49 protein-coding genes, 1 tRNA gene and 2 pseudogenes (2 of these 52 cut by a window edge) are annotated in these 57080 nt (G+C 70.2%); 31 read left to right on the forward strand and 21 right to left on the reverse strand.

Annotation, left to right across the window (positions count from 1 at the left end):
* A pseudogene (locus ACIHFB_RS23810) lies at positions 1-125 on the forward strand (Rv3654c family TadE-like protein) (its annotated part extends 265 nt beyond the left edge of the window); the annotation flags it as partial.
* Here the strand turns inward: ACIHFB_RS23810 and ACIHFB_RS23815 are convergent.
* Positions 70-2637, reverse strand: coding sequence for a DEAD/DEAH box helicase (locus ACIHFB_RS23815; protein WP_400127827.1), 2568 nt, complete (start codon positions 2635-2637; stop codon positions 70-72). The pseudogene ACIHFB_RS23810 and the gene ACIHFB_RS23815 sit on opposite strands and share 56 nt — an antisense overlap.
* A gap of 158 nt (positions 2638-2795) precedes the next feature.
* On the opposite strand from ACIHFB_RS23815, the gene bldG reads away from it, so the two are divergent.
* The 12 genes from bldG to ACIHFB_RS23875 all read left to right on the forward strand — a co-directional run bounded on the left by bldG (position 2796) and on the right by ACIHFB_RS23875 (position 21447).
* The gene (gene bldG / locus ACIHFB_RS23820; protein ID WP_210593608.1) at positions 2796-3137 is read left to right on the forward strand and encodes an anti-sigma factor antagonist BldG; all 342 of its coding nucleotides are present in this window, start codon (positions 2796-2798) and stop codon (positions 3135-3137) included.
* 120 nt (positions 3138-3257) lie between these two features.
* Entirely contained in the window at positions 3258-3695 is a 438-nt protein-coding gene (locus ACIHFB_RS23825) for an ATP-binding protein (RefSeq protein WP_365273010.1), read from the forward strand.
* Positions 3696-3993: 298 nt separating this feature from the next.
* Positions 3994-6399 carry a sodium-translocating pyrophosphatase gene (locus tag ACIHFB_RS23830; protein WP_365273013.1) on the forward strand — a complete coding sequence of 802 codons (2406 nt, stop codon included), beginning with the start codon at positions 3994-3996 and terminating at the stop codon, positions 6397-6399.
* Between the two features lie 212 nt (positions 6400-6611).
* Positions 6612-7193, forward strand: coding sequence for a small secreted protein (locus ACIHFB_RS23835; RefSeq protein ID WP_365273016.1), 582 nt, complete (start codon positions 6612-6614; stop codon positions 7191-7193).
* A gap of 58 nt (positions 7194-7251) precedes the next feature.
* A complete protein-coding gene (locus tag ACIHFB_RS23840; RefSeq protein WP_400127828.1) occupies positions 7252-8769 on the forward strand; it encodes a methyltransferase in 1518 nt (505 codons plus the stop codon).
* Positions 8770-8951: 182 nt separating this feature from the next.
* Positions 8952-11198 (forward strand): serine/threonine-protein kinase, encoded by a 2247-nt coding sequence (locus ACIHFB_RS23845; protein ID WP_400127829.1) that lies wholly within the window; start codon positions 8952-8954, stop codon positions 11196-11198.
* Between the two features lie 153 nt (positions 11199-11351).
* Positions 11352-11549: a hypothetical protein gene (locus ACIHFB_RS23850; protein WP_365273024.1), complete on the forward strand. Its 198-nt coding sequence runs from the start codon at positions 11352-11354 to the stop codon at positions 11547-11549.
* A gap of 248 nt (positions 11550-11797) precedes the next feature.
* Entirely contained in the window at positions 11798-14638 is a 2841-nt protein-coding gene (gene topA, locus ACIHFB_RS23855; RefSeq protein WP_400127830.1) for a type I DNA topoisomerase, read from the forward strand.
* Positions 14639-14791: 153 nt separating this feature from the next.
* Positions 14792-18064: a dTMP kinase gene (gene tmk / locus ACIHFB_RS23860; protein ID WP_400127831.1), complete on the forward strand. Its 3273-nt coding sequence runs from the start codon at positions 14792-14794 to the stop codon at positions 18062-18064.
* A 126-nt stretch (positions 18065-18190) separates the two neighbouring features.
* Positions 18191-19396 (forward strand): DNA polymerase III subunit delta', encoded by a 1206-nt coding sequence (locus ACIHFB_RS23865; RefSeq protein WP_400127832.1) that lies wholly within the window; start codon positions 18191-18193, stop codon positions 19394-19396.
* Between the two features lie 190 nt (positions 19397-19586).
* Positions 19587-21263, forward strand: coding sequence for an alpha/beta hydrolase (locus ACIHFB_RS23870; protein ID WP_400127833.1), 1677 nt, complete (start codon positions 19587-19589; stop codon positions 21261-21263).
* Positions 21264-21370: 107 nt separating this feature from the next.
* A tRNA-Thr gene (locus tag ACIHFB_RS23875) sits at positions 21371-21447 on the forward strand.
* Positions 21448-22062: 615 nt separating this feature from the next.
* Here ACIHFB_RS23875 and ACIHFB_RS23880 read toward each other — a convergent pair.
* The 3 genes from ACIHFB_RS23880 to ACIHFB_RS23890 all read right to left on the reverse strand — a co-directional run bounded on the left by ACIHFB_RS23880 (position 22063) and on the right by ACIHFB_RS23890 (position 24454).
* The gene (locus ACIHFB_RS23880) at positions 22063-22722 is read right to left on the reverse strand and encodes a nucleotidyl transferase AbiEii/AbiGii toxin family protein (protein ID WP_365273072.1); all 660 of its coding nucleotides are present in this window, start codon (positions 22720-22722) and stop codon (positions 22063-22065) included.
* Positions 22719-23081: a hypothetical protein gene (locus tag ACIHFB_RS23885; RefSeq protein ID WP_365273074.1), complete on the reverse strand. Its 363-nt coding sequence runs from the start codon at positions 23079-23081 to the stop codon at positions 22719-22721. Before ACIHFB_RS23885 ends, ACIHFB_RS23880 begins: the two co-directional genes overlap by 4 nt.
* 299 nt (positions 23082-23380) lie before the next feature.
* Entirely contained in the window at positions 23381-24454 is a 1074-nt protein-coding gene (locus tag ACIHFB_RS23890; RefSeq protein ID WP_400127879.1) for a DUF6907 domain-containing protein, read from the reverse strand.
* 1104 nt (positions 24455-25558) lie between these two features.
* Between ACIHFB_RS23890 and ACIHFB_RS23895 the strand changes: the two genes are divergently transcribed.
* The gene (locus ACIHFB_RS23895; RefSeq protein WP_400127834.1) at positions 25559-27958 is read left to right on the forward strand and encodes an NB-ARC domain-containing protein; all 2400 of its coding nucleotides are present in this window, start codon (positions 25559-25561) and stop codon (positions 27956-27958) included.
* A gap of 9 nt (positions 27959-27967) precedes the next feature.
* Here ACIHFB_RS23895 and ACIHFB_RS23900 read toward each other — a convergent pair whose 3' ends face one another.
* From ACIHFB_RS23900 to ACIHFB_RS23920, 5 genes are all read right to left on the reverse strand, one after another.
* Positions 27968-29785, reverse strand: coding sequence for a hypothetical protein (locus ACIHFB_RS23900; RefSeq protein WP_400127835.1), 1818 nt, complete (start codon positions 29783-29785; stop codon positions 27968-27970).
* A 142-nt stretch (positions 29786-29927) separates the two neighbouring features.
* On the reverse strand, positions 29928-30830 hold the full coding sequence (locus ACIHFB_RS23905; RefSeq protein ID WP_400127836.1) for a hypothetical protein: 903 nt from the start codon (positions 30828-30830) through the stop codon (positions 29928-29930).
* A 246-nt stretch (positions 30831-31076) separates the two neighbouring features.
* Positions 31077-31499 carry a hypothetical protein gene (locus ACIHFB_RS23910; protein ID WP_365273089.1) on the reverse strand — a complete coding sequence of 141 codons (423 nt, stop codon included), beginning with the start codon at positions 31497-31499 and terminating at the stop codon, positions 31077-31079.
* Positions 31496-31702, reverse strand: a complete 207-nt coding sequence (locus ACIHFB_RS23915; RefSeq protein ID WP_365273092.1) for a hypothetical protein — start codon at positions 31700-31702, stop codon at positions 31496-31498. Before ACIHFB_RS23915 ends, ACIHFB_RS23910 begins: the two co-directional genes overlap by 4 nt.
* On the reverse strand, positions 31699-32277 hold the full coding sequence (locus tag ACIHFB_RS23920) for a DUF6907 domain-containing protein (protein ID WP_365273095.1): 579 nt from the start codon (positions 32275-32277) through the stop codon (positions 31699-31701). Before ACIHFB_RS23920 ends, ACIHFB_RS23915 begins: the two co-directional genes overlap by 4 nt.
* A gap of 1093 nt (positions 32278-33370) precedes the next feature.
* Here ACIHFB_RS23920 and ACIHFB_RS23925 point away from each other — a divergent pair.
* Positions 33371-35389 (forward strand): NB-ARC domain-containing protein, encoded by a 2019-nt coding sequence (locus ACIHFB_RS23925; RefSeq protein WP_400127837.1) that lies wholly within the window; start codon positions 33371-33373, stop codon positions 35387-35389.
* Here the strand turns inward: ACIHFB_RS23925 and ACIHFB_RS23930 are convergent.
* Positions 35386-36999 carry a translation initiation factor 2 gene (locus tag ACIHFB_RS23930; protein WP_400127838.1) on the reverse strand — a complete coding sequence of 538 codons (1614 nt, stop codon included), beginning with the start codon at positions 36997-36999 and terminating at the stop codon, positions 35386-35388. The genes ACIHFB_RS23925 and ACIHFB_RS23930 overlap by 4 nt on opposite strands.
* Before the next feature lie 332 nt (positions 37000-37331).
* Between ACIHFB_RS23930 and ACIHFB_RS23935 the strand changes: the two genes are divergently transcribed.
* Positions 37332-37787, forward strand: a complete 456-nt coding sequence (locus ACIHFB_RS23935) for a hypothetical protein (RefSeq protein ID WP_400127839.1) — start codon at positions 37332-37334, stop codon at positions 37785-37787.
* Positions 37788-37835: 48 nt separating this feature from the next.
* On the opposite strand, the gene ACIHFB_RS23940 is transcribed toward ACIHFB_RS23935, so the two are convergent.
* The 3 genes from ACIHFB_RS23940 to ACIHFB_RS23950 form a co-directional block, all read right to left on the reverse strand.
* On the reverse strand, positions 37836-38495 hold the full coding sequence (locus ACIHFB_RS23940; RefSeq protein ID WP_365273107.1) for a response regulator transcription factor: 660 nt from the start codon (positions 38493-38495) through the stop codon (positions 37836-37838).
* A 75-nt stretch (positions 38496-38570) separates the two neighbouring features.
* Positions 38571-40244, reverse strand: a complete 1674-nt coding sequence (locus ACIHFB_RS23945; RefSeq protein WP_400127880.1) for a sensor histidine kinase — start codon at positions 40242-40244, stop codon at positions 38571-38573.
* A 148-nt stretch (positions 40245-40392) separates the two neighbouring features.
* Positions 40393-41961, reverse strand: a complete 1569-nt coding sequence (locus ACIHFB_RS23950) for an alpha/beta hydrolase (protein ID WP_400127840.1) — start codon at positions 41959-41961, stop codon at positions 40393-40395.
* 69 nt (positions 41962-42030) lie between these two features.
* Here ACIHFB_RS23950 and ACIHFB_RS23955 point away from each other — a divergent pair, with 69 nt between their 5' ends.
* On the forward strand, positions 42031-42447 hold the full coding sequence (locus tag ACIHFB_RS23955; RefSeq protein WP_400127841.1) for a DUF3052 domain-containing protein: 417 nt from the start codon (positions 42031-42033) through the stop codon (positions 42445-42447).
* On the opposite strand, the gene ACIHFB_RS23960 is transcribed toward ACIHFB_RS23955, so the two are convergent.
* From ACIHFB_RS23960 to ACIHFB_RS23970, 3 genes are read right to left on the reverse strand one after another with little or no spacing between them, the layout of a single operon-like run.
* Entirely contained in the window at positions 42448-44142 is a 1695-nt protein-coding gene (locus ACIHFB_RS23960) for a bifunctional 3'-5' exonuclease/DNA polymerase (protein WP_400127842.1), read from the reverse strand.
* 34 nt (positions 44143-44176) lie between these two features.
* Entirely contained in the window at positions 44177-44944 is a 768-nt protein-coding gene (locus tag ACIHFB_RS23965) for a Clp protease N-terminal domain-containing protein (protein ID WP_365273118.1), read from the reverse strand.
* 60 nt (positions 44945-45004) lie between these two features.
* A complete protein-coding gene (locus ACIHFB_RS23970; RefSeq protein ID WP_400127843.1) occupies positions 45005-45634 on the reverse strand; it encodes a LysE family translocator in 630 nt (209 codons plus the stop codon).
* A gap of 79 nt (positions 45635-45713) precedes the next feature.
* On the opposite strand from ACIHFB_RS23970, the gene ACIHFB_RS23975 reads away from it, so the two are divergent.
* The gene (locus ACIHFB_RS23975) at positions 45714-46817 is read left to right on the forward strand and encodes a DUF2786 domain-containing protein (protein WP_400127844.1); all 1104 of its coding nucleotides are present in this window, start codon (positions 45714-45716) and stop codon (positions 46815-46817) included.
* A gap of 4 nt (positions 46818-46821) precedes the next feature.
* On the opposite strand, the gene ACIHFB_RS23980 is transcribed toward ACIHFB_RS23975, so the two are convergent.
* From ACIHFB_RS23980 to rpmB, 4 genes are all read right to left on the reverse strand, one after another.
* The gene (locus tag ACIHFB_RS23980) at positions 46822-47352 is read right to left on the reverse strand and encodes a DUF4232 domain-containing protein (RefSeq protein WP_400127845.1); all 531 of its coding nucleotides are present in this window, start codon (positions 47350-47352) and stop codon (positions 46822-46824) included.
* 125 nt (positions 47353-47477) lie between these two features.
* Positions 47478-47972 (reverse strand): hypothetical protein, encoded by a 495-nt coding sequence (locus tag ACIHFB_RS23985; RefSeq protein ID WP_400127846.1) that lies wholly within the window; start codon positions 47970-47972, stop codon positions 47478-47480.
* 65 nt (positions 47973-48037) lie between these two features.
* Positions 48038-48343: a 30S ribosomal protein S14 gene (rpsN, locus tag ACIHFB_RS23990; RefSeq protein WP_400127847.1), complete on the reverse strand. Its 306-nt coding sequence runs from the start codon at positions 48341-48343 to the stop codon at positions 48038-48040.
* Positions 48343-48579, reverse strand: a complete 237-nt coding sequence (gene rpmB / locus ACIHFB_RS23995; RefSeq protein ID WP_210593305.1) for a 50S ribosomal protein L28 — start codon at positions 48577-48579, stop codon at positions 48343-48345. The genes rpsN and rpmB overlap by 1 nt, the downstream gene beginning before the upstream one ends.
* Before the next feature lie 62 nt (positions 48580-48641).
* On the opposite strand from rpmB, the gene rpmG reads away from it, so the two are divergent.
* The 7 genes and pseudogenes from rpmG to ACIHFB_RS24030 all read left to right on the forward strand — a co-directional run bounded on the left by rpmG (position 48642) and on the right by ACIHFB_RS24030 (position 51375).
* Complete coding sequence (gene rpmG / locus ACIHFB_RS24000) at positions 48642-48806, forward strand: 50S ribosomal protein L33 (RefSeq protein WP_152776507.1); 165 nt, start codon at positions 48642-48644, stop codon at positions 48804-48806.
* A gap of 9 nt (positions 48807-48815) precedes the next feature.
* A complete protein-coding gene (locus ACIHFB_RS24005) occupies positions 48816-49064 on the forward strand; it encodes a type B 50S ribosomal protein L31 (RefSeq protein ID WP_365273137.1) in 249 nt (82 codons plus the stop codon).
* Entirely contained in the window at positions 49064-50209 is a 1146-nt protein-coding gene (locus ACIHFB_RS24010) for a GTP-binding protein (RefSeq protein WP_400127848.1), read from the forward strand. Before ACIHFB_RS24005 ends, ACIHFB_RS24010 begins: the two co-directional genes overlap by 1 nt.
* A 5-nt stretch (positions 50210-50214) precedes the next feature.
* Complete coding sequence (gene rpsR / locus ACIHFB_RS24015; protein ID WP_365273143.1) at positions 50215-50448, forward strand: 30S ribosomal protein S18; 234 nt, start codon at positions 50215-50217, stop codon at positions 50446-50448.
* 63 nt (positions 50449-50511) lie between these two features.
* Positions 50512-50661 (forward strand): annotated as a pseudogene (locus ACIHFB_RS24020) (transcriptional regulator); the annotation flags it as partial.
* Between the two features lie 43 nt (positions 50662-50704).
* Positions 50705-50959 (forward strand): hypothetical protein, encoded by a 255-nt coding sequence (locus tag ACIHFB_RS24025; RefSeq protein ID WP_400127849.1) that lies wholly within the window; start codon positions 50705-50707, stop codon positions 50957-50959.
* Between the two features lie 146 nt (positions 50960-51105).
* A complete protein-coding gene (locus ACIHFB_RS24030) occupies positions 51106-51375 on the forward strand; it encodes a DUF397 domain-containing protein (protein ID WP_400127850.1) in 270 nt (89 codons plus the stop codon).
* Positions 51376-51467: 92 nt separating this feature from the next.
* Here ACIHFB_RS24030 and ACIHFB_RS24035 read toward each other — a convergent pair whose 3' ends face one another.
* On the reverse strand, positions 51468-51956 hold the full coding sequence (locus tag ACIHFB_RS24035; RefSeq protein ID WP_365273150.1) for an ATP-binding protein: 489 nt from the start codon (positions 51954-51956) through the stop codon (positions 51468-51470).
* Between the two features lie 358 nt (positions 51957-52314).
* On the opposite strand from ACIHFB_RS24035, the gene ACIHFB_RS24040 reads away from it, so the two are divergent.
* The 6 genes from ACIHFB_RS24040 to ACIHFB_RS24065 form a co-directional block, all read left to right on the forward strand.
* Positions 52315-53139, forward strand: coding sequence for a helix-turn-helix transcriptional regulator (locus tag ACIHFB_RS24040; RefSeq protein WP_365273441.1), 825 nt, complete (start codon positions 52315-52317; stop codon positions 53137-53139).
* A gap of 90 nt (positions 53140-53229) precedes the next feature.
* A complete protein-coding gene (locus ACIHFB_RS24045) occupies positions 53230-54690 on the forward strand; it encodes an aldehyde dehydrogenase family protein (protein WP_400127851.1) in 1461 nt (486 codons plus the stop codon).
* Between the two features lie 190 nt (positions 54691-54880).
* The gene (locus ACIHFB_RS24050) at positions 54881-55051 is read left to right on the forward strand and encodes a type II toxin-antitoxin system RelE/ParE family toxin (RefSeq protein WP_400127852.1); all 171 of its coding nucleotides are present in this window, start codon (positions 54881-54883) and stop codon (positions 55049-55051) included.
* An 80-nt stretch (positions 55052-55131) separates the two neighbouring features.
* Positions 55132-55773, forward strand: a complete 642-nt coding sequence (locus tag ACIHFB_RS24055; RefSeq protein ID WP_365273158.1) for a PadR family transcriptional regulator — start codon at positions 55132-55134, stop codon at positions 55771-55773.
* A gap of 88 nt (positions 55774-55861) precedes the next feature.
* Complete coding sequence (locus ACIHFB_RS24060) at positions 55862-56812, forward strand: ATP-binding cassette domain-containing protein (protein WP_365273161.1); 951 nt, start codon at positions 55862-55864, stop codon at positions 56810-56812.
* Positions 56809-57080 carry the beginning of an ABC transporter permease gene (locus ACIHFB_RS24065; RefSeq protein WP_365273164.1) on the forward strand. It continues 490 nt past the right edge of the window, so only the first 272 of its 762 coding nucleotides appear in the window; its start codon is at positions 56809-56811; the stop codon falls past the right edge of the window. The genes ACIHFB_RS24060 and ACIHFB_RS24065 overlap by 4 nt, the downstream gene beginning before the upstream one ends.

The raw sequence follows: 57080 nt of genomic DNA on the forward strand, positions 1-57080 counted from the left end.
GGTGCGCTGTCGTGGGCGAGATCTCGGACGTGACGGCGAGATCGGGACGGGGCCCGTTCGCGGCGGAGGTCAGGGCGCGGGCGGGGCCTGCGGGGGCGGTCCCACAGGGTCCTGGACCGGCTCCTGGGCAGCCCTCTGTACCGGCTCCTCGGTCGGCTCCAGGGCAGGCCCTTGGACCGGCTCCTGCGCGGGCCCTCGTAGCGGCTCCCGGGAGGATTCTCCGACCGGCTCCTGTATCGGCCCCCTCCCCGGCTCCCCGCCCCCCTTCTCCTCAGGAGCCCCTCGCAGCAACACCGTGAGCAGCCGCACCGCCCCCCTCTTGTGCAACGGATCGTTGCCGTTGCCGCACTTGGGGGACTGGATGCAGGACGGGCACCCGGCGTCGCACTCGCAGGAGGCGATGGCCTGTCGGGTGGCCGTCAGCCAGGAGCGGGCCGTGTGGAAGGCGCGCTCGGCGAAGCCCGCGCCGCCCGGGTGGCCGTCGTAGACGAAGACCGTCGGCAGAAGGGTGTCCGGGTGCAGTGGGACGGAGACGCCGCCGATGTCCCAGCGGTCGCAGGTCGCGAAGAGGGGCAGCATGCCGATGGACGCGTGCTCGGCGGCGTGCAGGGCGCCGCCGAGGATCTCCGGGTTGATCCGGGCGGCGTCCAACTGGTCCTCGGTGACCGTCCACCACACGGCACGCGTGCGCAGCGTACGAGGAGGGAGGTCGAGCTTTGTCTCGCCCAGCACTTCACCGGTGATGACGCGTCGACGCAGGAAGGAGACGACTTGGTTGGTGACTTCGACGGAGCCGTAGCAGAGGCGGCCGTCGCCCCAGGGGATCTCGACGTCCGTCTCCAGGACGGAGATCGACGTCGTGTCGCGGGCGACCGTGGCGTACGGCGGGTTGGCCTCCTCGACCAGGGCGACCGAGTCCTCCAGGTCCAGTGAGCGGACCAGGTAGGTACGGCCCTGGTGGAGGTGGACCGCGCCTTCGTGCACCGTCGTGTGCGCGGCACCCGCGTCCACGGTGCCGAGCAGCCGTCCTGTGCCGGCCTCGACGATCTGCACCGACTGACCGCCGCCGCCCCGGATGTCGGTCAGGTCGGCGGCCCGTTCCCGGCGGGTCCAGTGCCACGCCTTGGTCCGGCGGCGCAGCAGCTTCGCGGCCTCCAGCTGCGGCAGCAGACCTTCCGTCTCCGGGCCGAACAGCTCCAAGTCGTCGTCCGTCAGCGGCAGTTCCGCCGCCGCTGCGCACAGGTGCGGGGCCAGGACGTACGGGTTGTCCGGGTCGAGGACGGTCGACTCGACGGGCTGGTCGAACAGGGCCTCGGGGTGGTGGACGAGGAAGGTGTCCAGGGGGTCGTCGCGGGCGACCAGGACGGCGAGGGCTCCTTGCCCCGACCGGCCGGCCCGGCCCGCCTGTTGCCACAGCGACGCGCGTGTGCCCGGGTAGCCGGCGATGACGACCGCGTCCAACCCGGAGACGTCGATGCCGAGTTCGAGGGCGGTGGTCGCGGCGAGACCGAGGAGTTCGCCGGAGTGCAGGGCCTGTTCGAGGGCGCGGCGTTCCTCGGGGAGGTAGCCGCCGCGGTAGGCGGCCACCCGCCGGGCGAGCGAGCGGTCGATCTCGGCCAGCCTTTCCTGGGCGATCACCGAGATCAGCTCGGCGCCGCGCCGGGAGCGGACGAAGGCGACGGTGCGCACACCCTGGACGGCGAGGTCGGTCAGCAGGTCGGCCGTCTCGGCGGTGGCGGTACGGCGGACCGGTGCGCCCTTCTCACCCTGGAGCTCGGTGAGCGGGGGCTCCCACAGGGCGAACACCAGTTCGCCGCGTGGGGAGGCGTCGTCGGCGACCTCGACCACCGGGAGGCCGGTGAGGCGGCGGGCGGCGACCGAGGGCTCGGCGGCGGTCGCGGAGGCCAGCAGGAACACGGGCGAGGCGCCGTACCGGGCGCACAGGCGGCGCAGTCGGCGCAGCACCTGGGCGACGTGGGAGCCGAAGACACCGCGGTAGGTGTGGCACTCGTCGATGACCACGTACTTCAGCGACTTCAGGAAGGAGGACCAGCGAGGGTGGGACGGGAGTATGCCGCGGTGCAGCATGTCCGGGTTGGTGAGGACGTAGTTGGCGTACTGGCGGATCCACTCGCGTTCCTCGAACGGGGTGTCGCCGTCGTAGACCGCGGGGCGGACCGAATTGCCCAGTGGTTGTGAAAGTTCCTTCACAGATCGCCACTGATCCGCCGCGAGAGCCTTGGTGGGTGCCAGGTAGAGCGCGGTGGTGCCGCGGCCGTTCGGTGCCTCGGACCCGTCCAGGAGGGTCGACAGAACGGGCGCCAGATAGGCCAGGGACTTGCCGGACGCGGTGCCGGTGGCGACGACCACCGAGTCGCCGTCCAGGGCGTGCTCGGCCGCGCTGGCCTGGTGGGCCCAGGGATGCTCGATGCCCGCCGCCTGCACGGCCGCGATGACCTCGGCCCGGATCCGATCGGGCCAGACGGCATGGCGACCCTCGCGCGGGGGCAAGTGCTCCGTATGAGTGATGCGCGAAGCCCGGCTCGGCCCTGCGGCGAGCCGGTCCAGGACCATGCCGGGCGAGAGGCCGGAGGCGGGGTCCGCCGGGGGTCGATCGGATCGGTGATTCTTGGCCATCGGCACCGAGTGTGTCACTGGCGTGACGGACAATGGGACCAAGGCGTCGTGCACGCCTGCCGTAAGTGATTGAATGCCATCGCGGCTGGCGAACCGTCCCGGGCCCTGCCGAGGTGTCCCGAGGGACGACCGCTCGATAGCAAGGTGCTGGAGGATCCGTGGACCTGTCCCTGTCGACCGAGACCATCGGCGATCGCACGATCGTCAAGGTCGGTGGCGAAATCGACGTTTATACCGCGCCCAAGCTGCGCGAGCAGCTCGTCGAGCTGGTGAACGACGGGAGTTTTCACCTCGTCGTCGACATGGAGGGCGTGGACTTCCTCGACTCCACCGGTCTCGGCGTGCTGGTCGGCGGCCTGAAGCGTGTGCGTGCCCATGAGGGCTCGCTGCGCCTGGTCTGCAACCAGGAGCGCATTTTGAAGATCTTCCGCATCACCGGCCTCACCAAGGTGTTCCCCATTCACACCTCGGTCGAGGAAGCGGTGGCGGCCACCGACTGACCGCCGGACCCGGGCCAGTGATCAGTCGTCCGCGCCCGGGACGGAAGAAGTTCATCAGGGGGTCCGGGCTTTCGGCAGCCCGGTCCCCCGACAGCACGCCCGAAGTTCCGAGGGGGATGCATGGCCACCGTTGAACTCCGCTTCAGCGCGCTGCCCGAGCACGTCAGGACCGCCCGACTGGTGGCGGCAGCGGTGGCGCGCAGGGCCGGAGTGGACGAGGCCGTTCTCGACGAGGTCAGACTCGCCGTCGGCGAGGCCTGCACCCGTGCCGTCGGACTGCACCAGAGCGGCGGGATCACGTCGCCGGTGAAGGTGCTGCTGATCGAGGAGGAGAAACAGTTCTCCATCGAGGTCGGCGACGAGGCACCGCGCTCTGCCCCCGGGGACCGCGCGCCGGGCGGCGCCGCCGAGGACCCCGACGCGGAGACCGAGGAGGACGAGATGGGCCTCGCGGTCATCAGCGGCCTCGTCGACGATGTCGAGGTCACCGCCGGCGAGCACGGCGGGCTGATCCGTATGACCTGGCCGACCACACCGCCGACCGTGGCGCTCGGCTGAACTGACCCACGCTTCACCACCAAGGGCCCTGCTGAGCAGGGCCCTTGGTGTTTTCCGGCACAGCATCCAGGCAATTCGTGAAGGAATTCACGATCAATGATCCGATAATTCGATCAAGGTGCATGTGGGCGTCAATGCCTTTGAGGCATTACTTCTTTCGGGTTCTGTGGCGTGACGTCGATCATTTGCTGAAGAGCATGTGAAGGCTAATTCCGTTTACCGCCCACTGTTTTGATCAGGTCCGGGTACCTAGAATCCGTCCACATCTTGAGCTCAGCACAGGCGTCAAGGAGGACGAATGGCGGGGCTTTCTACCCCTCATCAGTTTGACCAACCCACAACCTTCGCAGCCGCAGTCCTGACCGACGACAACCGCATCCTCGTGATGGTCATCGCGGTCGTCGCGCTCGCGGCTCTCGTGGTCGCAGGCATCCTGGTGCGCCAGGTGCTCGCGGCCGGCGAAGGCACCGACAGCATGAAGAAGATCGCAACAGCCATCCAGGAGGGCGCGAACGCCTATCTGGCCCGGCAGCTGCGCACGCTCGGTGTTTTCGCCGTCATCGTGTTCTTCCTGCTCATGCTGCTGCCAGCGGACGACTGGAATCAGCGCGCCGGCCGATCGGCGTTCTTCTTGATCGGCGCCGCGTTCTCGGCGGCCACCGGTTATATCGGCATGTGGCTCGCTGTACGGAGCAATGTGCGAGTCGCCGCCGCCGCGCGCGAGGCGACCCCCGCGGAGGGTGAACCGGAAAAGGATCTCACCGCCGTCTCGCACAAAGCCATGAAGATCGCTTTCCGCACAGGCGGCGTCGTCGGCATGTTCACAGTGGGGCTCGGTCTGCTGGGCGCCTCTTGTGTGGTGCTCGTCTACGCGGCCGACGCGCCGAAGGTCCTCGAAGGCTTCGGCCTCGGGGCCGCCCTGATCGCCATGTTCATGCGTGTCGGAGGCGGCATCTTCACCAAGGCCGCCGACGTCGGCGCCGACCTGGTCGGCAAGGTCGAACAGGGCATTCCGGAGGACGATCCGCGCAATGCCGCGACCATCGCCGACAACGTGGGCGACAACGTCGGCGACTGTGCCGGCATGGCGGCCGACCTTTTCGAGTCGTACGCCGTGACGCTCGTCGCCGCGCTGATCCTCGGCATGGCCGCCTTCGGCGACGCCGGGCTCGGCTTCCCGCTGCTCGTACCCGCGATCGGCGTGATCACCGCGATGATCGGCATCTTCGCGGTGGCGCCGAGGCGTTCCGACCGTAGCGGCATGTCCGCGATCAACCGTGGGTTCTTCATCTCCGCGGTGATCTCGCTCGTGCTGGTCGCGATCGCTGTCTACGTCTATCTGCCGTCGTCGTACGCCGATCTCGACGGCGTCACCGACGCGGCGATCCAGGCCAAGAGCGGCGATCCGCGGATCCTCGCGCTGATCGCGGTGGGGATCGGCATTCTGCTCGCCGCTGTGATCCAGCAGCTGACGGGCTACTTCACCGAGACGAACCGTCGCCCGGTCCGGGACATCGGCAAGAGCTCGCTGACCGGCCCGGCCACCGTCGTCCTCGCCGGTATCTCCCTCGGCCTCGAATCGGCCGTCTACACCGCCCTGTTGATCGGCCTCGGCGTGTACGGGGCCTTCCTGCTCGGCGGTACGTCGATCATGCTGGCGCTGTTCGCGGTGGCGCTGGCCGGTACCGGCCTGCTCACCACGGTCGGTGTGATCGTCGCGATGGACACCTTCGGGCCGGTCTCCGACAACGCCCAGGGCATCGCGGAGATGTCCGGCGACGTCGAGGGCGCGGGCGCCCAGGTGCTCACCGACCTGGACGCGGTCGGCAACACCACCAAGGCCATCACCAAGGGCATCGCCATCGCCACCGCGGTCCTCGCGGCTTCGGCGCTCTTCGGGTCGTACCGTGACGCGATCACGACCGGCGCGCGGGACGTCGGCGAGAAACTCACCGGCGAGGGCGCGCCGATGAACCTGATGATGGACATCTCGCAGCCCAACAACCTCGTCGGCCTCATCGCGGGCGCGGCGGTCGTCTTCCTCTTCTCGGGGCTGGCGATCAACGCGGTCTCGCGGTCGGCGGGGGCGGTGGTGTACGAGGTGCGACGGCAGTTCCGTGAGCGGCCCGGGATCATGGACTACACGGAGAAGCCCGAATACGGCAAGGTCGTCGACATCTGCACCCGGGACGCCCTCAGGGAGCTCACGACCCCCGGTCTGCTGGCGGTCATCGCACCCATCGCCATCGGGTTCACGCTCGGTGTGGGCGCGCTCGGCTCGTTCCTCGCGGGCGCGATCGGCACCGGCACGCTGATGGCGGTGTTCCTCGCCAACTCCGGCGGTGCCTGGGACAACGCCAAGAAGCTCGTCGAGGACGGTCACCACGGAGGCAAGGGCAGCGAGGCCCACGCCGCCACGGTGATCGGCGACACGGTCGGCGACCCCTTCAAGGACACGGCAGGCCCTGCGATCAACCCGCTGCTGAAGGTCATGAACCTGGTGGCGCTGCTGATCGCACCCGCGGTGATCAAGTTCAGCTACGGCGAGGACAAGAGCGTCGGCATCCGCGTCACCATCGCGGTGCTCTCGATCCTTGTGATCGTCGGCGCTGTCTACGTCTCCAAGCGACGTGGCATCGCCATGGGTGACGAAGGCAACGCGGAGCGGGTGGCCAAGCCGGCCGATCCTGCGGTGGTTTCGTAGGCGGTCTTACGACGCCCAGCTCACGGGGCGGGCGGACGGCGCGCATCGACGCGCCGTCCGCCCGCCCCGTGCGTGTTCACGCCCGATGCCGTGACCCTTCTCTCTCTGGTGTAAATCACATCAAAAGGGTTTCTAGTGGGCCTTCGGCGTACTGGTGTCCCCCATCCGGCGTGTAAGTTCCGGGGCCGAGAGCCACGGAAGGGACCAAACCGGTGAACAAGAAGCTCGCGGCCGCACTGTCCGGCGGTGCGGTACTGGTACTGGCGCTGTCGGCATGCACCAGCGACGAGAGCAACGAGGAGCTCGACGCCTGGGCCAAGAAGATCTGCGACACGGCCCTGGCGCCGAACGCGAAGATCGCCGCCGCCGACGCCGCGATCAACAAGGTGGCCACGGACAGCGAGCCCGAGGAGCTCCAGAAGGTCGACTCCCAGGCATTCGGGGACCTCGCCGAAGGCTTCAAGACGCGGGCGGCCTCCCTCACGGACGCCGGAGCGCCTGCGGGCATCGACGACGGCGACAAGAAGCAGCAGGACGCCATCAACAAGCTCACCGCCGTCTCCACGGCCTACACCGATCTCAAGAAGCAGGTCGACGGGCTGAACACGAAGGATCAGGCGAAGTTCGCGTCCGGACTGAACGAGATGTCGGACGGCATGAAGGACGTGGCGACCCTGCGCAAGAACGCGGTCGCCGCGCTCAAGCAGCTCGAAGAGGGCGACGCCAAGAAGTCTCTGGTCAAGCAGGACAGCTGCAAGAAGGCAGCCGCGTCGGCCTCGGCCACCGACAGCTGAGGCCTCCTCCGGGGCGGGACGCGGGCACCCGTGGCCGCACGCGGGTCACAATGAGGGCGTGAGTAACTCCAGCCTGTCCCCGCTGCCCTCCGCCGACCGCCCCGAGATCACCGCCCGCCTCCGGGACGCCCTGCTCGCGGCCTCCTTCACCGCCGACGGGCTGCTCGAGCTGCTCGGCGCGCCCGCGTACGCGGCGCTCGCGCGGAGCGAGACCGTGCCGGCGCTCCGGGCGACACGCGGCGACACGCCGCTGGAGATGCTCGTACGGCTGTTCCTGTTGCAGCAGCCGGTGCCGCACGCGCGCGTGGAGGGCGTTCTGCCGCTGGCGGAGTGCCTCGACAGCGGGTGGCTGTCGCCCGTCGGCGGGGCTGAGGTCGCCGCCGCCGTGGATGTACGGCCGTACGGCGGGCCCGGTGGTGAGGACTGGTTCATCGTGTCCGACCTGGGGTGCGCGGTCGGGGGCGCCGGCGGCATCGGCAGCCGGAATGAGGGCGTCGTCCTCGGCGTCGGCGGCGCGTCCATGACGCTGGCGGGCATCACCGTCCGTACGCCCGTCTCCGCCGCCCTCGACCTCGGTACCGGCTCCGGGATCCAGGCCCTGCACGCCGCGCAGCACGCCACGCGCGTGACGGCGACCGACGTCAACCCGCGCGCGTTGCACATCACCGCACTCACGCTGGCCCTGTCGGGCGCTCCGGGGGCCGACCTCCGGGAGGGCTCGCTGTTCGAGCCGGTCCGGGACGACGAGACGTACGACCTGATCGTGTCGAACCCGCCCTTCGTGATCTCGCCCGGCGCACGGCTGACGTACCGCGACGGCGGGATGGGCGGGGACGATCTGTGCCGCACGCTCGTTCAGGAGTCGGGGGAACGGCTGCGGGAGGGCGGGTTCGCGCAGTTCCTCGCCAACTGGCAGCACGTGGAGGGGGAGGACTGGCAGGACAGGCTCAGGTCGTGGGTGCCGCGCGGGTGCGATGCCTGGATCGTGCAGCGCGAGGTGCAGGACGTCACGCAGTACGCCGAGTTGTGGCTCAGGGACGCAGGCGATCACCGGAGTGACCCGGCCGAGTATCAAGCGCTGTACGACGCGTGGCTCGACGAGTTCGAGGCGCGCAAGGTGAAGGCGGTCGGCTTCGGCTGGATCGCCCTGCGCAGGACGGGGACGGCCGTGCCCTCAGTGACGGTCGAGGAGTGGCCGCATCCGGTGGAACAGCCGCTCGGCGAGACGGTCCGGGCGCACTTCCGGCGCCTCGACTTTCTGCGCGCGCACGACGACGCGGACCTGCTCGAAGGGCACTCCAGGCTCGCCGCCGAGATCGTCCAGGAACAGGTCGGGCTGCCCGGTGCCGAGGACCCGGAGCACGTGGTGCTGCGCCAGCACCGTGGGATGCGCCGGGCCACCAAGGTGGACACCGTCGGCGCGGGCTTCGCGGGCGTCTGCGACGGCAGGCTGAGTGCGGGTCGCATTCTGGATGCCATCGCCCAACTGATGGGCGAGGACCCGGTGTTGCTGCGCGACCGTACGCCCGCGCAGATCCGGCTGCTGGTGGAGCAGGGGTTCCTCGATCCGGCGTAGTGACCTCGGCCGGCGCCTGCGCTTGTGATGCCTGAGGCAGGAGTGCGTCCCTGATGCGCATGCGTCCGCTCTGGCGGGATTGATCCGGAAAAGGTCTCCTGTCAGTGGTGCGTGCGAAGCTACCTTCGAGAGACAGAGCTCACGCGTTCTCGGGGGAGGCGCGCTGTCTCGGGGGAGGCGTGATGTCGGGGGAGACGCCGGATCAAGGCGAAGGCAGGGTCATCAACGGCCGGTATCGGCTGCTGAGCGCGCTCGGCGCGGGCGGCATGGGCCGCGTGTGGCTCGCGTACGACGAGGAGTTGGCCTGCGAGGTCGCGATGAAGGAGATCGCGCTTCCGGATGTGCCGATGGACGCGAGCGAGCCGGCCCAGAGGATCGCCCGCGCCCGCAGCGAGGCCCGGCACGCGGCACGGCTGCGCGGCCATCCGCATGTCGCGACGGTGCATGACGTGGTGGTGCACGAGGGACTGCCCTGGATCGTCATGGAGTACGTGCCGGACGCGGTCGACCTCCAGGCGGTCGTACGGAGCTCGGGGCCGCTGTTGCCCGCCCAGGTGGCCCGTGTCGGGCTCGCCGTCCTCGACGCACTCGCCGCCGGGCACCGCATCGGCATCCTCCACCGGGATGTGAAACCGGCCAACATCCTTCTGGCGCCGGACGCTTCGGGCGACCCGCACGCGCGCGTGCTGCTCACCGACTACGGCATCGCCCTCCAGCCCGAGTCCCGCGAACCCCGGCTCACCGCCACCGCCGGCATCCTCGGCACGCCCGGCTATCTCGCCCCGGAGCGGGCACGCGGCGAGCCGCCCACACCGGCCGCCGACCTGTTCTCGCTCGGCGCCACGCTGTACGCCGCGGTCGAGGGACGCGGCCCCTTCGACCGCCACGGCGACTACGCGACGTTGACGGCGCTGCTCGGCGAGGAACCCACGCCACCGGTCCGCGCGGGGGAACTGGCGCCGGTGTTGCAGGGGTTGCTGGTGAAGGACCCGGTGCGCAGGTCGGCGCCGGAGGCGGTGGTGCGGGGGCTGGAGCGGGTGCTGCAGGGTGCGGCGGGCTCGGGGTTCCCCGGGGCGCCCGGATGGGGCGCGGCGCCCGTGGCGGGGGGTTTCGGGCCGCCGCCGGAGGGGTTCGTGGCGGCTCCGCCCGGCATGCCCTGGACACCTGGCATGCCTCCGACTCCCAACACCCCACAGACGCCGCACACTCCTGCCGGCGGTCCGGCCACTCCGGGAGGGGGCGGTCAGGGCAGCCCCGGCCCCGGTGCGCCGGTCGCGCCCGGTGGTCCCGGTGCCGGCGGTCCGGTGACGCCCGGCGGGACATACGGCGGCTCGCCCGGGGCGACGCCGTACGACGTCTGGCGGCAGCCCGGACCCCAGGGTGCCGTCGACCCCGGCAACCCGTATGCGCAGATGCCGGGCTCGCCGTACGCGGGGAGCGGCGCGCCTCCGTCGTACGGCGGCACTCCACAGCCGTATGCCGGAGGCTTCCCCGGCAGTCCGGGTGGCGCTCCGCCCCCACCCCCCGCTGCCAGGAATCGCCTCGCGCTCATCGCCTTCGTCGTGGCCGCCGTCCTCGTCGTCGCCGGCGGTGCCTGGGCGGCCGTGTCGCTGACCGGTGATGACGGTGGCGGCAAGCGCGCCGTGACGAAGAGCTCGCCGTCGCCGAGCGCGTCGTCCCAGGGGTCGCAACCGCCGGCCGGGCCCGTGTATCCGTACGGCGAAGTGATCGGCCTCACCGATGCCCTGGAGACCGGCGACTGTGTGCAGGCGGTCTGGACGGGGGCGCCGTTCAAGTCGGAGCCGAACCTCGGGGTCGTGGACTGCGCCGAGGACTGGCCGGACGGACAGGTCGTCGCGGTGGACACCGCCGGCGACTACGACGATGCCCGCACCCAGGGCGCGAAACGCTGCGAGAACCAGACCCGGTCGGTCACCGAGGCGCTCCCGGACGCGGCCGGCTACGCCGTCGTACCGACGAAGGAGGGCTTCACGACGGCCAACAGCGGTACGGCATGTCTCGTACTGGGCCGCCATGCCGCGATAGGCGGCGAAGTGGGCAGCTTCCGCGACGCGGGCACGGATTTGTGGGTCGGACAGATGAGCGTCGGCGACTGCTGGGTCTACGAGGAACTGGAGGACGGCTACAAAGCACCGCTCACCGAATGCTCCAAACCGCACACCGACCAGGTCATAGGCGCTGTTCAGGCGCCGAGCGGAATGAGCCAGAAGAAGGGCGGCGACAACTCGACCAAGCTGTGCCGCAACAAATTCGAGTCGACCTGGGCACCCGGTTCGGAGCGGACCGTCTACGGCTGGGTGGCCGACGAGGACGACTGGGAACTGGGCTTCACCAAGATCGTGTGCACGGTGAGCCGTGCCGACGACGAGAAGACGACCGGAAAGATACCCGCGCCCGGATCGGTCTGAGGCCGGGCCGGGACCGGTCCGGGGGCCCGCCGGCGGGGATCCACTGAGACGTCGGTCCCTCGTTCACCTGAGGTTCGCCGGGCCGCCGTCCGTCCGTGCCAGCCTCCCGGCACCGGGGTAGGTACGGACGGGAGAAAAGGGGCACAAAAAGCCATGGAGAGCGGACCGGCGATCTTCGCGGGTGTGGTGTTCGCCCTGTTCGGGGGCGGACTGCTGGTGTGGACGGCGGTCCGTGTGCGGCATCGCCAACCCGTGGCCCAGGGTGTGAGCCCTGTCGCATCGGTGACCCTCGCGACCGTCGCCGCGGTGATCGCGCTGGTCCTCGGAACGTGGTGCTTCACCCGCGTCTGAGGACCGTCCCAGGACAGGGACTTCAATAATTAGGAGGTCATCCTCCGGATAGCTTCGAAAAGGCCGGTGGGCACTCCGGGCGGCAGGAATGGCGGGAGTCGGGTTACCGTTCGAGTGGCCGTTGCGGGCTTTTCCCGTTTGACACGGGGGCGGGATGTACCGTCACACTCCGCAGCGTCAGCATGACCCGACCCCGGGAACCAAGGCCTGGGGATTGACCCCAGTGTCGACCGGAGAGAAGAGCGAAGTTGTCCCCGACCAGCGAGACCGCACAGGGCGGCCGCCGACTCGTCATCGTCGAGTCGCCTGCCAAGGCGAAGACGATCAAGGGCTATCTCGGCCCCGGATACGTCGTCGAGGCGAGCGTCGGGCACATCCGCGACCTCCCCAACGGCGCCGCAGAGGTGCCCGAGAAGTACACCGGTGAGGTGCGTCGGCTCGGCGTGGACGTCGAGCACGACTTCGAGCCGATCTATGTGGTCAACGCCGACAAGAGAGCGCAGGTCAAGAAGCTCAAGGACCTGCTGAAGGACTCCGACGAGCTCTACCTCGCCACCGATGAGGACCGCGAGGGCGAGGCCATCGCGTGGCACCTCCTGGAGGTGCTCAAGCCCAAGGTCCCGGTCAAGCGCATGGTGTTCCACGAGATCACCAAGGACGCCATCCGCGCCGCCGTCGCCAACCCGCGCGACCTCAACCAGCGCATGGTCGACGCCCAGGAGACCCGCCGCATCCTCGACCGCCTCTACGGCTACGAGGTCTCGCCGGTCCTGTGGAAGAAGGTCATGCCGCGGCTGTCGGCCGGCCGCGTCCAGTCGGTCGCCACTCGGCTCGTGGTGGAGCGGGAACGCGAGCGCATCGCGTTCCGTTCTGCTGAGTACTGGGACCTGACGGGCACCTTCGCCACCGGCCGCGCGGGGGACTCCTCGGACCCGTCGTCGCTGGTAGCCCGCCTCCAGACCGTCGACGGCAGGCGGGTCGCGCAGGGCCGCGACTTCGACTCCCTGGGACAACTCAAGAGCGCGAACATCCTCCACCTCGACGAGGCCAACGCCCGCGCGCTGGCCGCCGCCCTGGAGGACACGCGGTTCGCCGTCCGGTCCGTCGAGTCCAAGCCGTACCGCCGCTCGCCGTACGCCCCGTTCCGTACGACGACGATGCAGCAGGAGGCCAGCCGCAAGCTCGGCTTCGGCGCGAAGGCCACGATGCAGGTCGCGCAGAAGCTGTACGAGAACGGCTTCATCACGTACATGCGTACGGACTCCACGACGCTGAGCGACACCGCGATCACGGCCGCCCGCGCCCAGGTCACGCAGTTGTACGGCGCCGACTACCTGCCGTCGTCCCCGCGGACGTACGCCGGGAAGGTCAAGAACGCGCAGGAGGCCCACGAGGCGATCCGCCCCTCGGGCGACCGCTTCCGCACACCTGCCGAGACCGGCCTGACCGGCGACCAGTTCAGGCTCTACGAGCTGATCTGGAAGCGGACCGTCGCCTCGCAGATGAAGGACGCGACCGGGAACAGCGTGACCGTGAAGATCGGTGGCGCCGCCGCCGACGGCCGAGACGTCGAGTTCAGCGCCTCCGGCAAGACGATCACCTTCCACGGCTTCCTGAAGGCGTACGTCGAGGGCGCCGACGACCCGAACGCCGAGCTCGACGACCGCGAGCGCCGTCTGCCCCAGGTCAACGAGGGCGACGCGCTCAGCGCCGAGGAGATCACGGTCGACGGGCACGCCACCAAGCCCCCGGCCCGCTACACCGAGGCCAGCCTGGTCAAGGAGCTCGAAGAGCGCGAGATCGGCCGCCCGTCGACGTACGCGTCGATCATCGGGACGATCCTCGACCGCGGCTATGTGTTCAAGAAGGGCACGGCACTCGTGCCGTCCTTCCTCTCCTTCGCCGTGGTCAACCTCCTGGAGAAGCACTTCGGGCGGCTCGTCGACTACGACTTCACCGCCAAGATGGAGGACGACCTCGACCGCATCGCGCGCGGCGAGGCACAGTCCGTGCCGTGGCTGAGGCGGTTCTACTTCGGCGAGGGCACGGGCTCGGGCGGTGCGGCGGAGGCCGGCAACGGCGACGGTGACCACCTCGGTGGTCTCAAGGAGCTGGTGACCGACCTGGGCGCGATCGACGCGCGCGAGGTGTCGTCGTTCCCCGTGGCCAACGACATCGTGCTGCGGGTCGGGCGCTACGGCCCGTACGTGGAGCGTGGTGAGAAGGACTCCGAGTTCCACCAGCGCGCGGACGTGCCTGAGGACCTCGCCCCGGACGAGCTCTCCGTCGAGCTCGCCGAGGAACTGCTCGCCAAGCCGAGCGGCGACTTCGAGCTGGGCGCCGACCCGCAGACGGGCCACCAGATCATCGCCCGCGACGGCCGCTACGGCCCGTACGTCACCGAGGTGCTCCCGGAGGGCACCCCGAAGACCGGCAAGAACGCCGTGAAGCCGCGTACGGCCTCGCTGTTCAAGTCGATGTCCCTCGACACGGTGACCCTTCAGGACGCCCTCAAGCTGATGTCGTTGCCGCGTGTCGTCGGCAAGGACGCCGAGGGCGTGGAGATCACCGCGCAGAACGGCCGCTACGGCCCGTATCTGAAGAAGGGCACGGACTCGCGCTCGCTCCAGACCGAGGACCAGCTCTTCACGATCACCCTTGAAGAGGCGCTGGAGATCTACTCCCAGCCCAAGCAGCGTGGCCGGGCAGCCGCCAAGCCGCCGCTGAAGGAGCTGGGCGAGGACCCGGTCAGCGGGAAGCCCGTCGTCGTCAAGGACGGCCGCTTCGGGCCGTACGTCACCGACGGCGAGACCAACGCGACACTTCGGTCCGGCGACAGTGTCGAGGAGATCAGCCCGGAGCGCGGCTTCGAACTGCTCGCCGAGAAGCGGGCGAAGGCGCCCGCCAAGAAGACGGCGAAGAAGACGGCCGCGAAGAAGGCTCCGGCCAAGAAGGCCACCGCCGCCAAGAAGACCGCCGCGAAGAAGACGACGACGGCCGCCAAGAAGACCACGGCGAAGAAGACGGCCGCGAAGACGACGGCGGCGGCCAAGAAGGCGACGGCTGCCAAGTCTGCGTCGGAGGACTGAGACTCTCCCTGAGGCTCTCCGCGAGTGGAGTGAGTGCCCGCTTCTTCACTTCTGGTTCGCAAAAGGCGCGCCCCGGCAACACTTTGGTGTCGGGGCGTGCGCACGTTCGGGTGGGCGCGGCGGGCTGTCGGTGGCTGCCGATAGGCTGAACGCATGACGCGAGCCGAGCAGCCAACGGCCCATAACCCGGCCCCCGACGACACCCTGGTCGCGGATTCCCGCGAGCGTGCCGTCCGCGCGCTGCTGCGCGAACCGCAGCTGAAGCGGTTGTGGAGCGCACATCTCGTGGGCGGAGTCGGCGATGTGCTGGCACTGCTGGTGCTGGTCCTCCTCGCCCTCCAGGCGGCGATCGCCGAGGGCTCGTTCGGCGGCGGCTACCGGGGCGTGGCGTTCGCAGTGGCGACCGTCTTCGCCGTGCGGGTCCTCGCCACGCTGCTCTTCGGGGCCGTACTGCTCGGCCCGCTCACCTCGCTCACGTCCCAGGACGGCCCGCTCGACCGCCGCTGGACCATGGTCGGCGCGGACGGACTGCGGGCCGCGCTGCTGATCGTCGCGCCGCTGTGGATCGACTGGATGCCGGACGACGCACTGGCCGTCCTCCTGGTTACCGTCTTCGTTACCGGAGTCGCCGAGCGCTTCTGGACGGTGTGCCGGGAGAGCGCGGCGCCCGCGCTGCTGCCGGCCCCGCCCCTGGAGGGGGCGACGGTGCGTCCGCTGCCGGACCACCTGGACGCCCTGCGGCGCCTGTCGATCCGTACGACCTTCGTGGCGATCCCTCTCGCGGCCGTCGGGTTGATCGCGGCGGGCCTGCTCAACAACCTGCTGGGTGCCGGGATCGACTGGTTCGAGCAGCACCAGGCCGCCCTCGCGTCATATGTGGCGGCCGGTCTCTTCGCCGCTTCCCTGTCCGTGCTGACCTTCCTGGAGCTGCCCGACACGCGCACCCCGCGCGCGCGGTCGCCGCTCGAGGGGCTGCGCCGACCCAAGACGGGCACCGGCACGGACGACAAGGGCCGCACCGGCGCGCTGCCCCTGCTGGTGCTGGCCTGCGGCGCCGTGGCCGGGGCGATCGCCGCGGCCGTCGCCGTGTCGGTGCTGCACGCCAAGGACCTGGGCGGCGGCCCCGTGACGTACGGGCTGCTGGTGCTCGCACTGACCGGCGGCGTCGTCGTCGGCATCCGTACGGCAGCTTCGGTGCTCCCCTCCCTGTCGCGCCGCCGCCTGTTCGCGCTGGCCATCGCCTTCACCGGGGTTGCGCTGCTCGCCGCCGGGCTCGTCCCGGACCTGACCTCCGTGCTGCTGATAGTCGCGCTGGCCGGCATCGGCGCGGGCGTGGCCGCCAACACCGGGCACACGCTGCTCGACCAGGAGGCCGAGGACTACCGCCGGGCGCGCACGACGGAGCATCTGCACGCGGTGGTACGGGTCTTCGTTGCGCTCGGCGCGCTGATCGCCCCCCTGGTGGCGGCGCTCATCGGCCCGCACCGGCTGGAGAACGGCAAGTTCGTGTTCGCGCACGGCGGCGCCGCGTTCACGCTGATGCTGGTCGGCGCGCTGCTGCTGCCGGTGGCCGCGCTGGTGCTCGCCAAGGCCGACGACCGCTCCGGTGTGCCGCTGCGGCAGGACCTGCGGGACGCGCTGCTCGGCGGCGACGACCCCGAGACGGTCCCCGCCACGTTTGGATTCTTCATCGCCCTGGAGGGCGGCGACGGCGCCGGGAAGTCCACCCAGGCCGAGGCGCTCGCCGAGTGGATCCGGGCCAAGGGACACGAGGTCGTGGTGACCCGTGAGCCGGGGGCGACGCCGGTCGGCAAGCGGCTGCGGTCGATCCTGCTGGACGTGTCGTCGGCGGGACTGTCGCACCGGGCGGAGGCGCTGCTGTACGCGGCGGACCGCGCGGAACACGTGGACACGGTCGTCCGGCCCGCGCTGGAGCGCGGCGCGGTGGTCGTGTCGGACCGTTACATCGACTCGTCCGTGGCCTACCAGGGGGCGGGGCGTGACCTGTCCCCGACGGAGATCGCCCGCATCAACCGATGGGCGACGGACGGACTGGTGCCGCACCTGACCGTTCTGCTGGACGTCTCGCCGGAGACCGCGCGCGAGCGGTTCACGGAGGCGCCGGACCGGCTGGAGTCGGAGCCCGCCGAGTTCCACGCACGCGTGCGGTCCGGTTTCCTGACGCTGGCCGCCGCCGACCCCGGGCGGTATCTGGTCGTGGACGCGGGCCAGGAGCCCGAGGCCGTCACGACCGTCGTCCGGGCGCGGCTCGACCAGATGCTGCCGCTGTCCGAGGCCGAGATCCAGGCCCAGGAGGAGGCACGCCGGAAGGCCGAGGAAGAGGCCCGGCGCAAGGCTGAGGAAGAGGCGGCCCGCAAGGCCGAGGAGGAGCGACTGGAGCGCGAGCGCCAGGAGCAGCTGGAGCGGCTGCGCGCCGAGGAGGAGGAGCGCAAGCGGCGCGAGTTGGAGGAGGCGCAGCGGCGCGAGGCCGAGCGGCAGGCGGAGGAGGCCCGGCAGCGGGCCGAGGAAGCGCGTCGGCGTGCGGAGGAGGAGCAGGTCCGACTCCTCGCCGAAGAGACGGCCCGCGCCCAGGAGGAGGCCCGCCGCAAGGCCGACGAGGACCGGCGGCGCAAGCAGGCCGAGGAAGAGGCCCGGCTGCGCGCCGAGGCCGAAGCGCGGCGCGTGGAGAAGCAGCGGAAGGCCGAGGAGGCGCTGCTGCGGGCCGAGGAGGCACGCAGGCTGGCGGAGCAGGCGGCGGCCGCAGCGGAGGCGGGACCTCCGCAGGCGACCACTCCTTCGGCGCCGCAGGCGGCGGCGCCCGGTGCGGTGTCGGATGCGGTGACTGTGCCCACGCCGGTTGTGACGCCGGAGGACGCGGCTCGCGGGCGGTCGGCTGAAGAGACGGCTGTGCTGCGGCCGGTGCGGGGGGATGCGGCCGAGGGCGGTTCCTCCGGGGCCGGTTCTTCCGGAAAGGCCGGCTCCTCCGGGGCGGGCGAGTCCGAGGTGACGGCCGAGCTGCCCAAGCCCGAGGTGGCTCCGGGGGCGGCGGATGAGACGGCGGTGCTTCCGCCGGTGACGCCGGGCGCTGCGGATGAGACTGCGGTGCTTCCTCCCGTGACGCCGGGCGCGGCAGACGAGACCGCGGTGCTTCCGCCTGTTCGGGGGGAGGACCCTTCGGATCGGGTTCCGCCCGGGCTCTTCCGGGACGAGCGGACGGGGGCGCAGCCGGACGGGACTGAGGACCGTACGCGCGAGATGCCTCAGGTCGACGCGGAGGCGGCGCCCAAGCGGCGGACGCGGTCCGACTGGGCCGAGGAGACGCCGCTGGACGATCTGCCGACGCTGGCGGACGAATTGCTCGGACCGCGCGAGGACGACGAGGAGTTCGACGACGAGCGGGGGCGGGGGCGCGGTCGGCGCCGCTGAGCTCGGTCGATGCGGCGCCCGGGGACCCAGGGCGCCGCACCGAGTCGTCTCTGGAGACCCGTTGTCAGTGCCACCCGCCACAATGGATGGCACAGCACGGAGCATGACGAAAGGGGCGGGTGACCCATGACCGTATGGGATGACCTGGTGGGGCAGGAGAAGGTGAGCGCTCAGCTCGATGCCGCCGCCCGCGATGCCGACGCCCTGGTCACCGCCGCGGGCACGGACGCGCCGCCCCCCGAGGCGTCGAAGATGACGCATGCCTGGCTGTTCACCGGCCCGCCCGGCTCCGGCCGCACCCAGGCGGCGCGGGCCTTCGCCGCCGCGCTCCAGTGCGTCAGCCCGGACCGTGCGCTCGGCGGAGCCCCCGGCTGCGGTTTCTGCGACGGCTGCCATACGACACTGATCGGCACGCACGCAGATGTCAGCACCGTCGTGGCCGTCGGCGCGCAGATTCTGGCGGACGACATGCGGGACACCGTCCGTAAGTCGTTCACCTCGCCGGCGACCGGCCGCTGGCAGGTCATCCTCGTCGAGGACGCCGAGCGGCTGAACGAGAAGTCGGCCAACGCCGTCCTCAAGGCGGTCGAGGAGCCCGCCCCCCGCACCGTCTGGCTGCTCTGCGCCCCCTCCATCGAGGACGTGCTGCCGACCATCCGCTCCCGCTGCCGCCACCTGAACCTGCGGACGCCCTCGGTCGACGCCGTCGCCGACATGCTCGTACGACGTGAGGGCATCGAGCCCGTGATCGCCGCCGCGGCCGCCAGTGCCACTCAGGGGCACATCGACCATGCCCGCCGCCTGGCCACGGACCCGGCGGCTCGCGAGCGCCGGGCAGCCGTGCTCAAGATGCCGCTGCGGGTCGACGACGTGGGCGGCTGCCTCAGGGCCGCCCAGGAACTCGTCGACGCGGCAGCCGAGGACGCCAAGCAACTCGCCGCAGAGATGGACGACAAGGAGACCGAGGAGCTGAAGGCGGCCATGGGCGCGTCCCAGGGCGGTCGCATGCCGCGAGGCACGGCAGGCGTAATGAAGGACCTGGAGGACAAGCAGAAACGCCGCAGGACGCGTACGCAGCGGGACAGCCTCGACCTCGCCCTGACCGACCTCACCGCCTTCTACCGCGACGTCCTCGCCCTCCAGTTCGGCTCCCGCGTGGCCATCGCCAACGCCGATGCCGAGGACACCCTGGAGCGCCTCGCCCGCGCCGCGTCCCCCGAGTCCACACTCCGCCGCATCGAGGCCATCGCCGCCTGCCGAGACGCCCTCGACCGCAATGTGGCCCCACTCCTCGCCGTGGAGGCGATGACGATGGCACTGAGAGCGGGCTGACGGTCGCTCGGCACCCCGAAACTGTGGGGTGGCCGACGCGACCGTAGGAGCAGCGGCCGACATGTTGACGACGTAACTCGTACGAGGCACTCCGCACACCCCGCATCCGACCGAGACCTGACCTGCGGACATGCGAGCCACGCCCTGCACGGACGGCAACCAATCCATCGCGCAGGGTTACGCTCGCTGGATGCACATCAGGCGCGCCTCCCGACCGGCCGGCCGGAGCTCTCAGCCCCAGCCCCAGCCCCAGCCCTATGCCCGTGACGCTACGGACACGGCGGGCCCCACCCGCCCCACCCGTAAAACCACAGCCACTGCCGCCACCGCCGCACTGCTCACCGCAGTCGCCCTCCTCGCCTCCGCCTGTTCCTCCGGCGGCGCGACGACGTCGGCCGGTACGGCGGCCGAGGCGGCACTGGCCGCGCTGCCGCGGGCGACGCCGGCCGCGCTCTCGGCGTACTACGGGCAGAAGCCGGGCTGGCGCAGTTGCGGGGTGGAAGGGTTCGAGTGCGCCACGATCAAGGCGCCGCTCGACTACGACGAGCCCGACGCCGGCGAAGTCCAGCTCGCCGTGGCCCGGAAGAAAGCCACGGGACCGGGCAAGCGTGTCGGGTCGCTGCTGGTGAACCCCGGCGGTCCGGGCGGCTCGGCGATCGGCTACCTACAGGCGTACGCCGGTATCGGCTATCCGGCGGAGGTCCGCGCCCGCTACGACATGGTGGCGGTGGACCCGCGCGGGGTCGCCCGGAGCGAGCCGGTCGAATGCCTGGACGGGAAGGAGATGGACACCTACACGCGGACGGACACGACGCCGGACGACGTGCAGGAGACCACCGAACTCGTCGACGCGTACAAGAAGTTCGCGGAGGGCTGCGGCCGTGACGCGCCCCGGCTGCTGCGCCATGTCTCCACCGCCGAGGCGGCGCGGGACATGGACATCGTGCGGGCCGCGCTGGGGGACCGGAAGCTGAACTTCGTGGGGGCGTCGTACGGGACGTTCCTCGGGGCGACGTACGCGGGACTCTTCCCGGACCGGGCGGGCCGGCTGGTGCTCGACGGTGCGATGGACCCGTCGCTGCCCGCGCGCAGGCTGAACCTCGACCAGACGGCGGGCTTCGAGACGGCGTTCCAGTCCTTCGCGAAGGACTGCGTGCAGCAGTCGGACTGCCCGCTCGGCGGCAAGGGCACGACGCCGGCGAAGGTCGGCGACAACCTCAAGGCGTTCTTCGCGAAGCTCGACGCGCAGCCCATCCCCACCGGGGACGCGGACGGCCGTACGCTCACCGAGTCCCTCGCCACCACCGGCGTGATCGCCGCGATGTACGACGAGGGAGCGTGGGCGCAACTGCGCGAGGCGCTGACCTTGGCGATGAAGGAGAAGGACGGCGCGGGCCTGCTCGTCCTCTCCGACAGCTACTACGAGCGTGACGCCGACGGCCGCTACACGAACCTGATGTTCGCCAACGCCGCCGTGAACTGCCTGGACCTCCCGGCCGCCTTCGACACCCCGGAGGAGGTGCAGAAGGCTCTCCCCGCCTTCGAGAAGGCCTCTCCGGTCTTCGGTGAGGGCCTCGCCTGGGCGACTCTGCCGTGCGCGTACTGGCCGGTGGCGGCCACGGGCGGACCGCAGCGCATCGAGGCCAAGGGCGCGGCCCCGATCGTCGTGGTCGGCACCACCCGCGACCCCGCGACGCCCTACCGCTGGGCCCGCGCCCTGTCCGGCCAGCTCTCCTCCGCCCGCCTCCTCACCTACGAGGGCGACGGCCACACCGCCTACGGCCGCGGCAGCAAGTGCATCGACTCCACGATCAACGCCTACCTGCTCCGCGGCACCCCGCCGACCACAGGAAAGCGCTGCTCATAGCCCACGTCACCGGCCCCGGAGCCACCCCTCCGGGGCCGGTACGGAGCACCCCCCGAAACTGTGTAGACTTACCGACGTTGCTGATCGCACCATAGTGCGTACGGCGCGCCGCCTTAGCTCAGATGGCCAGAGCAACGCACTCGTAATGCGTAGGTCTCGGGTTCGAATCCCGAAGGCGGCTCCAAAGGGAACCGCAGGTCAAGCCTATGACCTGCGGTTTTTTCTTTTCCTTGACCATGGAAACGTCGATTTGGAGCACCTGTTGACCTACGCATTCCGTGCGTAGGTTGTGAGGTCTCCACACCCGGTGAATCTGGTGACCGGTAGGCCGTTGACCTGCATATTTGTGCGGATGAGCGCCTGTTTCGGACCAGGACTCAGTAAGCAGGGGAGGCCGAGGGGAGGCCATCGGTGCGGCGATGGTGCGGCACGGGCTGCTGTAGAGAGGCCGAAGCGGGTGCAGAGAATGAGGGAAACGCGACCGCCGCGGTCTCGAACACGCTGGTGACAGTGGCCGTTCCTTGTCGAGAAGTGCCAACCTGTGCCACTGCGTCTTCCGCCGTCATAGGGGCACCGCGTTGATGGGCGCGCCGGGCTGGTGGATACCCGCAGGCGTTACGCCGAGATCCGCTCAGACCCGTCCCGCGACACTGGGGTTGTCGATGGTGCCATTGCTCTGCCGACCGCTGTGGTCAGGACTCCATCCCCTCTCCGCCCAGAAGTAAGACTGTCCGGGCCGAGCTCTCGACACCACCGTGCGGCGAGTGATCACGGCGAGCGGAGAGGGTACGGCCCTTCGTCAGGCGTTCTCATCGTGGATGCGCGCCCCCAGGTCCTCCGCCCACTCCAGCGCCCATGCCTTGAGCTCTTCGATCTGCCGGGACGTGAGTCCGTATGCGGCGTAGTCCTCATCCTCGTACCAGTCGGCGCCGGTGAGCCGGTCGCGGAGGTCTTCGAGACTGAACTCGTCGTGGGCGCGGCGGCGGCCGAGGGATTCGAGGTCGGCGGTGGAGCGGTGGCGGGAGGCCGCCTGGACATCGATGAGGTCGCGGACGGTGCCGCGGTCGGCGAGGGCACGGACCTTGGTGCCGATCACGTCGTCGAGGGAGAGGACGGGGCCGTAGGGGGTCTGGGCGGGTGGGGCCCAGAATGCCTCCTTGAGGACGTCGACCTCACACTCCTCGCCGGTGTCTGGGTCGGTGACGAGGAACCGGCCGCTGAGCGGGTCGGTCTGGACATGGGTGGTCCGCCAACCGCGCGTGGCGAGGCCAGTTGTGAGGGAGGCGACGATCTCGTCCATCGGGGCGGGATTCTCCGTGGCGACGTCGAGGTCGCGGCTGAAGCGTTCGACCAGGCCGTGGGCCTGCACGGCGTAACCACCGGTGAGGACCAGAGGGTAAGGGGAGCCGAGGTCGAGGATGTCGGCGAGGAGACGCTCGTGGAGCGGAGTGAGCCTCACGCGGCGGTCGCGTTGGCCGGAGCGGTGCGGGGCAGCTCGGGGAAGGCGTCCTCCCAGACCTCGCGAATGTAGGGGCTGACCAGGCGACGGAGAACGGGCCACTGCTCGGCCAGCAGCCGGTGGTGCAGGAAGGCCGCCACATCCTCGCGCAGGCCCTCGGTGAGGACAGTCCGGTAGAGCGTCATTCGGGACTTCGGACGGTCCAGACTGTAGTTCGTCCGCCCGGACCAGACGATGTGCAGCGGCAGGTCGACAGTGCCCTCCACAGGGCCGGCCAGCTCCTGCAGGCGCTTGGGCAGCCGACTGCGGTAACGGTCCCGCAGCACCTCGGCGCGGGGGGCGGTGGTCGTCGCGTCCATGTGTCCAGTATCGCCGGTGGGAGGCAGCGGCACGACGGATATGGGGCTCTTCTGCCCGATGTGTGGGCCAGGAGCCGCACACCTCCGCCGACATCTACCTGGCGGATGCTCACTGTGCCAGGGCGGCACCGATCACGACTGCGAGGTCGCTGGACTGGGGAGTGCCGCACCGAGCAGGTGCCTGAACGCAGGTGGGGACGGTTCTGGACAGAATCCGACTCTTGGTTTGGTCGGGGGACCGGACCCCGGCCCCGGGCCGGTGGTGCAGCCGCTGACCCGGGGGCCGTCTTGAGGTCGGACTAGGCGGCGCGCGCCGACGAGCTTCGGATCACCTGGATCCGGCGGTCCTCCGCCTCACGATCGAGACGTGCGATCTCGGGGTCACTCCCGAAGTCGTCACGGGCGATCTTTTCCGCCTGCTTGACCACATGCTCCAGCTGATTGACGAAGCCGCGCATCTCTCCCAGTGCTTCCCGCGCCTCGGCCGGGCTCAGCTCGCCCAAGCGGACGCCGTAGCTCAGCCATACCTGCGTGCGGCGGCCGTACGCCTGCGGCTTGTCGTTGCTGACGACGACCTGCGCGGACAGCCACGGCAGCCCGTCGCTGCTCCCGCTGTACCCGCTGGAGTCGACGGCGGCGTCCCGCAGCTTGGCCTCGGCAGGGAAGGCGCAGTGCCACTCTGCGGCGCAAGGCGCGGTGTGGTCGTTGACGCACCAGGGTGGGCAGCACCAGCGGAGCATCCACTCAGGGCCGCGCTGGGCGGCGGTGAGCGGGAGACCGGATGCCTCGAAGCATGTGTGGCAGATCTTGACGTCCGCGCCAGTCATGTCCTGAACGGCGCGGAAGCTCAAGAGGGCATTGGCAGGGAAGTCCAGGAGAGCGGTGTCGTCCAGCTCACTGCTGCAGGTGAGGCAGCGGCCGACCGCGTGCACGTCGCCGTATGCCACGGCCACCTCGTCGGCGCGGGCGACGACGGTGCGTCGGCCGTCGATGGTCCTGACGCCGGGGAGGTCCACGGTCGGGTCGTCGGTCAGCTGGAGTGCGAGGCCGAGGCGCTCGCACTCCTGGATGAGCTTGGGCAAGCAGGCCTTGTTTTCGGCGTGGTCGGAGAGGAGTTCGGCGATGTAGGCGATGACGGCCTTCGGGTCGTCCGCTTCAGCGACGAGGCTGACCATCAGGCTGTGGAAGGCGTCCAGCTCGGGGCTGCCGAGGCCGACGGCGTTGGCCTCGGCGTGGTTCTGCTCCAGTTGGAGGATGATCCGGGCGGCGTCCGTTTCCGATTGCCCGTCGTGGTCCGAGCCCTTCGCGGTGTCGTCGGCGATCCGTGACGTGGGAGGGATGAGGTGCTCACCGGCCGTGGAGTTCGTGTCCATGATGCTCACAGGGCCTGCTCCTTCGTGGAGTTGAACTGGCTTTTCTGGTCGGCTCAGTCGCGCTGATGGGAGTGGTCGAGGCGTGACGTCCTCGTTCGGGTGGTGTCGCCTCGGACGCCGGTCGGTGCCTGGCAGGGGGCGCGTCCAGTACGCCTTCTCGTCGGCCTGGCTGTCGCCAGGGGGCCTGGCTGCGTGCTCCGTACTGCGGCTTGTTGGGTGTGGGGCTGTGCGGCGGCGAGGACGGCGGTGTCGGCCCCGGTCTCGACCAGTTCGACCTCGAGACTCGGGGCGCAGGCCTTCATCGGCATGGGGTCGAGACCGTTTGCCAATCCCGCCGCAGCCTGGAGAGAGCGAACCCAGGGTGGTTCAACAGGGTGGCTGGGCCGGCGCCCGGCCGACTGACGGGGGGTCATTGGCCGAGACTTCCGGCACCGCGGCAGGCGGTGTGATCCTGTCTCGCACCGCTGGAGGAATCGGCCCTTGTACCGCTGGGTGTTGCAGACACTGACCAATACGCCTGTCTCACTTCGAAATCACGGCTGACGCTTCATCGCATTCGCCGACAACGTCCCACGGGCTCAACACGGCCCAGTGGGCAAGGCGTTCCACGCCGAGCGCAGCCACGTCAGGTCGGCTACGGCCTGGTGGCGGGCGGTCCGCTCGCGGGTGAACAACTCCTCGGTCTTGGTCAGCACGAGGGCGGGGCGTCCCTGTCGTCTGGTCTGGTGGCGTACCGGGAGCTCGGCTGAATCGATCTTGGTGTGCAGACGGCGGGCCGCAGAGGCCTCTGCAAGATGAGGCCCCTGGCTTCAAGGTGCGGTCAAATCCACAGGGCGCAGGGCTCACGCGCGCTCCCCGAGGCAACAGGGCGCCTCCTTCACTGATCCGACACCTCACGCGGTAGCGGGCCGTCCGCGTGCCCACCCCGCGCCACAAGGGCAGCTTCACCAACACGACCACGACCTCGGCAGGTGGTACGAGTCTGGTACAGATCGTCACGTGTCGGCTTCGCGACACCGGTGTTCCAGCTCGTCCTTCAGATCTCGTCGATAGCATTGCGGGACCGGCGAGTTGGGAGAGTCCAGAGTGGAACTATTGATGGGCATGGCGCTCTCGGCTGTCAGTACGGTCGCTTCGGGCGCTCTTTCCGGAGCGGGTGGCGAGACGGGCAGGCGGATCTCCGAGAGGCTCTACGACCTGCTGAGCCGTGACCGTGCCGGGGGTGGGGAAGCCGACACCGGGGCTGAAGGGGGCGGTCTGCGCCAACTCGCCCTGCCCGTCACCGAACCCGAGCGCACGGCCGCCGCGTTACGGCTGATGGAAATCGCCCGTAGTTCCCCAGAGGCCGCGCGCGAGGTGACGGAGTGGGTCCGTGAGGCCTCGTGGCTGGCGCCGAGGGCCGTGGCGCACGGTGCCTCTCGTCCGCAGATGCTGCCGCCCGCGAGTGCGGTGTTCACCGACCGCGCAGATGTGCTGGCGTGGATCACGGCATTGCTGGATGAGGAGGGCCGGCCGCCGGGTGCGCCCACGATCGCCGTTCTCACCGGGCCGGGTGGAATCGGCAAGACCGCTGCCGCCGTCCAGTGCGCGTTCGAATTGGGTGAGCGGTTTGCTGACGGTGCCCTGTTCATCGATCTCAACAGCGCCTCGGGCACGGCTCTTTCGCCTTCCGAGGTGCTCGCGCGGTTCTTGGAGCGGCTCGGGGTTCCGACCGCCACAGTGCCGGGCGACGAGGCACGGCAGCGGGATCTGTACCGCGACTGCATGGCCGACCGGCGCATGATCGTCGTCCTGGACAACGCTCGTGACGACGCCCAAGTCGTTCCGTTTCTTCCTGCCTCGCCGAGGTGTCTCGTGCTGGTGACCAGCCGGTATCGGCTGGGGCGCCTCGTGGGCGAGTACGGGGCACGGCCGTTGTCTCTGGGGCCGCTGTCGACCGAGGACTCCGTCAGTTTGATCAGGCGTGTCGTCGGAGACAATCGGCCGCCCGCTTCGGACGCGATGGTCCGTGCCGTGGTGGAGGCTACGGGTGGGATTCCCCTCGCAGTGTGCACTGCGGGCGCCAGCTTGGCCGTCCGGGAGCACCTCACTTGGGAGCGTGTCGCGCGGCAACTGTCCGACCGGATCCGCGGTCACGATCAGGAAGGCGCCACCGTGCGAGAGGGAAGTTCTGACGGTTCGGGGACTCCGGCGGATCCCGTCCGTCTTGCCCAGGACGTCTCCTACAGCGAACTGACGCCCGACTGTGCTGCCTTCTACCGAGCGATCGCGGTGTGGGCATGGCCGACCGTGAGCGTCATGTGTGCCGCGCACGCCGCCGACGTCGGAGAGGCCGAGGCACGGGCGCTCCTTGAGCAACTGGCCCGTGTGCATCTGCTGGAGGAGGTCGGGGAGGAGCGTTACCGGTTCCACGACCTGACCCGGGCGCACGCCCGTGAGCTCGCGGATGCCGAGGACGGCCACGGCCGTATGGCCGCGGCGGTCCGCCGGGTGGCGGTCGCGCATCTGCGCTTCGCGGCGGGCGCGGATTTCCGGGTCATGCCGCTGCGGTGGCGTCTCGGCCCCGCCTACCAGCGGCTCGTCCTTCCGGAACACCGCGACGGGGCGGACGGCAAACGCGCGCTGGCGGAACTGCGCCGTGAGCGGGAGAACCTCGCGGCCGTCATCAAGGCCGCCGCGCACCACGGCTTCGACGACCTCGTATGGCAACTGTGCGAGGCCATGTGGGGCCTGCATCTGAAACTTGGTTTCCACGCGCAGTGGATCGACACGCATCTGCTCGGAGTCGAGGCCGCGCGGCGCAGTGCGGAGGAGTTCGGTGATCCGCGTGCCGTGGGCCGCATGTGGACGCAACTCGCCTTCGGCTACATGGGACTCGGCCAGGTGGGCGATGCCGAGGACGCCCTCACGGAGGCCAAGGCCGCGGACCGGGCATGCGGCCACCACCGCGGGGAGGCAACCGCCGTCGAGGCGCTGGGGCTGCTCCGCCTGAGGCAGTGGGAGTCCGTGGCGGCCCAGCGGTGCTTCGAGGAGGCGCAGCAGATTCTGGAGCGTATCGGCCGGGGCGAAGACGGATGGGACGACCTGGCCCGTGCCACAGCCCTGCTGGAGCACCACATCGGCCGTGCCCAGACCAAGCAGCGGCACTTCATCCCCGCCATCGCCCGGCTGAACGACGCCCTCGCGCGGTTCCGTGACCTGCCGGGCGGCGACCCCTACAACGAGGGCCGCGTCTACATGAGTCTGGGCGACGCACACCTGGACTCGGGGGACACGGAGCTCGCGCGTGTGTGCCTGGACAACGCCGTAAAGGCCATGACCGAGGCGGGCGCGGGACTGCAACTCGCCGACGCCCTCGTGGCGAGGGCCGAGTCTCATCGCAGCGCCGGCCGCCCGGCACAGGAAGTGGAAGATCTGCGCACCGCCGCCGCGTGCTTCGAGGAGAACGAGGACTCGGTCGGCCTCGCACGGGTGCGGGCGCGGCTGGCCGAGGCGGAGGCATGAGGGGGCGGCTCACGGTGTGAACGGAGAGAGCGGTTCGACGGCGACGCGGTGCGCCGTGGTGCCCGTGCGCACGGTGATCACAGGAGTGGCCGGCGCCAGGGACCTGCCGCCGGCCACCCAGGCGTAGAACGCGGAGGCGTAGACGGCGGGATCGCACAGGTCGGGCCGCCCCTCGGGGTCCGCCACAGCGGACAGCCGCGCGAGGTCTCCCTCGCGGGTGCGCACGACACAGCGGTCCGGGCCGTCGACATAGGCGACCAACCCGCAGTACGGATAGCGGTCGAGCGCCTCCGACGTCCAGGCGGCCGCCGGGCCGAGCCGTGGGTCGTCCCCGGCCGCGCGCTGTACGACGACGTCGGCGACGCGCAGCCGGCCGGTCTCCCGTGTCTCCTCGTCCACCACTGTATGTGCGGTGTCGACCCGCTCCGCCGGGTCTTCCGACGGATCAGGCTCGTCGCCGACGGCTGCGTACCGGACGAGGGCGAGTTCCGGCGGATCCGTACTGATCTGGCGCACGAGGACGCGGATCGGCGCGGTGACGCGGGCGGGAATGTACGGCGGCAGCGGCAGCGGGTCGAGCAGCGCCGCGTGCCCTTCGGGCTCGGGTATGCCCATGAGGCCGTAGAACAGGCGGCGCAGCAGGGCAGCCGACTCTCCTGGTGAGGAACTGGTCTGCTCCGCCAGTTCCTTGCAGCGGCCGGGGTTGTGGGAGGTGATCGCCCGGTCGATCTGTGCGCGCAGGCTGCCGCGGCGGAGGAGACGGGGAGCCGTGCGTCCGAGGGCGGCCACCGGAGAAAGCGGGTCGAGGTCTTCCTGGGGAAACGCTCCGAGGAGGACGGGGATGCCTATGGACGCCGCGTAGTAGGTGACGCTCGAGTGGTCCCCGAGGACGCAGTCGGCAGCGATCAGGGCTTGTCTCCACCCGTCGAGTGGCGGGATCGCCTCGAGGCCGGCTCGCCGCGCGTTGTCCAGCCACGCGCGGATCTGGCCAGGGCCGTGGCCGTACCAGATGTTCGGATGCAGAACGGCAGCCGTCCGGTACTCGTCGACCGGTAGTTCCGTCGCCAGACGCGACAGCAGCCAGGGCAGCAGATCATCCGCACCCGGCTCGCCGGCTCCTCCTGTCCCGGCACCGCCGAAGAGGGATCGCGGCGCCCAGGTCGAGCTGACGACGATCAGGCGCCGGCCGGGCCCTACGCCCAGTGCACGGCGGAAACGGTTCCGTTGGGGCAGAGCGGCGAGGATACGGTCGTAGCACGGGTCTCCGGCGAGTACCGCGGTGGGCACCGCCTCAGGGCAGGCCGAGCGCAGCCTCTCCAGTTGTTCGGGGTGGGAGAGCACCGTGGCGGTCGCGAGCGGGCGCCCGTCCTCCAGGAGCCAGTCCGGCGCCAGGCCGAATACCGGTGTCCGGTGTCCGGTGTCCGGTGTCCGGTGTCCGGTGTCCGGTGTCCGGTGTCCGGATGTCGCCAGTCTCTTATTATACCCCATCCCGTGGGACAAAATGGTCAACTTTCCGCGTATCAGGCCCAGTTCGCCGCCATAGCTCGCGGCCACCGCCAGATCGAACTCCGTTTCCTTCGCCTGTTCCCAAGGGAGGACAGGCAGCCCCGCCTGAGCCAGCAGTTCGGGCACTCCGGCAAGGAACGGAGAGGAACCCGTGCAAGTGGCGAACAACTGCACGCGAACATCGCTGTGGAAGAGCGGAAGTACGTCCAGCAGGCGAGTCGCGGACGTCACGTTGTGCACGATGAACAGAACGCGACGACAGCCCACGCGTGTGACCCACCGCTCCGCGTCCTCGCCCACCGGTACTCGCAACCGTGCCATCCCGTCTGTCACTCCGGCTCGTTCTCCTGACTTGATCGACTCTGTTCATCCTGTCGTCCCACTGGATGCTATCTGGGTGCACACTGCGAAAACCGGGAGGTGGGAAACGCCCCTGCAGACATCAATCAGGGCGAAGCGGTCCTTAGTCGATCCGATCCAACTCGGCCCCAAGACGTTCGGCCTCGGCTTCGGCTTTTCGCAGCCTTCGCTCCAAGGTGGACCGTGAGGGTGCGGTGCTCGCCGTCTTCTCGGGCTGTCGCTGCCGGGGGACAAGCCATCCGACACGCTCGTAGGCCAAGATCATCCGAACTTGGGGACAGGAATAACAGAGCCGCTCAGGCTCCGGCGTCGGCCAGCCGTCCGCGAGCATCCGTCGGGTGTGCTCCCGATCCCGCTCGGTCTGCAGTTCCGGGTTCACGCGCCAGATGTCCTCGAACTCGGCGGACATCTGCTGGACTCGTTCCGGAGCCGCACGACGAGGCCCAGAAGCAGGCACCCAATCGAGACTCGGGGCGATGGCCTCCTCCACGTGACCGCAAGCCAGCGTCACCTCCCAGAACGCGGAGGTGTGAGGCTCATCATGGCGGATCACCGACCAAACCCTGGGATCCGTGTCGTCCGGCGGCTCGACCGGGTCGGCGGGAAACGTCACCTCCCTCCGCTCTCCCCACTCGGCGATCACACGATAAGGCGGCGGAGGGGAGTCGTCGTGATGACAGATCATCTGCCCAGGCGGCAGCGGTGAGCGGTGATCTTTCCACTGCGCCTCGTGCGGTGGGGTGCCGTCTTCGCGAGTGGGGACCTCGGGGATGCAACCGCAGTCAAGCTGAACGCGCCACCGGAACACGCGGGACAGATCCGGAATTAGGAAGTCCCAGAGCACCCGCGGGATGTACCCGCGCATTTCGGCGACCTCCGCCTCGCACTCCCGCAGCACCTCCTGGCGTGGCCTGGCCTTGCCTGGCAGCCGCTGCGCGGTGGGGGTGCTCGGCGGCGGTCGGTCCTCCAGGAGAAGATGGCGACTACTGGTTGAAGGGGCACCCATGGCCTCTCCCTCTTCCTTGCCCGGCGCTGCCGTTCGTCGCCCCGAGCGGACTGTGTGCTGCGGCCAGGCACGCTACAGAGCCAGCCGCACTGTCAGGGAAATGTCGCCCCTCTTCACTCGCGTGGGTGACTGTTCGCAGGCGTCGAGTCTTCAGGATCCACAGGGCTTGCTGTCAGGTGCGGGCCGGGCGGCCGGGGCTGTTCACGAACTGCACGTCCACGATCACCGCGGTCTTCGCGTTCGTCCTCACGCGGCCGTTGCCTTGGTCTTCGCGCGGGCCTGTTGCAGCAGTTCCAGCGCCTGGTCGATCACGCCCTCGGAGTCCTGGGTGCGGTCGATCTCGCTGAGGACGATCCCCCAGATTGCCCGCGATCCCGCCGCTTCCGCCTCGTAGTAGGCGTCGCGGACGCTTTCGCGGATCGGGTCCTCGCTGAAGGTGGCGTAGATGCCGACGAACTGGCGCACCATGAGCCCGCTGGCTTGCCGCGGGTCGTAGACGACGTGATGGCCGTCGCTGCCGAGCCGGTGAGTGAAGTACTCATCCGGGCCGAGCGGGGCCTGTTCGATGTGGAGGTGCTGGTTGCCGAGCCCGTCGGGCAGCTGTCCGAAGTAGTCGCACATGCGATCGCGGAAGGCATCGAAGCCGTCACACGTGGTCGACGTCGTCATACCGTCACCTCCGCCGGCTCGCTGAGGAGGTTGCGCATCGCCGTTTCGACGGCGGCCTTCGGGGACCCGCAGACGATCACGTGGACGATCACCTCGTCGGCGAACTTCTCCACGGCTGCGGAGCACGAGCCGAGTTCCCTCATCTTGATGCGGAACGTCTCCACCTCGGCGATGGCGCGTTCGGTGATCGCCGTGGCTTTCATGCCGCCATCTCCGGAAGATTGAGGTACGCGGTGCGGACGTTGACGAGCTGGGCGTGGGCCTCGCGCAGGGAATCGACCCGCTTCTGCAGGCGGCCGATGACCATCTCCAGTGTGTCCGGGTCGAGGTACTCGATGTAGTGGTCATCGATGGCCTCAATGGCGACGAAGGGCAGCCTCTCCGCTGGCCGTGCCGAGAAGGGGCGGGACTCGATCTGCCAGCTGAGGAAGCGGAAGTCCTCCGGTTTGCCCGTGTCGCACAGCGGGCCGTAGAGGGGCAGCTCGCCGGCCGTGCCGGGGATGTTGCAGTAGATGTCGTGCGGGTGCGTGGGCGTGTTGCTGTCCGCCTCGTGGTCGACCGTGCAGCTGGGCATGCAGGTCGCGGTCACCTTGTCACCGGTGACGGCGCTGGTGAAGGTGAATGTGCGCCGGACAGCGGACGCTCCCACGGCGGGCTCACTGTCGGACGGGGCTGCAGGGACGGACTGGAGCCGGGCGGCCTGGCCAGCGCTCCCGGGAGGCTGGGCGGTGTGGCTCTCGTGACCGCCGTCGCTGGTGGCCGTTGGTGTGTTTTTCATGTTTCGTCTCCTCCATTGCGGGAGTCGGGCTATGGCCTCGCCTCCGGTGTTGAACCCACCGGCCGGGACCCTTGCTTTGGTGATACGCGCCCTGCCGAACGGGGTCGAGGGAGCTGTCCCGTTCGAGGGGGGCCAGGCCCGGACTAGGCTTTTTAGAGGTAACTGGTGCGTAAAATGCGCTGTTTCAGTTGGCGGGGGGACTCCCTGGGGACCTCCCTGCCAGCTCTAGGCGGCCCGGGCCGGCAGGAGCGACCGGGAAGCGTGACCGGGGTCGTTGATGTCTCATGCGAGACGTCAACCCCCTTGTGGAGCCCGTGTCTTTGGAGATGTCGGCACTGGTCGTGGAGGATGCTGCGGACGAGGGCGGGGTGATCCACTAATACGAGCGGCTGCTGGTGCTCGCCGAAAGCCTGCTCCAGCTCGTGGGGCTGGCGGGCGGCCTGGACGGCGCCGAGGAGGTGCTGCGTGCCCAGGGCGCCGAGGCCAGGGGCCCGGCGCGATGTCGAGAGCCCGGGCGCCGCGATGGTCGCAGCCGACCATCGCCTATCGCTTCCGCGCCTGCCCCGAGTTGCAGGTCCAAGCCAGGCCTTGTTGAATGCCTACAGTCCGATCCTGCTCAGCCGGGAATCGCGCCCCCGCTCCACCGGGACGGCCCCTGGATCCCGCAGGTGACGGCGATGGGAGGCCACAGGGAGGCCGGACGCCTTTGGACCAGATAGACACGGCAACATGGGCCAGAACCCCGCATGTGTTCTGATCAGGCAAAACTGGATCCTGAGGCACAGGGCGACACCCCGCGTCACGATCACTAGTGTTCTCGTAATGCGTAGGTCTCGGGTTCGAATCCCGAAGGCGGCTCTGATGAACCCCAGGTCAGGCTTCTGATCTGGGGTTTTTGTTTTGCGGTCCTGTCCGGGCGGGAGTGGCGGGTGCAACGGCCTGCTCGGGCTCCGTCGGCCAGGACGTGCTGTCTCCGTGGTGTTCCGGGCTCTCGTGTCTTCGGCTGTGCCGGACGTCCGGTGGTCGGAGTCTCTAGAGTGCATGATCGTCGGGCAGTGTGGGCAGGGCGCACTGGATGGTCGAGGGGGCTGTTGTGAGGGTCGAACTTCCGCCGGAGCCGGTGCACTTCGTCAACCGGGACGAGGAGCGGGAACGTGCCGTGCGAGCGGTGACGGAGTGGCGGAGTCCGTCCCGCCCGCTGGTGCTGGCGTTGAGCGGGCCGGGCGGTCTGGGGAAGACGGAGCTGGCCGTCCTCATCGCCCGCACTCTGCGCGACCGATACCCCTTCACCGATGGTGTGCTCTCCGTCGATCTCGACGACTTCCGGGCGGGCGGCGTGCTGGACCCCGGTGATGTGCTCTCCCAGTTGCTGCATTCCCTCGATGTGTCGCCGGACCAGGTGCAGGCCCAGTACGCGGCCCGGTGCAGGCAGTACTGGAACAGGACCTCCGACGCGAAACTGGTCCTGTTGCTGGACAACGCGCGCTACGCCTCGGAGGTCGTCCCCCTTCTCCCGGCGTCGGGTGACAGCGTGGTCGTCGTCACGAGTCACGGTCCGCTGCACGACCTCGAAGCCGGCGCCGCGGTGGATCTGGCGCTGCCGCCGCTGGAGGAGCGGGCGGCGACGGAGCTGCTGGAGCTGATCGCCGGCGACGACCGGCTGGCCGCCGACCCGGAGGCGGCGCGGGCGGTGGTCCGGTTGTGTGACGGGCTTCCGGCGGCGCTGCATGTCGCGGGCCGTTGGGTGCGTGCACACCGGCTGCGTCCGCTGTCCCGTCTTGTCACCGACCTCCAGGCCGAGTTGGACGAGAAGGGCGTGTCCGGCGTGGAGCACATCTGGGACTCGGCCTACGCCGATCTGTCCCGCCCGGCGGCCCTGCTCTACCGCTTGCTTCCGCACCATCCCGGCGAGACGTTCACGCTCCACTCCGCCACCGCGTTGTCGGGGCTGGGACCGGAGGCCTGCCAGGACGCCCTGGAGGAGCTGGACCGGGCCGGGTTATTGGACCTGCGTCTGCTGTCGCTGACGGAAGCCGGTCAGATGAGGCTGCCGGGGCCGCAGCGCGGGCACGCCCTGCGCCGGTCCCGCCGGGAGGCGGCGGCGGGGGAGGTGGCCGAGGCACAGGTGAGGCTGGTGCGTTGGTTCGTACGGCAGGCTCAGCTGGCCGACCGGTTCACGGCGGGCCGGCGGCTGACCGTCGTAGAGATTCTCGACCCCGTTCCCGGTGCGCCGGATGTTCCGCTGGAGGATCCGGAAGCGGCCGTCGACGACGAAACCCGTGCCCGACGGGCCCAACGCGCGGCGCGCTGGCTGGACGAGGAACGCCATGTGCTGTTCGCGTGCTCGCGCCTGGCCCATGGCCGGGGGATGGACACCGAGGTCGTGGCCCTGTCCGAGCCCGTGTGGACGCACGCCCTGGACCGTCCCCACCGGTCCGAGGTGAACGAGGTCTTCCGACGCGCCGTCGACTCGGCGGTCCGGCACGGGGGGAACGCGGCGTGGTTGGTGCGTACGCGCTGCCAGTTGGCCAGGCCGTTGTGGGAATCGGGAGAGCTGGGTCGGGCTCAGGAACAGATCGACGGCGCCATGTCCGCCGTTGAGCTGTTGGGGGACTCCGAACGGGACCGCAAGCTCGCCGCGTCCGCCGTCGAGTTCCGCGGCATGCTCAAGGGCGCTCGGGGTGAGTGGAGTGAGGCCCTGGCCGACTTCGCCGCCTCCCGCGACCTGCATCGCGCGATCCCCAACCCCTACGGCGTCCTGCTTCAGACCTATCGGATGGGCGAGGCGGGCGCGAAGGCGGGTGACCTCGAGACGGCGTATCGGCTGCTGTCCGAAGCGCATACCGGGTTCGTGGAGAAGGGACGCGAGAGGCTGATCGGACGCTCGGCGTTCGCCCTCGCCGGTGTCCTGCACCGGCTCGACCGCACGGACGAGGCACGTGAGCTGTACCAGCAGGCGCTCGGACGGGCCGACCGACGCCGCTCGGGCTTCGATCTGGCCCGCGTCCACGACGCACTCGCCGAACTGGACACAGCCGAGGGGCACCTGGCGCAGGCGGAGGAGCACCGAACGGCGGCCCGGGCCCTCCGGCGGCGCAATGGCCTGGCCTAGATCACCTGTGTTGCCTCGGTGTCCGTGGCGGGACGGAGGGCGATGCGGAAAGTCCGTTCTCCGATGAGGCAGTTCAGCGCGGTGCGGCCGTCCGGGGCCGGCTGAGGAGAGATCAGCCGGGCGTGTGCGGCCGACAGCGCGATGGCCGGGTCGAGTTGTGCGGTCAGGCCGCCCTCGGGCCGCGGTTCGGCCTGGACGACGTACGACTGCTCATGACCGCGGACTCGGAGCAGACACGCGCCGGAGCGCAGCAGAGCCCCGGCCGACCGGCAGCCCGGGTAGGCGGACAGGGCGTGGCGAGTCCACCCGTCAGCGGTCCAGGCCAGGTCGACGGGAGCGGCGGATCGTGGGAGTGAACGACGGTACAAGAGCCCCGCGGAACGGGTGAGTTGCTCGGGTGCGGTGCCGTACTCCACGGCCAGGTGATGGCCGGGCAGCCCCGTTCCCGCCGGGTGCCGGGTGATCCGTAGGCCATCTGCGGCGGTCACCACATGGACGTCGAATGCTGTGGGGACGCGCGGCGCGGGCGCGGGCGGGGGCAGCAGTCGGGGTGTGACGTCGTGCGGACGTGGCGTCAGACCGAGCAGGGTGTAGACCTCGGTGCGCAGGCGCTCCGCGGCCTCACCGTCGAGCGTGAAGGCGGCCTCGGCGGCGGCGTGCCCGGGGCCCGGCCGGTATGCCTCCAGCGCGTCCGTGATGTCCTCGGCGCGTCCCAACTGCGGTATTCGGTCCAGGAGTACGCCCATCGGGCTGCCGGGGATCAGTTCGCCGCCGCCTCGGTGGACGCTCGCGACGGGGCGGTCCCCGGCGGCGCAGTAGTACAGGGCCGCTGATCCGTGGTCGGTGACCAAGGCGTCGGCGGCGATCAGGGCGGAGGCCCACTCCTCGTGCGGATCCGGGAGGACCATTCCCGCGTCGAGGGCCGGGGCCAGACGTTCGGTCAGGTCGTACGTCCCCAGCAGGCTGCGCTCATTGGGATGGATCACCAGCGCCAACTGGTATTCGTCGTACGGCAGTAGGGCCGCGAGGCGGGCGGGCAGTCCGGGGTGTTGCCGGATGAGGGACTCGGGGCCCCAGGTGGAGACCAGGATCAGCAGTTCGCGGGCCCCGGTGCCCAACGCCGCCCGATAGCCGTCGCGCAGGGACAGCGAGGCGAGGACGCGGTCCAGCGTGAGATCGCCGATCACCTTCGCGTGCCGGGCGGCCCGCGGGTTCGTGGCGGCGAGCCTGGTGACCTGATCGGGATGGGCCAGGGCGTGCAGCGCGATCGGACCGTCGTCGTGCGCTCGGCGCAGATACGTGGGGTCCAGTCCGGACGCCGAGTCGGCCGAACCCTCGCCGGGGATCGACTTGTTGAAGCCCGCGCCATGCGGCAGGAGGACGTGCGGGCCGTGCAGCAGTCTCAGGTCGCCCTTCGGGCTCGCGGCCATGACCAGGTCGTACGTGCTACCGCACGCCTCGCTCCACGGCACCGTGCGGCCCCCGTGGGCGTCGATCGCGGAGAGGGTGTCGGCGCCGAAGTCGGAGCCGGGAACGAGGGTGAACAGGCGGGTGATCCGCTCGTCACCGGCGAATATGGGGAGAGCGTCGAGCAGGCGGTACAAGGCCACCGCCGACCGAGCCGCAAACAGCACCGCGCGCCCGTCGCCCGTCGCCCGTCGCCCGTCGCCCGTCGCCCGTCGCCCGTCGCCCGTCGCCCGTCGCCCGTCGCCCGTAAGTCTCCAGTCTATCGGGAACCGGCGGGCGGAAAGCGCTGTTTCCGCAGGTAGGAGTGGGTTCACTCGCGTCGTCGGGCGACATGATCCGATCCTATCGCGAGGTGTTCGACGACCGCGGAGAGTGATCCGCGCCGCACATTGGGCAAGGGCGGTGTGGCATGCCGTGGCGGATCGCGAGGATGGCGGCATGAGTGACTGACGGCGGCACAAGTGACTGGGGAATCATGAGTGACTGGGCAATCGCACTGATCGCCGCCGGCTCGGCGATCGCCGGCAGCGCCGTGACCGGCTGGTACGCCCGCGGTGCCGGCATCCGGCAGGCCGCCGCGGCGCGCCACGCGGGGGACCGTCAGGCCGACGCGCTGCTCGAATCGGTCGGTATGACGCTCCGCGCCGAGTCCGGCCACCGTGAGTTCGCCCTGCGTCGCCAGACCTACGCGGAGTTCCTCGGAGCCGCGGAGACCAGGATCCTCACCGAGCGCAACGGGCGGGGTCAGCCCGACGACGACGTCGCGCTGCAACGCGCGTTGGGCGGAGTGCTCCTGGAGGGCCCGCCGGACGTCGCCGCCGCGGCACAGCACCTCGTCGACTGTCTGCGACGCCATGAGCGGCCGGACGAACTCACGCGCGCAAAGCTGGCCTTCGTCTCGGCGGCGCAGGAGTCATACCGTTCCCGGTGACCTGACCTTCAGGGCGCAGCCGCCAGCCCGGTCCCGCTGACCCGGCCTTCAGGGCGCAGCCCCCAACCCCGCATCCCGGGCCAGCAGCGCCGCCTGGACGCGGTTCTCGCATTGGAGCTTGGTCAGGATCCGGCTGACGTACGTCTTCACCGTGGCCTCGCTGACGTGGATCCGTAGCCCGGCGTCGGCGTTCGACAGGCCCTCGCCGAGCAGCGCGAGTACTTCGAGCTCCCGCTCGCTCAGGGACGCCAGTCGCCGTCGTGCTTCCTCGCTGCGTGCCGCCGCCTGCCCGGAGGCGAGTGAGTCGACCACGTGTCGGGTGGCGCCGGGGGAGAGGTATGCGTCCCCGGCCGCGGCGGCGCGTACCGCCTGGATCAGTTCGCCAGGCGCCGAGTCCTTCAGGAGGAACCCGGCGCCGCCGTGGCTCAGGGCGCGCAGGACGTTCTCGCGTTCGCCGAAGGTCGTCAGGATGAGGGGGCGTACGGTCGGCGCGGCGCGGCGCAGTTCGGCCAGGGCGGACAGGCCGTCCAGCACCGGCATCTGGATGTCGAGGAGGGCCACGTCGACGGCGTGGGCGCGGACCAGGTCGACTGCCTCGCGGCCGTTGCCGGCCTCCGCCACGACGTCGATGTCGTCGGCGGAGGTGAGGATCATCCTGATGCCCGCCCGGATGAGCGGTTCGTCATCCGCGACGAGGACCCTGATCACAACACTCCCGCAAGGGTTTTGGTGAGGACGCGTAGGACGCCCCCACCCTACTCACGGCCAGGGCCCGCCGGATGACTAGGACTTGACCGTGTACGACCGCTTCTCGATCAGCTTTCCGTCCTTGAAGCAGAACCGGAAGAGCGGCTCGTCATCCAGGTCGTCCGATATCTCCGTCGACAGGAGGACCAGGCAGGTCGCGTCCTTCGGCTTCGCGGGCCCCTTGTCGCGCAGGCCGTCGGTCAGGAACGACTTGCCGTCCGGCAGCTTGTCCCGTACGGCGGTCTCGGATTCGCCGACCTTCACCGATCTGTAGACGGACGGTTCGATCATGGCCTTGCCGCCCTCGTCCCACAGTTTGGCGACGCCCCAGACGGCCAGCGCTCCGAGACCGACGACGATGACGAGTGCGACACCGCACCCGATCGCGATGCCCTTCTTCTTGCGTCCCATGGCGAGGTCGAGCTCCTTCTGCTTCTCCGGCGGACCGGACCAGTCGATGACCGCTCCACCGTCGCCGAGCCGCACCCCCTCGCTCTGCCCCCGGAAGTCGTTCGTCGCTTCGACGAACGTCGTCACCGGCCCAGGGTCCTTTCCGTCGTGCGGCGGCTGAGACCCGTACGGCAGCACGCCCGCGACCCGGAAACCGCCGCCCGCCGCCGTCCCGGCGTGCACCATGCCGCCGACCAGCCGGGCCCGTTCCTCCAGCCCGGTCAGCCCCTGTCCGCCGCTCACCACGTGCCGCCGCCCGCCCCCGGCCATCACGGGCACCGGCCCGTTGGCGACCTCGACGACCAGCGAGTCCGGCTCGTAGCGCAGCTCTACGACGATCGCGGCACCCGGCGCATGCTTCAGCGCGTTGGTCAGCGCCTCCTGCACGATCCGGTACGCCGCATGGTCCGCGGCCGGAGCCAGCGTCCGCGTCTCACCCGCCCGCCGCAGCTCCACGGCCGCCCCCGCGCCCCGCGACGCCTGGACCAGGCCGTCGATCCCGGCCACGCCCCTGGCCGCTGTCGCAGCCTCGGTCTCCCGCTCCTGCGCGTGCGTACCGTCGTGCAGGATGCCGACGGCCTCGCGCAGCTCGTGCATCGCGGCCACGGACGCCTCGCGCAGTACACCGACGGCCTCACGCTGCCCCTCCGTCAGCGTCCGGTCCACCTCCAGCGCGCCGGTGTGCACGGCGATCAGCGCCAGCTGGTGGCCGAGGCTGTCATGCATGTCCTGGGCTATCCGCTGGCGCTCCCGCAGACGCGCATGGGACGCGATGATCTCGCGTTCCCGCAGCAGTTGGGCGTTGTGCTCGTGCAGCGCGTGCATCAGTGTGCGGCGCTGGGTGCGGTAGCGGGCGGCGAGGCCGGGCACGACGGTCGTCGCCAGGAACGCGAGGGTGGTGAACACCAGCGTCGGCACCACCGAGAGCACGGCCCCCTCCTGGAGGACGGACAGCCCCGCATAGAGGACGTACGAGACCGCGAACGCCGCCAGTGCCCGCCGCGGCGCCTTGATCCGCGGGCCGGCCGACCAGCCCGCGATCATCAACAGGACCCAGAATCCGGTGAGTACGCCGGCGAGCGCGCCCGCGAGCACGAGCACGCTCGCCGGGAGCGCCCGCCGCAGCAGCGACATCGCGGCAGCGGCCACCGCCACGGCGACCGTCGGCAGAATGCCGTCGTCCACCACGCTCAGCACCCCGAACAGGGCCGCCACGATGGCCAGGACCGTCTCGCCGACGATCCGCCGCCGGGACCACATCCCCTTCGCGACCAGGCGTTCGAGGACATCGCGGGCCGTCGTCGTCACATTCACACGCCAACGGTAGGGGCCGGCGCCCGGGCCCACAGCATCCGTTCGTCGCACCCGCGTCCGACGAAAGTCGTACCCGGGCGGCCGAGCCACTCCCTCACTTCGTGCAGGCCGGATTCCCGTCGGGCAGCCTGCCGGACTCCAGGTACGCGTTCACCTTCGCGTCCACGCAGGCGTTGCCGTACGTGCCGTACACGCCGTGGCCGATGGCTCCGTGCAGGGTCAGCAGACGGGAGCCGGTCAGCTGACGGTGCATGGCCCTGCTGCCCCGGTAGGTGGTGGCGGAGTCGCCGGTGGCGGAGACGATCAGTGCCGGGGTGTCGTTCGCGATCCGGGTCGGCCGCTCCCGCGGCGCCTTGGGCCAGAAGGCGCACGGGGCGATGTTGTTGGTGATCGGGCCGAGGAGGGGATGGCGGTCCCGGCTGCGCTCGATGTCCCGCCAGTAGACCTCGGGATCGCGAGGCGCGGCCACGTCGCCGCAGATGATCGCCGCCGCGGGGCTGCCGTAGTGCGAGCTCGCGGAGTCGAGCACGAACTGAAGGGAGCCCTCCAACTCCGGGGTCGGCGCGACGGTGATCCCCCTCGCCGCCTTGTCCAGGACCCGCACGGCGCCCGAGAACGCGGCCCGGTCGCCCTCGAGGTCGCTGCCGACGCCGTTCGAGATCAGATACGGCACCACGTGCTCGTCGACCTCATAGGAACCGACGCGCAACGGCCGGTCGGTCGCCGCCCCGACGATCCGCCGCACGGTCGCGAGCACGGCGTGCCGACTCGCGCCCAGGCCGTAGGCCGCGTGCCGTGCCGCGGCCCAGGACGCCCATGCGCGCAGCGCCTGCTCCGTGGGGACCTCCCTGCCCTGTAGCAGTCGGGGGCCGTACGTGCCCGGATCGCCGGCGCTGTCGAGCACCATCCGGTCGGTCCGGCCGGGGAACATCTGCATGTAGACGGCGCCGAGATAGGCGCCGTAGGAGTACCCGAGGTAGGAGACCCGGCGCTCGCCCAGCACCGTGCGGACGATGTCCATGTCGCGGGCGGTGTTGCGGGTCGTGGCGTACGGCAGCACATCGCCGTGCCGGGCGGCGCACCGCTCGGCCAGATCCCTCTGGTAGGCGACCTGCCGGTCGAACGCGGCCCGGCCGGTCCCGGCCGAGCGGACCCAGATGCCGGTGGGCCAGCCGCAGTCCAGTGGCCGGCTGCGCCCCACGAACCGTGGGTCGATGCCGATCAGGTCGTACCGCGAGCCGACCTCGCCCATGTACGCACGTGTCTCCAGCGGCATGCCGAGGGTCGGCTCGGCGGGGCCGCCGTGGTTGAGCATCAGGGTGCCGATCCGGTGCGCGGGGTCGGCCGCGGGTAACCGCGACAGGGCGATCTCCATCGTCCGTCCCGTCGGCCGGCTGTAGTCCATGGGGACGGTGATCCGGGCGCACCGGGCTCCGGCACGGTCCAGTGCGGTACCCACCTCGTCGTCCGCGCCCTCGCGGCACTCCGTCCAGGTGACGTGCTGGCGGTGGTAGGCGGCGAGTTCCGTTCCGGGGTCCTCGGTGGCGTGCGCCGCTGTGCCCGAGGCAGCAAGGGCCAGTACCCCGGCGGCTGCGCCCAGGCGCTTCGCCAGAGTGCACCAAGGCAAGGCACGGGTGCGTGTTTTGCGGGTTTTGTTCGTCATGACGGCGAAGCTAGGACCGGCGTGCCGGGGGAACAATGGGGCAGACCGGCTTGCGGTCGGAGGTGGCGGATGAGTACGGATGGTGGCGGGTATTCCGGTACGCCGCTGGTCAAGAAGGTCGGGATCAAGGCCGGGCACCGGGTCGGGCTGCGGCATGCGCCGGACGGTTTCGAGATCCCGGGGCTGCCCGACGACTGTGAGCTCATCGCCGGTGGTCCGCGCGGAACCGATGTCACCGTCGCCTTCTACCGCGAGCACGCGACGCTGCTCGCGGAGGGGGCATCGCTGGTCCGTGACCTCGCCGACGATGCCCTGCTGTGGATCGCCTGGCCCCGCAAGGCCGCCGGGCACCAGAGTGACATCACCGAGAACGCGCTGCGGGACCTCTTCCTCCCGCTCGGCGTCGTCGACGTGAAGGTCGCCGCGCTCGGGGACGACTGGTCGGGGCTGAAGTTCGTGCGCCGCCGGGAGAATCGGCGCCGCTGATCATTTCGCGTCCGCGTAACACTCCACGACCGCCGTGGTGAACGGAAACCGCACCGGTGTCCGACCGAACGTCAGCCGTCCCGCGAGGTCCGACGCCTCCCGGATCGCCGCCACGACCGCCTCGGCCTCCTCCTCGGGACAGTGCACGATCACCTCGTCGTGCTGGAAGAACACCAGCTCGGCCGACATCCGCGCACACGCCTGTCGCAGCGCGGCGAGCAGCAGCAGGGCCCAGTCGGCGGCGCTGCCCTGGACGACGAAGTTACGGGCGAAGCGGCCGCGGGCACGGGCGTTCGTGGAGGCATAGCCCGGTACCCAGCCGTCGCTGCCGGACGGCGCGTCGACCGGGTCGTCCTGCGGAATCCCAGCCTCCTCCGTCATGGCGTCGGTCGCGCCGGCCGCCGGCGGACACGTACGCCCCAGCCAGGTCCGTACGAGCCGCCCCTCCTCGCCCTCCCGCGCCGCGTCGTCGACGTAGGCCACCGCCTTGGGGAAGCGGCGTCTGAGGGCGGCGAGGTTCTTCAGGCCGTCGCCGGACGTCTGTCCGTACACCGCTCCCAGGACGGCGAGCTTGGCCTGGGCGCGGTCGCCGGAGAAGGCGCGGTCGGAGACGGATTGATACAGGTCGGTCTCCCTGCCCGCCACCTCCATCAGCCCGGGGTCGCGGGAGATGGCGGCGAGGACGCGCGGCTCCATCTGGTCGGCGTCGGCGACGACCAGCCGCCAGCCGGGATCGGCGACCACCGCGCGCCGGATGACCTTGGGGATCTGGAGGGCGCCCCCGCCGTTGGTGACCCAGCGGCCGGTGACGGTCCCGCCCGCGAGGAACTCGGGCCGGAACCGGCCGTCACGGACCCAGTCCTGGAGCCAGGACCAGCCGTGGGCGACCCAGATGCGGTACAGCTTCTTGTACTCGATCAGGGGCTTCACGGCCGGGTGGTCGATGGACTCGATCTCCCAGCGGCGGGTCGATCTGATCTTGATCCCGGCCTGCGCGAAGGCCTTGACGACATCGGCCGGCAGGTCGGGGCGGACCCGGCGCCCGAAGGCGGCCGACACCTCGTCCGCGAGCTCGGCCAGCCGCCGCGGCTCACCACCTCCCGCATACCGCTCGCCGAGCAGTTCGTGCAGCACCCGGCGGTGGACGTCGGTGCTCCACGGCAGCCCCGCCCGGTTCATCTCGGCGGCGACCAGCATCCCCGCCGACTCGGCGGCCGTCAGCAGCCGCATCCGCTGCGGGTGCGCCGCCCGGTCGTGCCGGCGCTGCTGCTCGGCGTAGACCTCGACGAGGTCGGCCAGCGGCACATGTGCGGACTGCGGCTCGAAGAGGGGGGACTGCGCGCCGGGTTCGGCGGAGCGCTGGGGCGGATCGGGCGGTACGGGGCCGCCGCGCAGCCGGGCCAGCGCGGCGGCCGCCGAGCGGGGTTCGCCCAACCGGCCCTCGTGGCCGAGCAGGAGGGTCTCGGCGTCCTCGATGTCGTAGCACCGCTCCACTCGCACCCCCGTGGCGAGCAGGCGCGGATAGACCTCGGCGGTGGAACGCCAGACCCAGCGCGTGACCTCCGGCCGGCCGCGCACCGCCGCGGCGAGGTCCGGTTCCCGCACGACCGGTCCGGCGGGCAGCCCGTCAGGGCCGAGGGGGGCGAGCTCCGCGCCGCCGTCCTCGGCCGGAGCGAGCGCCCACCGGTCGGTCATGCTGCGAGTGTGGCACCCGGGTCTGACAACGGCCTCAGCCTTGGGCTTCGCCTTCCTCGGCCGCCTTCTCGGTGCTCTGCTCACCGATCTTCAGGAACTGGGCGAGCAGTTCGAGGATGTACTCCTCCACCGCCTGCTTGGTGAGGCCGAGGCCGGACAGGACGCCGGTGCCGTTCTCGTGCTCCAGCAGGGCCAGCAGGATGTGCTCGGTGCCGATGTAGTTGTGACCGAGGCGCAGAGCCTCACGGAAGGTGAGCTCCAGGACCTTCTTGGCGTCGGAGCCGTAGGGGATGAGATCCGGGACTTCGTCGGCGGCGGGCGGCAGCGCCGCCATGGTTGCCTGGCGGACGGAGTCCAGGGCGACGCCGTGGACCGTGATCGCCTTCACGGCCAGGCTGTCCGGCTCGGCCAGCAGCCCGAGGACCAGATGCTCGGGGCGGCCCTCGGTGTTGCGGGCCGCGATGGCCGCGTTGTGGGCGGCCATCACCACGTTGCGGGCACGCGGTGTGTAGCGGCCGAAGCCCTGCTGCGGGTCGAGTTCGGTCGACTCCTTCGGCACGAACCGCTTCTGCGCGGCCTGCCGGGTGACGCCCATGCTCTTGCCGATGTCGGTCCAGGAGGCGCCGGAGCGCCGGGCCTGGTCCACGAAGTGGCCGATCAGATGGTCGGCCACCTCGCCGAGGTGCTCCCCGGCGATCACCGCGTCCTGGAGCTGCTCCAGCGGCGCGGCGTGGACCTTCTTGATGGCCGCGATGAGTTCGTCGAGACGTACGGATGACGTGATGGTCGGGTTCGTCGACATGTGTCAACCGTAGGTTGCGCCCCTATGGGTGTCAACCCGCGGTTGACACTCCCCGTACGCCTACTTCGGGGACGAGGCGACCAACCGCACCGCCAGCCCCGTGAACACCGTCCCGCTGAAGATGTTCAGTCCCCGGGCCACCCGCCGGCTCCGGCGCAGCAGCGTCGACAGCTTCCCGGAGAGCAGCCCGATGGTCCCGTCCACCGCGAGTCCCATGACCACGATCGTGGCCCCGAGGACCAGGAACTGCCCCGGCACATGCCCCAGTTCCGGATTCACGAACTGCGGCAGAAAAGCGACGTTGAAGAGGATCACCTTGGGGTTGAGCAGATTGGTCACCGCTCCCTGCCAGAACGCCCGACCCCGCCCGGCCGCGGCATCCTGTCCGTCCTCCACCGGCACCGCCCGGTCCCGGAACGCCTTCACCGCCAGGTAGAGCAGATACGCCGCACCCGCCCAGCGCAGTACGTGGTACAGCGTGGGCAGCGCCAGGGACAGCGCGGACAGACCGAGCGCCGCGGCGACCGCGTGCACGAACATCGCGCACGCCACTCCGCACGCGGCCAACACCCCTGTCGCGGGACCGCCACGGCCGCCCATCGCCACGATGAACATCATGTCGGGGCCGGGAGTGACACAGAGCGCGAAGGCGGCGACCAGATACGCCGCGTACAAGGACATGTCCACCATGCGCGCCATGCTTGGAGCCGCGGGGCACGGCGTCGACCGAGTTTCGGTGCGTGAGACGGTCCCATGGCACGATCGCCGGGTGAGCAGCACGTCCAGCACCGTCGAACGAGCCTTCCGGTCCGCCCTCTACGGCGACACCGACACCGCCCTCGACACCGGCGCGTCCCTCCTCGCCGCCGACCCGGGCGCGGACGCCGAACTCGGGCGGCGGGGCGAGGAGTTCATCGCGGCGGCCTGGCGGCGCGGCTGGCAGCCCGCCGACGTCGTACGCCTCGTACGGCGTGAGCTGGACGACGTACACGAGCGCCTCGTGTCGGCCCTCATCCGGTCGCAGGCGTCGTACGACCGACCGCGCGGCCCCCGCTGGACCGCACAACTCGACGAGCTGACCGCCGAGGACCCGTCCCGCACCGACCGCTTCTCGCACGCGACGGCCGTCCTGGAGCTGTACCGGCTGCTGCTGCGGCTGCCCGCACTGGAGCCGCTGGACGAGCCGCAGCGGCAGCAGCGGCCCGAGTCCCGCATGCTCACCCGGATCCGTGCCCTGCTCGCCAAGGCGGAGGCGACCGGGTTCCCCGAGGAGGCGGAGGCGCTCAGTGCGAAGGCGCAGGAGCTGATGGCCCGGCACAGCATCGACGAGGCGCTGCTGTCCGCCGGGTCGCCCGCGGCGGACGCGCCGGGCGCCTGCCGGATCGGGGTCGAGCCGCCGTACGAGCAGGCCAAGGCGGTGCTGCTGGACGCGGTCGCCACCGCCAACCACTGCCGGGCCGTGTGGAACGAACCCCTCGGCTTCTCCACGGTCGTCGGCTTCGAACCCGACCTGGAGGCGATCGAACTCCTCTACACCTCACTGCTCGTGCAGGCGCAGACCGCGATGACGAAGGCGGAGGCCGCCCAGCGTGCGGGCGGACGCAAGCGGACCAAGACCTTCCGGCAGTCCTTCCTCGCGGCCTACGCCCACCGCGTCGGCACCCGCCTCGCGGCAGCCGCCGAGACCCAGGTGACCGGCGACCTGCTCCCGGTCCTCGCCTCCCGCGAACTCGCCGTCACCGGCCGCCTCGACCGGATGTTCCCGGAGACGACCACGACCCGGCTGCGCGGGGTCAGCGACGAGGCGGGCTGGACGGAGGGCGCCCAGGCGGCGGACCGGGCGCAGGTCGGCCGCCACAAGCCCCTGCGCTGACGTCTCAGTCGCCCGTCCGCTCGAAGGGCCCCACCGAGGCGTCCGGCGTGCCGCTCGCCGTGTCCTTCAGCGCGACATCGCCGTAGGTCCACGGGAACTCCTGTGTGTCGGCGCCGCCCGGCAGGGAGACCTTCAACGTCTTCACGGCGAGGCTGCTCTCGCCGCCCTTCTCGCCCCGCACATAGGTGATCGTGACGGATGTCGTCCCGTCCTTGGCGAGGGTCTGCTTCGTGGCCTTCGCGGCCTTGTCCACCGGGACCGTGCTGGAGGTGCCCCCGGCGGACAGGTCGATGGCCGGGAAGCCGTCGAGGACGCACTCGGCGCCGCGGTTGGTGATGGTGACGGGCACGTTGCCCGTGTCCCCGGCGGCGGGCGCGGCGTTGGCGGGCCCGACCTGGATGCCGACGTCGTCGATCGTGCAGGCCGAGGCGGCCTGGCTCGGGTCGCTTTCGCCGCCGTCCCCGCCGTCGTCGCTACATGCGGTCAGGAGTAGGGCCGCGGCAAGGGCGGTGACGGCGAGAGGTGTGGCGCGCATGGGGTTCCTCACGGGCGTGGGCGATCGCGTGCATGGATCATCACGCATGAAGCTGAGACGCGGTTGCCGACCCCCGCCCTGGAATCCCCGGGGCCTCCCGGGGATTCCACGGGAGGCCCCGGGAATCAGCCGAGGCTCGCCGTGGGGAGCCCTGAAGGCAGCTGTCCACCCTCTGCCTTGGTGTACGTCTCCTCGCCGAGCCCGTTCTTCCACGTCACCTTGAGCGTCGTCCCGTCGACGGAGTCGACCGTCCCCGCCGCCCGGTCCCTGCTGCCGTCGGTGCACTTCAGCCGGATCGACTGCGTGCCGGACTCCTCGCCCGCGCTCCCGCTGCACACGGTCCCGCCGGTGGCGAAGAGCCCGGCCTGTGTGCCGGTGATGACCAGCGCGACGGCCTGGCCGTCGGTGGTGGCGAGCCAGCTGCCCGCAAGGTCGTCGGACGCGGACGCGGACGCCGACCCGCCGGTGCCGCCGCCCGTGTCCGCCGTTGCCGTCGCGGAGGCGGACGCGCTGGGGTCGGGCGTGGAGTCGTCGTCCGAGCCGCTGCCACCGCAGGCGGTCAGCACCAGCGCCCCCACCACACCCGCGACCGCGAGCCGCACGTTCGTCACCGAAGTCACTGCAAGCTCCCAAGCTCTGGCCGGAAGGATCGCAGCAAGCTACCAGTACTTGCCGGTACGGGTTCCTACCAGGAGGACTTCCGGACCCCCGGCAGGTACCCCGCGTGCGCCTGTCCACGCAGGTTCACCCGGGACAGCCCGAAGGCGCGGAAGTAGCCGCGGGGCCGCCCGTCCACGCTGTCGCGGTTGCGCACCCGAGTGCCGCTGGCGTCGCGCGGCTGCCGGCGCAACTTCTGCTGGGCGGCGAGTCGTTCGGCCTCCGTCGAGGACGGCCGCCGGATGATCTCCTTCAGCTCGGCCCGGCGCCCGGCGTACCGCGCGACGATCTCCTGCCGCCTGTCGTTCTTGGCGATCTTGCTCTTCTTCGCCATCAGACCTTGACCCCCCGCGCGCGGATACGGGCCACCGCGGCCTCGATACCGATCGTGTCGACGGTCTTGATGCCCTTCGTGCTCAGCCTCAGCCGGACGTGGCGGCCCTCGGCGGGCAGCCAGTAGCGCTTGGACTGGATGTTCGGGTCGAAGCGACGGGAGTGCCGCCGGTGCGAGTGGGAGATCGTGTTGCCGAATCCGGGCCGGGCGCCGGTCAGCATGCAGTGGGCGGACAAGGGTGACGCACCTCTCTCGATGACGTAGTGCAAATGGAAGTCGTTTTCAGTAAGATACCAGCATGGCACGCAACGAACTCCGACCGGTCATCAAGCTCCGGTCCACGGCGGGGACCGGCTACACGTACGTGACCCGCAAGAACCGCCGCAGCGACCCGGACCGTATGACCCTGCGCAAGTACGACCCGGTCGCGGGCCGCCACGTCGACTTCCGAGAGGAGCGCTGAACCACCGCCATGCGCAAGGAAATCCACCCCGAGTACGGTCCCGTCGTCTTCCGCGACCGGGCCGCCGACCATGCGTTCCTGACCCGCTCGACGATGACCAGTGAGAAGGTCATCGACTGGGAGGACGGCAACACCTACCCGGTCGTCGACGTCGAGATCTCGAACGTCAGCCACCCCTTCTACACCGGCACCGCCCGCGTCCTGGACACCGCCGGCCGCGTCGAGCGCTTCGAGCGCCGGTTCGGAAAGAAGGGCTGATGCTGTCCGTCGCCATCGTCGGCGGGCTGCACGCCGACGCCCGCAAGGCGGCCGTCGAGCAGCTGCTCGCCGACGTGCCCGGCAGCGTCGTACTCCACCACGACCTGGCGACGGCCACCGCCGGCACGGTCGTACGAACGGTCCGGGACGCCACCGGCATCCTGTCCGCCGGCGAGGCCCCGCTGGTCAACGACTGTGCCTGCTGCGCGCTGCGCGAAGACCTGGTGCCCGAACTCCTGCGCCTGAGGGATGCCGGGACCACCCGGCTCGCGGTCGTCGAGCTGTGGGAGTCCGTCGAGCCCAAGGCGATGGCCGAGGTGGTCGCGGCCGGCGGGCTCACCGTCACCGGCGTGATCACCGCGGTCGACCCCGCGCTGCTGCTGCCGTACCTCGGCAACGGCGACGACCTGACCGAGCGCGACCTCGCCGCCGCGGCCACCGACCAGCGGACCGTCGCCGACACCTTCGCGCGCCAGCTGGAGTACGCCACCGTCCTCGCCCTCGTCGACTCCCCGGAGGCCGACGACGAGGACCGCGAGCTGCTCGCGCAGCTGCACCCGACCGCCCGCCAGGTCACCGTCGGCCACGGCGACCCGGCGGGCGCCCAGTCCCCGCTGGCACACGCGGCCCTCGCCGGTTTCGATGTCGAGGCGGCCGCGGCGGCCCAGCACCCGGCGTGCGCCCTCCTCCCCGCCGAGGCCGACGCGCACGGCGTCTCCACCCTCGTCTGGCACCGCCGCCGGCCCTTCCACCCGGAGCGGCTGTTCGCGGCGCTGGAGGACCTGACCTGCGCGGCCGCCCGCAGCCGGGGCCGGTTCTGGCTCGCCGACAAGCCGGACACGCTGCTGCACTGGGACGCGGCGGGCGGTGCCCTCTGTGTGGAGAGCGCGGGCCCCTGGCTCGCCTCGCTGCCGGACGCGGCCTGGGAGATGGTGCCGCCGGTGCGCCGCGCCGCCGCCGCGCTGGACTGGCACCCCGAGCACGGCGACTGCTGCCAGCACCTGGTCTTCACGTCCCCCGGCCTGGACCGCGACGGACTTCAACTGCTGCTGGAGTCCTGTCTGCTCACCGACGCCGAGTACGCCGCCGGGCGGGACGCATGGCAGCAGCTGCCGCCCGCCTTCGACACCTTCCTGGAGGTCTGACCCCCATGGCCCGCAAGCCCGAACGCAAGCCCGCCAAGAACCGCCCCAACCCGCTGGACCAGGCCAGGGTCGAGTACATCGACTACAAGGACACCGACCTGCTGCGGAAGTTCATCTCCGACCGCGGCAAGATCCGCAGCCGCCGCGTCACCCGTGTCTCCGCCCAGCAGCAGCGACTGCTGGCCCGCGCGATCAAGAACGCACGGGAGATGGCGTTGCTGCCGTACGCGAGCCGCTGAGGCCTGACCGCAGGGGGGGACGGAGGCGCGGGCCCCAGTCCGTCCAGGCCCTGGCCGAGCGCGCGCTCGGGCCGGCAGCGCAGCTACCGTCTCGAAGCGGCCCCGCTCGCCGAGGTACAGGACTGGCTCCATCCGTACGAGCGGTTCTGGCGCGGTCGTCTGATGGAACTCGGCGAGCTGCTCGACCGTATGCCCGACGATGACGCGACATGAGCACCGCACCGGATGACGACCTCCGGGTCACCCCGATCTGCTCGTGCAGTGGCAGATGCAGGGGTCGGAGGACTTCCGGCTGAGCGTCCACCGGGCCGACGACGATCCTGGCAACCCGACGGACCGGACCATCACCGGGACGCTGGAACAGGAAGGGCGCGGAACGCGTCTGTTCCTAGTACACGAGGGATTCGACCCGGATGGCCCGGCGCAGCTGATGGCACGGAAGATCATGGACGGCGGCCGGCGGTCGCATGTCATGCGATCCCTGGGGCAGACGCTGGAAAAGCTTCGGTAAGCGGTCGTCCGGGCTGTAACCGCAGGAACACCCCCCGTGCACGTGCATCTGCCCATGCGTCTGCACGGGAACAAGGTTATGATCCGGGTCAAGTTGACCACTGCATCAATGGCCTCACCAGCCAGTGCACCACCGGGGAGCGACCTGTGGAACACGACGTGTACGACGTTGCCGACGCGTCCGGCGTGTACAACGGCATGGCCGCCACCCAACTGCACGGGGTGGCCTGGCAGAAGAGCAGGCACAGCAACTCGCAGGGTTCCTGCGTGGAGTTCGCGCGGCTGCCCGGCGGCGACGTCGCGGTGCGCAACTCGCGCTTCCCGGACGGTCCCGCGCTCGTCTACACGCGCGCGGAGATCGAGGCGATGCTCCTGGGCATCAAGGACGGCGAGTTCGACCACTTGATTGCGGGCTGAGATCCGGTCGGCCGGGCGGCAACTCAGGGCGGTCGTCCCCTGACCTTGAGTAACGCGCGTAGAACCGCGGCCCGAAAGAGGGCCGCGGTTCATCACTCGGCGGAATGCGGTGTCGGCAGCAGGAACAGCGCCCAGACGACCTTGCCGCCCAGCGTGCCGGCGAGCGGGTGCCAGCCCCAGCTGTCACTGAACGAGTCGACCAGGAACAGGCCACGGCCGGACTCCGCCGAGAAGTCGTCCGAATCGCGCGCTACCGGACTGTCGTCGCTCGGGTCACGCACCGCGCACACCAGCCGCTCGGTCCAGCGCATCAAGTGCAGCCGCACGGGCGGTATCTGCTCCGGGACGCGCGGGGTGGGCGGCGACGGCAGGGCGTGCCGCAGGGCGTTGGTGACCAGTTCGGAGACGACCAGGCACACGTCGTCGAAGCGGTCGCCCAGTTCCCACTGGTCGAGCGTTCTGCCGGTGAACTGCCGCGCCTCGCGCACCGCTTCGTAGCGGGCGGGCAGGGCACAGGAGGCGGCGTTGGACACGGCCGCGGGATCCAGCGGCGGAAGGCCCTGCCGTAACGGCTCGAGCATGGTCGATCCATTCGTCCCCATGCGAGGCACTCCCGGGAATCGCGGTCGTTGCGATGCAGATGCAGCGGTGACGCGGGACCATGGTTTCTGATGAGCCAACCAGATGCAAGGGCAGATGCACGTGCACGCGACCGAATTGGACCCTCCCGTACCGCTTCTTGGTCATTTTTTCTGCCCACTTCTCATCTGTTGGTCGCCTCTCTTCCCTTGAACCCGAGTGGAATCTTTGGCTTCTTTCCATCTCTGTAATCGGACGAGTACTGCTCGGAGTGTTTTAGTGGCAGACTTCGGGCCCTGAAGACGGTTGGGGAGGCTGGCGAACGTGAGTGCGGGAGAGCCCGGATCGGTGGTGCGGCGGATGCTGCTCGGCTCGCAACTCAGGCGACTGCGTGAGACGCGAGGCATCACGCGCGAGGCCGCGGGGTACTCCATCCGCGCCTCCGAGTCGAAGATCAGCCGGATGGAGCTGGGCCGGGTGAGCTTCAAGACACGGGACGTCGAGGATCTGCTGACGCTGTACGGCATCACGGACGAGGCGGAGCGAACCTCGCTGCTCTCCCTCGCCAGGGAGGCCAACGTGGCGGGTTGGTGGCACAGCTATTCGGACGTTCTGCCCAGCTGGTTCCCCACGTACGTGGGCCTGGAGGGCGCGTGTTCCCTCATCCGCGCCTATGAAGTCCAGTTCGTGCACGGCCTGCTCCAGACCGAGGCGTACGCCCGCGCGGTCGTCCGGCGCGGCATGAAGGGCGCGAGCACCGCGGACGTGGAGCGGCGGGTGACGCTGCGCCTGGAGCGGCAGAAGTACCTCGTCGACGAGAGCGGCCCCGAGTTCCACATCGTCCTCGACGAGGCCGCCCTGCGCCGCCCGTACGGCGACCGTGAGGTGATGCGCGGTCAGCTCCAGCACCTCATCGAGGTGTCCGAGCGGCCCAACGTACGGCTCCAGATCATGCCGTTCAGCTTCGGCGGCCACTCCGGCGAGAGCGGCGCGTTCACCATCCTCAGCTTCCCGGAGTCCGACCTGTCGGACGTCGTCTACCTGGAGCAGCTCACCAGCGCGCTGTACCTCGACAAGCACGAGGACGTGGCCCAGTACGAGAAGGCCCTCAAGGAGCTCCAGCAGGACAGCCCGGGGCCGGACGAGAGCCGCGATCTTCTCCGGGGTCTCCTTCAACTCTCTTGAAACACAAGTACGATGACTTGTGATCAGACCGTGAAGTCGATCGACGACGAGCGCTGTCGATCGGGTGTCTGCTAGGGATTGAGGGATCACATGTCGTCCTACTTCACCGACCTGGCTCAGCAGTACATCGACGGTGAATGGCGCCCGGGTACAGGCTCCTGGGACATCATCGACTTCAACCCGTACGACGGTGAGAAGTTGGCGTCGATCACCATAGCCACGGTCGACGAGGTCGACGAGGCGTACCGAGCGGCCGCCCGCGCCCAGAAGGAGTGGGGGGCGACCAACCCGTATGCGCGCCGTGCGGTGTTCGAGAAGGCTCTGCGGCTGATCGAGGAGCGCGAGCAGGAAATCACCGAGGTGATCATCGCCGAGCTCGGCGGCACGCATCTGAAGGCCGGCTTCGAACTCCACCTCGCCAAGGAGTTCCTGCGCGAGGCGATCCATCTGGCGCTGCGCCCCGAGGGGAAGATCATCCCGTCTCCGGTGGACGGTAAGGAGAACCGCGTCTACCGCGTGCCGGTCGGCGTCGTGGGCGTGATCAGCCCCTTCAACTTCCCCTTGCTGCTCTCCCTCAAGTCGGTCGCCCCGGCCCTCGCCCTGGGCAACGGCGTCGTCCTCAAGCCGCACCAGAACACACCGATCTGCGGTGGCTCCCTGGTCGCGAAGATATTCGAGGACGCGGGCCTCCCGGCCGGCCTGCTGAACGTGGTCATCACCGACATCGCCGAGATCGGCGACGCCTTCATCGAGCACCCGATCCCGAAGGTCATCTCCTTCACCGGCTCCGACAAGGTCGGCCGCCACGTCGCCACCGTCTGCGCCTCGCTCTTCAAGCGCTCGATCCTCGAACTCGGCGGCAACAGCGCGCTGGTGGTGCTCGACGACGCGGACATCGACTACGCGGTCGACGCGGCGGTCTTCAGCCGGTACGTCCATCAGGGCCAGGTCTGCATGGCCGCCAACCGTGTCCTGGTGGACCGGACGGTCGCCGACGCGTTCACCGAGAAGTTCGTCGCCAAGGTCCGGACGCTGAAGGTCGGCGACCCGCGCGACCCGCAGACCATCATTGGCCCGGTCATCAACTCCTCGCAGGCGGACGCCCTTTCGGCCACCGTCGAGCAGGCGATCGCCGACGGCGCGACGGCCCTGGTGCACGGCACGACCACCGACAACCTGGTCGAGCCCTCGGTCCTCACCGACGTCCCCGCCGACTCTCCCCTCCTCAAGCAGGAGGTCTTCGGACCGGTCGCCTTCCTCATCACCTTCGACGGCGAGGAGGAGGCCGTACGCCTCGTCAACGACACGCCGTACGGCCTGAGCGGCGCGGTGCACACCGGCAACATCGAGCGCGGCGTGAACTTCGCCAAGCAGATCGACACCGGCATGTTCCATGTGAACGACGGCACCGTCCACGACGAGCCGATCGTCCCCTTCGGCGGCGAGAAGAACTCCGGCCTCGGCCGTCTGAACGGCGAGACGATGCTGGACGCCTTCACCACGACGAAGTGGATCTCGGTGCAGCACGGTCGGAGCGGGTTCCCGTTCTAAGGGTTGGGCCCACTGGACATGCATCTAGGTGCATGTCTGCTACGTGTCCCATTGCGGAGGCGCGAGGCAAACTTGGCGAGCATTTCGCCGGCCGAGCTGGAAGACCTGGAGGTGCCCTCGCGCTTGCTCGCCTGGAGCGGCCCTCAACGCCGCTGCCGGGCACCTCAAGGAGGACCCGAACAGTGTCGACGTGCTCCTGCATGCCACCGACCAACTCGCGGAGAGCGAGCGGCCGGAGGGCTCGCGTGCCTGGGGTGTGCAGCACCGTCGCCTCCATCACGGCCCCTGGCGCATCCCGTACCGCATCGATCAGGACACGAGCACGCTCCACATCGAGCACGTCGGACGCACGGCCGTATGACCTGACCGCGAGTCCCTCGACGGAGAGACCGCCTTCGGGTCAGTGCCGCGGCCGAAAGCTGAGGTCATAACCTGGACCGCATGTCAGCGATCCGTCTCCTCGTGCTCGGTGCGGTCCGCCAGCACGGGCGGGCCCACGGGTACCAGGTGCGCAACGACCTGGAGTACTGGGGCGCACACGAGTGGTCCAACGCCAAGCCCGGCTCGATCTACCACGCCCTGAAGCAGATGGCGAAACAGGGGTTGCTGCACGCGCACGAGATCGCCCCGTCCACGGCAGGCGGGCCGCCGAGGACCGAGTACGAGATCACCGACAAGGGCATCGAGGAGTACCTCCGGCTGGTGCGCGAGGCGCTGACCTCGTACGACCAGAAGATGGACGTCAAGTCGGCGGCCATCGGCTTCATCGTCGACCTGCCGAGGGCCGAGGCGGTGGCGCTGCTCAAGGAGCGCATCCGGCGCATCGAGGAGTGGCGCTCCGCCGTCACGGAGCACTACTCCCCCGAGGAGGGCCCCGAACAGCTCGGTCACATCGGCGAGATCATGAACCTCTGGGTCCACAGCGCCGACGCCGAGGCCGCGTGGGCCCTGGGGCTCATCGCGCGGATCGAGGGCGGCGCATACACGTTCGCGGGGGAGGGCGAGCCGTTCGTCGGCATCCTCGCCGAGGGGCAGGAGAACCCGTTCGCCACGGAGGAGCGGCATCCGGGAGACCGTCGCTGAGTCGAAGCGGCACTAATCAAGTTTGACCAATGGGGCTCGGGGTATTACCCTCCCGCTGGTAGTCAAACTTGACTAGCGAGGAGTGGCATTGGTCGACACGGCGATCACCGTCGAAGGCGCACACAAGAAGTACGGCGACAAGAAGGCACTGGACGGGCTCGACCTCGAGGTCGCGCGCGGCACGGTGCACGGAGTACTCGGCCCGAACGGCGCCGGCAAGACGACCCTGGTCCGCGTCCTGTCCACCCTGCTGCGGCCGGACGGCGGCCGTATCGAGGTGGCGGGGCACGACGTACTGACCGAGGCCCAGGCGGTCCGCTTCCGCATCGGCCTGCTCGGCCAGCACGCGGCGCTCGACGAGGAACTCGGCGGCCGCCAGAACCTGGAGATGTTCGGCCGCCTCTACCACCTGGGCGCCCGCCACGCGCGCGTGCGGGCCGACGAGCTCCTGGAGCGCTTCGGCCTCGAGGACACCGGACGCAAGGCGGTCAAGCAGTACAGCGGCGGCATGCGGCGCCGCCTCGACCTGGCCGCCTCCCTGATCACCGACCCGGAGGTGCTCTTCCTGGACGAACCCACGACCGGCCTCGACCCGCGCGGCCGTGCCGAGGTGTGGGCCGCGGTCCGTTCCCTGGTCGGCGGCGGTACGACGGTCCTGCTCACCACCCAGTACCTGGAAGAGGCCGATCAGCTCGCCGACCGCATCTCGGTCGTCGACCGGGGCCGGGTCATCGCCGACGGCACCGCGGACCAGCTGAAGCGGCTGATCGGCGGCGACCGCATCGACGTCGTCCTGCGCGACGCCGGACAGCTGGGGGCCGCCGTGGCCCTGCTGCCCGTGCCGAAGGACGACATCTCGGTCGACCCCGACCGCCGGCTGCTCAGCGCCCCGGTCACCGACCGGATGGCGGCGCTCTCCGGGGTCGTACGGGCCCTGGAGGCGGCCGGGATCGAGGCCGAGGACGTCGCCCTGCGGCGTCCGACGCTGGACGAAGTGTTCCTGCACCTGACGGCTGACCGCGTGAAGGAGGCCGTGTGACCACATACGCACTGACCGACTCCTGGACCATGACCCGCCGCGAACTCGCCCACTGGGCGCGGCAACCGGTCCAGATGGTCGTCGGGCTCGTCTTCCCGGTGATGCTGCTGCTGATGTTCGGCTACCTCATCGGCGGCGGCCGGGGCGTGCAGGGCGAGTACGTCGACTACCTGGTGCCCGGCATGCTGGCGCTCACCATGGCCTTCGGCCTGGAGGGCACGATGATCGCCGTCACCCAGGACCTCAACAAGGGCGTGATCGACCGCTT

This window comes from Streptomyces sp. NPDC051963 (assembly GCF_044593495.1).
In the GTDB taxonomy this organism is placed as follows: Bacteria; Actinomycetota; Actinomycetes; order Streptomycetales; family Streptomycetaceae; genus Streptomyces.

Coding starts and splice junctions, on each gene's coding strand:
- ACIHFB_RS23815 (WP_400127827.1), bottom strand. CDS start 2,637: ATGGCCAAGAATCACCGATCCGATCGACCCCCGGCGGACCCCGCCTCC.
- ACIHFB_RS23825 (WP_365273010.1), top strand. CDS start 3,258: ATGGCCACCGTTGAACTCCGCTTCAGCGCGCTGCCCGAGCACGTCAGG.
- ACIHFB_RS23830 (WP_365273013.1), top strand. CDS start 3,994: ATGGCGGGGCTTTCTACCCCTCATCAGTTTGACCAACCCACAACCTTC.
- ACIHFB_RS23845 (WP_400127829.1), top strand. CDS start 8,952: ATGTCGGGGGAGACGCCGGATCAAGGCGAAGGCAGGGTCATCAACGGC.
- ACIHFB_RS23850 (WP_365273024.1), top strand. CDS start 11,352: ATGGAGAGCGGACCGGCGATCTTCGCGGGTGTGGTGTTCGCCCTGTTC.
- tmk (WP_400127831.1), top strand. CDS start 14,792: ATGACGCGAGCCGAGCAGCCAACGGCCCATAACCCGGCCCCCGACGAC.
- ACIHFB_RS23865 (WP_400127832.1), top strand. CDS start 18,191: ATGACCGTATGGGATGACCTGGTGGGGCAGGAGAAGGTGAGCGCTCAG.
- ACIHFB_RS23870 (WP_400127833.1), top strand. CDS start 19,587: ATGCACATCAGGCGCGCCTCCCGACCGGCCGGCCGGAGCTCTCAGCCC.
- ACIHFB_RS23885 (WP_365273074.1), bottom strand. CDS start 23,081: ATGGACGCGACGACCACCGCCCCCCGCGCCGAGGTGCTGCGGGACCGT.
- ACIHFB_RS23890 (WP_400127879.1), bottom strand. CDS start 24,454: ATGGACACGAACTCCACGGCCGGTGAGCACCTCATCCCTCCCACGTCA.
- ACIHFB_RS23895 (WP_400127834.1), top strand. CDS start 25,559: ATGGCGCTCTCGGCTGTCAGTACGGTCGCTTCGGGCGCTCTTTCCGGA.
- ACIHFB_RS23900 (WP_400127835.1), bottom strand. CDS start 29,785: ATGGCACGGTTGCGAGTACCGGTGGGCGAGGACGCGGAGCGGTGGGTC.
- ACIHFB_RS23905 (WP_400127836.1), bottom strand. CDS start 30,830: ATGGGTGCCCCTTCAACCAGTAGTCGCCATCTTCTCCTGGAGGACCGA.
- ACIHFB_RS23910 (WP_365273089.1), bottom strand. CDS start 31,499: ATGACGACGTCGACCACGTGTGACGGCTTCGATGCCTTCCGCGATCGC.
- ACIHFB_RS23915 (WP_365273092.1), bottom strand. CDS start 31,702: ATGAAAGCCACGGCGATCACCGAACGCGCCATCGCCGAGGTGGAGACG.
- ACIHFB_RS23920 (WP_365273095.1), bottom strand. CDS start 32,277: ATGAAAAACACACCAACGGCCACCAGCGACGGCGGTCACGAGAGCCAC.
- ACIHFB_RS23935 (WP_400127839.1), top strand. CDS start 37,332: ATGAGTGACTGGGCAATCGCACTGATCGCCGCCGGCTCGGCGATCGCC.
- ACIHFB_RS23945 (WP_400127880.1), bottom strand. CDS start 40,244: ATGTGGTCCCGGCGGCGGATCGTCGGCGAGACGGTCCTGGCCATCGTG.
- ACIHFB_RS23950 (WP_400127840.1), bottom strand. CDS start 41,961: ATGACGAACAAAACCCGCAAAACACGCACCCGTGCCTTGCCTTGGTGC.
- ACIHFB_RS23955 (WP_400127841.1), top strand. CDS start 42,031: ATGAGTACGGATGGTGGCGGGTATTCCGGTACGCCGCTGGTCAAGAAG.
- ACIHFB_RS23960 (WP_400127842.1), bottom strand. CDS start 44,142: ATGACCGACCGGTGGGCGCTCGCTCCGGCCGAGGACGGCGGCGCGGAG.
- ACIHFB_RS23965 (WP_365273118.1), bottom strand. CDS start 44,944: ATGTCGACGAACCCGACCATCACGTCATCCGTACGTCTCGACGAACTC.
- ACIHFB_RS23970 (WP_400127843.1), bottom strand. CDS start 45,634: ATGGTGGACATGTCCTTGTACGCGGCGTATCTGGTCGCCGCCTTCGCG.
- ACIHFB_RS23980 (WP_400127845.1), bottom strand. CDS start 47,352: ATGCGCGCCACACCTCTCGCCGTCACCGCCCTTGCCGCGGCCCTACTC.
- rpsN (WP_400127847.1), bottom strand. CDS start 48,343: ATGGCGAAGAAGAGCAAGATCGCCAAGAACGACAGGCGGCAGGAGATC.
- rpmG (WP_152776507.1), top strand. CDS start 48,642: ATGGCACGCAACGAACTCCGACCGGTCATCAAGCTCCGGTCCACGGCG.
- ACIHFB_RS24005 (WP_365273137.1), top strand. CDS start 48,816: ATGCGCAAGGAAATCCACCCCGAGTACGGTCCCGTCGTCTTCCGCGAC.
- ACIHFB_RS24010 (WP_400127848.1), top strand. CDS start 49,064: ATGCTGTCCGTCGCCATCGTCGGCGGGCTGCACGCCGACGCCCGCAAG.
- rpsR (WP_365273143.1), top strand. CDS start 50,215: ATGGCCCGCAAGCCCGAACGCAAGCCCGCCAAGAACCGCCCCAACCCG.
- ACIHFB_RS24035 (WP_365273150.1), bottom strand. CDS start 51,956: ATGCTCGAGCCGTTACGGCAGGGCCTTCCGCCGCTGGATCCCGCGGCC.
- ACIHFB_RS24040 (WP_365273441.1), top strand. CDS start 52,315: ATGCTGCTCGGCTCGCAACTCAGGCGACTGCGTGAGACGCGAGGCATC.
- ACIHFB_RS24045 (WP_400127851.1), top strand. CDS start 53,230: ATGTCGTCCTACTTCACCGACCTGGCTCAGCAGTACATCGACGGTGAA.
- ACIHFB_RS24055 (WP_365273158.1), top strand. CDS start 55,132: ATGTCAGCGATCCGTCTCCTCGTGCTCGGTGCGGTCCGCCAGCACGGG.